At 65.2% G+C, this 42,312-nt stretch carries 31 protein-coding genes and 1 pseudogene; 18 read left to right on the top strand and 14 right to left on the bottom strand.

Annotated features, from left to right (window positions below; all coding sequences use genetic code 11):
- The coding region (locus K675_RS0116225) for an AraC family ligand binding domain-containing protein (RefSeq protein ID WP_017904553.1) at nt 1-398 on the bottom strand (398 nt) is incomplete at its 3' end.
- Nucleotides 399-552: 154 nt separating this feature from the next.
- Between K675_RS0116225 and K675_RS0116220 the strand changes: the two genes are divergently transcribed.
- The 9 genes and pseudogenes from K675_RS0116220 (at nt 553) to K675_RS33030 (ending at nt 7,336) form a co-directional block, all read left to right on the top strand.
- A complete protein-coding gene (locus K675_RS0116220) occupies nt 553-1,224 on the top strand; it encodes a fumarylacetoacetate hydrolase family protein (RefSeq protein WP_017904552.1) in 672 nt (223 codons plus the stop codon).
- Nucleotides 1,221-2,000: a fumarylacetoacetate hydrolase family protein gene (locus tag K675_RS0116215; protein ID WP_017904551.1), complete on the top strand. Its 780-nt coding sequence runs from the start codon at nt 1,221-1,223 to the stop codon at nt 1,998-2,000. Before K675_RS0116220 ends, K675_RS0116215 begins: the two co-directional genes overlap by 4 nt.
- 5 nt (nt 2,001-2,005) lie before the next feature.
- The gene (hpaE, locus tag K675_RS0116210) at nt 2,006-3,466 is read left to right on the top strand and encodes a 5-carboxymethyl-2-hydroxymuconate semialdehyde dehydrogenase (RefSeq protein WP_026145246.1); all 1,461 of its coding nucleotides are present in this window, start codon (nt 2,006-2,008) and stop codon (nt 3,464-3,466) included.
- Nucleotides 3,467-3,561: 95 nt separating this feature from the next.
- Complete coding sequence (gene hpaD / locus K675_RS0116205; RefSeq protein ID WP_017904549.1) at nt 3,562-4,485, top strand: 3,4-dihydroxyphenylacetate 2,3-dioxygenase; 924 nt, start codon at nt 3,562-3,564, stop codon at nt 4,483-4,485.
- Between the two features lie 15 nt (nt 4,486-4,500).
- Nucleotides 4,501-4,911, top strand: a complete 411-nt coding sequence (locus tag K675_RS0116200) for a 5-carboxymethyl-2-hydroxymuconate Delta-isomerase (RefSeq protein WP_017904548.1) — start codon at nt 4,501-4,503, stop codon at nt 4,909-4,911.
- Between the two features lie 240 nt (nt 4,912-5,151).
- A pseudogene (locus K675_RS32350) lies at nt 5,152-5,421 on the top strand (MFS transporter); the annotation flags it as partial.
- A 14-nt stretch (nt 5,422-5,435) separates the two neighbouring features.
- On the top strand, nt 5,436-6,239 hold the full coding sequence (gene hpaH / locus K675_RS0116190; RefSeq protein ID WP_017904546.1) for a 2-oxo-hept-4-ene-1,7-dioate hydratase: 804 nt from the start codon (nt 5,436-5,438) through the stop codon (nt 6,237-6,239).
- Nucleotides 6,240-6,249: 10 nt separating this feature from the next.
- Entirely contained in the window at nt 6,250-7,053 is an 804-nt protein-coding gene (hpaI, locus tag K675_RS0116185; RefSeq protein ID WP_026145245.1) for a 4-hydroxy-2-oxoheptanedioate aldolase, read from the top strand.
- 82 nt (nt 7,054-7,135) lie between these two features.
- Nucleotides 7,136-7,336: a CrpP family ICE-associated protein gene (locus K675_RS33030; RefSeq protein WP_026145244.1), complete on the top strand. Its 201-nt coding sequence runs from the start codon at nt 7,136-7,138 to the stop codon at nt 7,334-7,336.
- A 63-nt stretch (nt 7,337-7,399) separates the two neighbouring features.
- Here K675_RS33030 and K675_RS0116175 read toward each other — a convergent pair whose 3' ends face one another.
- The gene (locus tag K675_RS0116175) at nt 7,400-7,624 is read right to left on the bottom strand and encodes a hypothetical protein (RefSeq protein ID WP_017904543.1); all 225 of its coding nucleotides are present in this window, start codon (nt 7,622-7,624) and stop codon (nt 7,400-7,402) included.
- A gap of 177 nt (nt 7,625-7,801) precedes the next feature.
- Between K675_RS0116175 and K675_RS0116170 the strand changes: the two genes are divergently transcribed.
- Nucleotides 7,802-8,551, top strand: coding sequence for a substrate-binding periplasmic protein (locus tag K675_RS0116170; RefSeq protein ID WP_017904542.1), 750 nt, complete (start codon nt 7,802-7,804; stop codon nt 8,549-8,551).
- Nucleotides 8,552-8,676: 125 nt separating this feature from the next.
- Nucleotides 8,677-9,900 (top strand): DUF1444 family protein, encoded by a 1,224-nt coding sequence (locus tag K675_RS0116165; protein WP_017904541.1) that lies wholly within the window; start codon nt 8,677-8,679, stop codon nt 9,898-9,900.
- Between the two features lie 81 nt (nt 9,901-9,981).
- Here K675_RS0116165 and K675_RS0116160 read toward each other — a convergent pair whose 3' ends face one another.
- On the bottom strand, nt 9,982-11,115 hold the full coding sequence (locus K675_RS0116160) for a DSD1 family PLP-dependent enzyme (protein WP_017904540.1): 1,134 nt from the start codon (nt 11,113-11,115) through the stop codon (nt 9,982-9,984).
- Nucleotides 11,116-11,210: 95 nt separating this feature from the next.
- On the opposite strand from K675_RS0116160, the gene K675_RS30865 reads away from it, so the two are divergent.
- Nucleotides 11,211-12,176 carry a LysR family transcriptional regulator gene (locus K675_RS30865; RefSeq protein WP_080635357.1) on the top strand — a complete coding sequence of 322 codons (966 nt, stop codon included), beginning with the start codon at nt 11,211-11,213 and terminating at the stop codon, nt 12,174-12,176.
- Here the strand turns inward: K675_RS30865 and K675_RS0116150 are convergent.
- Complete coding sequence (locus K675_RS0116150; protein WP_017904538.1) at nt 12,112-12,774, bottom strand: response regulator; 663 nt, start codon at nt 12,772-12,774, stop codon at nt 12,112-12,114. The two genes, K675_RS30865 and K675_RS0116150, sit on opposite strands and share 65 nt — an antisense overlap.
- Nucleotides 12,771-14,162: an ATP-binding protein gene (locus tag K675_RS0116145; RefSeq protein ID WP_017904537.1), complete on the bottom strand. Its 1,392-nt coding sequence runs from the start codon at nt 14,160-14,162 to the stop codon at nt 12,771-12,773. Before K675_RS0116145 ends, K675_RS0116150 begins: the two co-directional genes overlap by 4 nt.
- Before the next feature lie 154 nt (nt 14,163-14,316).
- On the opposite strand from K675_RS0116145, the gene K675_RS0116140 reads away from it, so the two are divergent.
- Genes K675_RS0116140 through K675_RS0116130 form a run of 3 tightly spaced genes read left to right on the top strand, consistent with a single transcriptional unit; the run spans nt 14,317 to nt 20,017 of the window.
- Nucleotides 14,317-15,492 carry an efflux RND transporter periplasmic adaptor subunit gene (locus tag K675_RS0116140; protein ID WP_017904536.1) on the top strand — a complete coding sequence of 392 codons (1,176 nt, stop codon included), beginning with the start codon at nt 14,317-14,319 and terminating at the stop codon, nt 15,490-15,492.
- Nucleotides 15,493-15,503: 11 nt separating this feature from the next.
- Nucleotides 15,504-18,638, top strand: coding sequence for an efflux RND transporter permease subunit (locus K675_RS0116135; RefSeq protein ID WP_020481058.1), 3,135 nt, complete (start codon nt 15,504-15,506; stop codon nt 18,636-18,638).
- Complete coding sequence (locus K675_RS0116130) at nt 18,638-20,017, top strand: efflux transporter outer membrane subunit (RefSeq protein ID WP_017904534.1); 1,380 nt, start codon at nt 18,638-18,640, stop codon at nt 20,015-20,017. Before K675_RS0116135 ends, K675_RS0116130 begins: the two co-directional genes overlap by 1 nt.
- A gap of 68 nt (nt 20,018-20,085) precedes the next feature.
- On the opposite strand, the gene K675_RS0116125 is transcribed toward K675_RS0116130, so the two are convergent.
- Together K675_RS0116125 and K675_RS33385 are read right to left on the bottom strand one after the other, a co-directional pair.
- Entirely contained in the window at nt 20,086-21,138 is a 1,053-nt protein-coding gene (locus K675_RS0116125) for a nucleoside hydrolase (RefSeq protein WP_026145241.1), read from the bottom strand.
- 130 nt (nt 21,139-21,268) lie between these two features.
- Nucleotides 21,269-21,406: a PA0050 family protein gene (locus K675_RS33385; RefSeq protein ID WP_017904532.1), complete on the bottom strand. Its 138-nt coding sequence runs from the start codon at nt 21,404-21,406 to the stop codon at nt 21,269-21,271.
- 576 nt (nt 21,407-21,982) lie between these two features.
- Here K675_RS33385 and K675_RS0116115 point away from each other — a divergent pair.
- Nucleotides 21,983-23,338, top strand: a complete 1,356-nt coding sequence (locus tag K675_RS0116115) for a hypothetical protein (protein ID WP_017904531.1) — start codon at nt 21,983-21,985, stop codon at nt 23,336-23,338.
- A 94-nt stretch (nt 23,339-23,432) separates the two neighbouring features.
- Here K675_RS0116115 and K675_RS0116110 read toward each other — a convergent pair whose 3' ends face one another.
- Together K675_RS0116110 and K675_RS0116105 are read right to left on the bottom strand one after the other, a co-directional pair.
- Nucleotides 23,433-24,083 (bottom strand): hypothetical protein, encoded by a 651-nt coding sequence (locus tag K675_RS0116110; RefSeq protein ID WP_026145240.1) that lies wholly within the window; start codon nt 24,081-24,083, stop codon nt 23,433-23,435.
- A 27-nt stretch (nt 24,084-24,110) separates the two neighbouring features.
- Entirely contained in the window at nt 24,111-24,539 is a 429-nt protein-coding gene (locus K675_RS0116105; protein WP_017904529.1) for a hypothetical protein, read from the bottom strand.
- 179 nt (nt 24,540-24,718) lie between these two features.
- Here K675_RS0116105 and K675_RS0116100 point away from each other — a divergent pair, with 179 nt between their 5' ends.
- Nucleotides 24,719-25,663 carry a helix-turn-helix transcriptional regulator gene (locus K675_RS0116100; protein ID WP_017904528.1) on the top strand — a complete coding sequence of 315 codons (945 nt, stop codon included), beginning with the start codon at nt 24,719-24,721 and terminating at the stop codon, nt 25,661-25,663.
- Between the two features lie 158 nt (nt 25,664-25,821).
- Here the strand turns inward: K675_RS0116100 and K675_RS0116095 are convergent, their stop codons facing one another.
- Nucleotides 25,822-27,240 carry a diaminobutyrate--2-oxoglutarate transaminase gene (locus tag K675_RS0116095; RefSeq protein ID WP_017904527.1) on the bottom strand — a complete coding sequence of 473 codons (1,419 nt, stop codon included), beginning with the start codon at nt 27,238-27,240 and terminating at the stop codon, nt 25,822-25,824.
- 99 nt (nt 27,241-27,339) lie between these two features.
- Nucleotides 27,340-27,555: an MbtH family protein gene (locus K675_RS0116090; RefSeq protein WP_017904526.1), complete on the bottom strand. Its 216-nt coding sequence runs from the start codon at nt 27,553-27,555 to the stop codon at nt 27,340-27,342.
- Nucleotides 27,556-27,846: 291 nt separating this feature from the next.
- Here K675_RS0116090 and fhuF point away from each other — a divergent pair, with 291 nt between their 5' ends.
- The gene (gene fhuF, locus K675_RS0116085; protein ID WP_017904525.1) at nt 27,847-28,572 is read left to right on the top strand and encodes a siderophore-iron reductase FhuF; all 726 of its coding nucleotides are present in this window, start codon (nt 27,847-27,849) and stop codon (nt 28,570-28,572) included.
- Nucleotides 28,573-28,585: 13 nt separating this feature from the next.
- Here the strand turns inward: fhuF and K675_RS0116080 are convergent, their stop codons facing one another.
- The 3 genes from K675_RS0116080 to K675_RS30860 all read right to left on the bottom strand — a co-directional run.
- On the bottom strand, nt 28,586-30,229 hold the full coding sequence (locus K675_RS0116080) for a cyclic peptide export ABC transporter (RefSeq protein ID WP_017904524.1): 1,644 nt from the start codon (nt 30,227-30,229) through the stop codon (nt 28,586-28,588).
- Entirely contained in the window at nt 30,229-34,023 is a 3,795-nt protein-coding gene (locus tag K675_RS0116075) for a non-ribosomal peptide synthetase (RefSeq protein WP_017904523.1), read from the bottom strand. Before K675_RS0116075 ends, K675_RS0116080 begins: the two co-directional genes overlap by 1 nt.
- Nucleotides 34,020-42,312 (bottom strand): non-ribosomal peptide synthetase (locus K675_RS30860; protein ID WP_017904522.1); only part of this gene is annotated, 8,293 nt, incomplete at its 5' end. The genes K675_RS30860 and K675_RS0116075, both read right to left, overlap by 4 nt.

Below are 42,312 nucleotides of genomic sequence, written 5' to 3'. Positions count from 1 at the left end.
GGGAGCCGATCCAGGGCGACGCAGGCCGGCGCCATCGGCGGCGGTGGCGCGAGCGCCGGGTCCTCTTCGAGCAGTTGCCAGACCAGTTGCTGGCGTACGGTCAGGACATGCCCGTCGGCGTCGAACTCGGTGACGAAGGAATGCGGAATGGTCGGCGGCGTGAGGAAGAACATCGGCCCGCGCTCGACGAACTGGCGGTCGTCGAGGTACACGCGCACCGCCCCGCTCTTGACGTAATGCACCTGGAAAAAGCGGTCGTGGCGGTGCACCGGCATGTTGCGGCCGAAGAAACCGGCCAGGTTGCTCAGGCGGTCGTAGTGGATCTCGGCATCGCTGTAGCGCTGGTCGTAGACCTGCCCGATGTTGATGTTGGGGATGGGCGAACGTTCGCTGCGCATCACGGAATTCCTTGTTGTTATGGCGGCATGCTGCGCGCTTTTACCGGCTTTGAACAGTTGGCCGGGCGCAACCTCGCTTGACGATCGTTAACATATTAATTATAACGTTAACACATTAACAATATCGGGCCCCAGGCCCTTCCAGGAGATCGAGATGCCCCGAAGCCTGTACGACACGGCCCACGGAACGCTGTTCGGCATCGCCCTGAACTACCAAGGCCTGCTCGCCCAGCGCCTGCCCGAGTTCAACACGGCGCCCTACCAGAAACCACCGGTCAAGCCGGTGCTGTTCATCAAGACGCCCAACACCCGCAACCAGCACGACGGCACCGTCGAGCAACCGGCTGGCGAACGCCTGCAACCGGGCCCGGCCCTGGCCGTGGTGATCGGCAAGCGCGCCAGCCGGGTCAGCGAGGCCCAGGCCCTGGAGCATGTGGCCGGCTACACCATCGCCAACGAATTCAGCCTGCCGGAAGACAGTTACTACCGCCCGGCGGTCAAGGCCAAGTGCCGTGACGGCTTCTGCGCGCTGGGCCCGGTGCTGGTGCCCACCCGCGAGGTGGCCGATCCGCAGACGCTGACCCTCAAGCTGTTGGTCAACGGCGAAGTCGTGCAGGAAAACACCACCGCCAACCAGGTGCGGGGCGTAGCGAAACTGATCGCCGAACTGAGCGAATTCATGACCCTGGAGGTCGGCGATGTACTGATCACCGGCACCCCGGAAGGTCGTGTCGACGTGCAGCCGGGTGACCGGGTGGATGTCGAGATCACCGGCCTGGGCCGTTTGACCAACCACATCGTCAGTGAACAGGAGCCACGCCCATGAAACACGCCCGTATCCTGTTCGAAGGCAACGTGCACGCGGTGCAGGTCAACGACGACCACAGCGTGCGCCTGGAAGATGGCCGCGTGCTCGGCGAGAAGCAGGTCACCTGGCTGCCGCCGGCCAACGGCAACATGTTCGCCCTGGGCCTGAACTACGCCGACCACGCCCGCGAGCTGGCCTTCACCCCGCCGACCGAACCGCTGGCGTTCATCAAGTCGCCAGGCACCTACACCGGCCACAACCAGCAGACCTGGCGCCCGGACGGCGTGACCTACATGCACTACGAGTGCGAGCTGGTCGCGGTGATCGGCAAGCCGGCGAAGCACGTCAGGCGCGAAGACGCCCTGCAGTACCTGGCCGGCTACACCGTGTGCAACGACTACGCGATCCGCGACTACCTGGAAAACTACTACCGCCCCAACCTGCGGGTGAAGAACCGCGACGCCACCACCCCGGTCGGGCCGTGGATCGTCGATGTCGCCGACGTGCCGGACCCGTCGAACCTGAAACTGCGCACCTGGATCAACGGTGAGCTGAAGCAGGAAGGCACCACCGCGGACATGATCTTCGACATCCCCTACCTGATCGAATACTTCTCCAGCTTCATGACCCTGCAGCCGGGCGACATGATCGCCACTGGCACGCCGGAGGGCCTGGCCGACGTGGTGCCGGGCGATGAAGTGGTGGTGGAAGTCGAAGGCGTCGGTCGCCTGGTCAACCGGATCGTCAGCGAGGCTGACTTCTTCAAGCACAACGTCAAGCACAACAAGGCATGAGCAGCATGATCAAGCACTGGATCAACGGCCGTGAGGTCGAAAGCAAAGACACCTTCGTCAACTACAACCCGGCCACCGGCGAGGCGATCGGTGAAGTCGCCAGCGGCGGTGCCGAGGAAGTCGCCCAGGCCGTGGCCGCGGCCAAGGAAGCCTTTCCGAAGTGGGCCAACACCCCGGCCAAGGAACGCGCCCGGCTGATGCGCAAGCTCGGTGAGCTGATCGACCAGAACGTGCCGCACCTGGCCGAGCTGGAAACCCTGGACACCGGCCTGCCGATCCACCAGACCAGGAACGTGCTGATCCCGCGTGCCTCGCACAACTTCGATTTCTTCGCCGAAGTCTGCACGCGCATGGACGGCCACACCTACCCGGTCGACGACCAGATGCTCAACTACACCCTGTACCAGCCGGTGGGTGTCTGTGGCCTGGTGTCGCCGTGGAACGTGCCGTTCATGACCGCCACCTGGAAGACCGCGCCGTGTCTGGCGCTGGGCAACACGGCGGTGCTGAAGATGTCCGAACTGTCGCCGCTGACCGCCAATGAACTGGGTCGCCTGGCCGTCGAGGCCGGCATTCCCAACGGCGTGCTGAACGTGATCCAGGGCTACGGCGCGACCGCTGGCAACGCGCTGGTCCGTCACCCGGACGTGCGGGCGATCTCCTTCACCGGCGGTACCGCCACCGGCAAGACGATCATGCAGACAGCGGGCCTCAAGAAGTACTCCATGGAGCTGGGCGGCAAGTCGCCGGTGCTGATCTTCGAAGACGCCGATCTGGAACGTGCACTGGACGCCGCGCTGTTCACCATCTTTTCGCTCAACGGCGAACGCTGCACCGCCGGCAGCCGGGTCTTCATCCAGGAAAGCGTCTACCCGCAATTCGTCGCCGAGTTCGCCGCGCGGGCCAAGCGCCTGATCGTCGGCGACCCGACCGATCCGAAGACCCAGGTCGGCTCGATGATCACCCAGCAGCACTACGACAAGGTCACCGGCTACATCCGCATCGGCCTCGAGGAAGGCGCCACGCTGCTCGCCGGCGGCCTGGAGCGTCCGGCCAACCTGCCGGCGCACCTGGCAAAAGGTCAGTTCATCCAACCGACCGTGTTCGCCGACGTGAACAACGGCATGCGCATCGCCCAGGAAGAAATCTTCGGCCCGGTGGTCTGCCTGATCCCGTTCAAGGACGAGGCCGAAGCGCTCAAGCTGGCCAACGACACCGAGTACGGCCTGGCCTCCTACATCTGGACCCAGGACATCGGCAAGGCCCATCGCCTGGCCCGTGGCATCGAGGCCGGCATGGTGTTCATCAACAGCCAGAACGTGCGCGACCTGCGCCAGCCGTTCGGTGGTGTGAAGGGGTCGGGTACCGGCCGCGAAGGTGGTCAGTACAGCTTCGAGGTGTTCGCCGAGATCAAGAACGTGTGCATCTCCATGGGCAGCCACCACATTCCGCGCTGGGGTGTATGAACCCGAGAAGGCATGCTGCACCCTGCTGGAGCCGGCCTGGCCGGCTCCCACCGCGGACGCGGACCGACAACAACAATCAATTACCGGAGAATCCCATGGGCAAGCTCGCACTGGCCGCCAAGATCACCCACGTGCCCTCCATGTACCTGTCCGAACTGCCCGGCCCGCGCCAGGGCTTCCGCCAGGCCGCCATCGACGGGCACTACGAGATCAGCCGGCGCTGCCGCGAACTGGGCGTGGACACCATCGTCGTGTTCGACACCCACTGGCTGGTCAACGCCAACTACCACGTGCTCTGCAGCCCGAGCTTCGAGGGCGTGTACACCAGTAACGAGCTGCCGCATTTCATCAGCAACATGCCCTACGCCTTTCCCGGCAACAGCGAACTGGGCAAGCTGCTGGCCGACACCTGCAACCGCCTCGGTGTCGAGACCATGGCCCACCACGCCACTACCCTGGGCCCGGAATACGGGACGCTGGTGCCGATGCGCTACATGAACCAGGACCAGCACTTCAAGGTCGTCTCGGTCTCGGCCCTGTGCACCTCGCACTTCCTCGCCGACAGCGCGCGCCTGGGCTGGGCCATGCGCAAGGCGGTCGAGGACCACTACGACGGCACCGTGGCGTTTCTCGCCAGCGGCTCGCTGTCGCACCGTTTCGCCCAGAACGGCCAGGCGCCGGACTTCGCCACCAAGGTCTGGAGCCCGTTCCTGGAAACCCTGGACAACCGTGTGGTGAAAATGTGGGAAGACGCCGAGTGGGCGGACTTCTGCGCGATGCTCCCGGAATACGCCGCCAAGGGTCACGGCGAAGGTTTCATGCACGACACGGCAATGCTGCTCGGGGCGCTGGGCTGGTCGGCCTACGACGGCCATGTCGAGGTACTGACGCCCTACTTCGGTTCCTCCGGCACCGGACAGATCAACGCCGTGTTCCCGGTCACGCCGCAGGACGGTTCGGCCATTCCCGCCGCCCAGGCCTCCAACCCCGCGTCGGCCGGCCTCGCCAACCGCCTTTGAAACGAGGAGCCCCCCATGCCTCATCTGGTATTGCTGTACACCCCGGACCTTGAAGCCGAGGCCGACATGCCCGCGCTGTGCCGCCGCCTGGCCGACACCATGCTCCAGGCCCGCGACGACAGCGGCAAGCAGGTCTTCCCCACCGGAGGTACCCGGGTGCTGGCCTACCCCGCCGCGCATTGCGCGGTGGCCGACGGCCAGGGCGACTACGGCTTTCTCTACGCCAACCTGCGCATGGGCCTGGGGCGCAGCGGCGCCGTGCACAGCGCGGTCGGCGACAGCCTGCTGGCGGTGCTGAAAGAGGTGCTGGACCCGCTGCTAAAACGACGACCGATCGGCATCACCCTGCAGATCGACGAAAGCCAGGCCCAGGTCTACGACGGCAAGCACAGCAGCCTGCACCCGCTGTTCAACGGCCGCGCCTGAGCCTATCCCGTCTCATCCCATAAAAAGTACAAGACCATGAGCACGACCCACTCCGCCTCGACCCTGTGCGCGGCACAGGACCCTGCTGCCCGCGTTTACCGCCAGGTGACCTGGCGGCTGATCCCGCTATTGCTGGTGTGCTACCTGTTCGCACACCTGGACCGGATCAACATCGGCTTCGCCAAGATGCAGATGGCCGCCGACCTGCACCTGAGCGACACGGTCTACGGCCTGGGTGCCGGACTGATCATCGCCGGCATGGGCGCCAGCGCCGCGCTGCCGATGTTCTGGCAACTGCCACCGGCCTACCTCAATGACCGCACCCAGGCCACCGGCATCGCCCTGATCAGCTCCCTGGGCAGCGTTGCCTCGTTCCTCACCCCCTACTTCATCGGCTGGATGCGCGACACCACCCACAGCCCGAGCCTGGCCCTGCACATCCTGGCCCTGTTCATCGCCCTCGGCGGCCTGCTGGTGCTGCGCACCCGGGCCGCCACCGTCAACCCTTGAGAGAGATTCTGCCCATGCTCGATTCCACCTTCATCCAGCAAGCCGCCGCCCGCCTCGACCAGGCCGAACGCTCGCGCGAACAGGTTCGCCAGTTCTCGCTCGACCATCCCGACATCACCATCGAGGACGCCTATGCCATCCAGCGGGCCTGGGTCGCCAGGAAGATCGCCTCCGGGCGCAAGCTGGTCGGCCACAAGATCGGCCTGACCTCACGCGCCATGCAAGTGTCATCGAACATCACCGAACCAGACTACGGCGCGCTGCTCGACGACATGTTCTTCGACGAAGGCAGCGACATTCCCTTCGAGCGCTTCATCGTTCCACGGGTCGAGGTGGAGCTGGCGTTCATTCTCGGCAAGCCGCTCAAGGGCCCCAACTGCACGGTGTTCGACGTGCTCGACGCCACCGAGTGGGTGATCCCCGCGCTGGAAATCATCGACGCACGCATCCAGCAGATCGACCCGCAGACCAAGGCCACGCGCAAGGTCTTCGACACCATCTCCGACAACGCCGCCAATGCCGGCGTGGTCATGGGCGGCCGCGCCGTGCGGCCGACCGAAATCGACCTGCGCAAGGTGCCAGCCGTGCTGTATCGCAATGGCGTGATCGAGGAATCCGGCGTCAGCGCCGCCGTGCTCAACCACCCGGCCAAGGGCGTGGCGTGGCTGGCGAACAAGCTGGCGCCGTACGACGTCACCCTGCAACCTGGGCAGATCATCCTCGGCGGCTCGTTCACCCGCCCGGTCGCCGCCAACCCGGGCGACACCTTCCACGTCGACTACGACCTGCTCGGCAGCATCGCCTGCCGCTTCGTCTGAACCGGAGGACATGCCCATGCTGATCAATACCTTCAAGGCCCGGCTCAAGGCGAAGGAGCCGCAGATCGGTGTCTGGCTGGGGCTGGCCGATGCCTACTGTGCGGAGCTGGCCGCCAACGCTGGCTTCGACTGGCTGCTGATCGACGGCGAGCATGCGCCGAACGACCTGCGCAGCCTGCTCGGCCAGTTGCAGGCCGTCGCGCCGTATCCGGCGCAACCGATCATCCGTCCGGTGATCGGCGACGCCGCGCTGATCAAGCAGGTGCTGGACATCGGCGCCCAGACCCTTCTGGTACCGATGGTGGAAAGCGCGGAACAGGCACGCGAACTGGTTCGCGCCACCCGCTATCCGCCCAACGGCATTCGTGGGGTGGGCAGCGCCCTGGCACGAGCTTCGCGCTGGAACACGGTACCCGGCTACCTGGACAAGGCCGATGAACAGATGTGCCTGCTGGTGCAGATCGAAAACCGCGAAGGTCTGGCCAACCTCGATGAAATCGCGGCGGTCGAAGGCGTGGACGGGGTGTTCATCGGCCCGGCCGACCTGTCGGCATCGATGGGCCATCGCGGCAATCCGGGCCATCCGGAAGTCCAGGCGGCGATCGAGGACGCCATCCTGCGGGTGGGCAAGGCCGGCAAGGCGGCGGGGATCCTGAGTGCGGATGAGAAGCTGGCGCGGCGCTACCTGGAATTGGGCGCATTGTTCGTCGCGGTGGGTGTGGATACCACGGTGCTGATGCGTGGATTGCAGACGCTGGCGGGGCGTTTCAAGGAGACGGAGCAGCCTGCCACCTCGGGCGGTGGAGTCTACTGATCGACGGCTTTGCACGGCTATATCAGCCGTCACAGGCGAATGCTATCGTTTGGCTCACCTGCTGCCTTGGGAGACTGCGCCGGTGAGTCAAACAGCAAGCGTTCCGAAACCGTTGGACAGACGTCGTTTCAACAACCCACACCTGGCCATCAGGGCCGCCGGTGCCGATGCGGCACGCAAGGGCGGGAAGGTCTTTCATTGCCCCTACCAACACCCGGCAATGCAATCCTCGTGGCTCAAGGGTTTTTCCCAGGAGCAGCAGCTGGACCTGGATTTTCTCTAGCAGCCATTACCGTACAGCCCTTCTCGCGCCTGGCTCACAGCCCACCTGCATTGAGCCGGCCCGCTAGCGAACCAGAAAAACCCGAGCGATCAGCGCACGAGCCCTTTCGCCGTCAGCCTCGTACAGCCCCTGCAGAACGGACTGATCCGTGAGCCTGTGCAGGCGAAAATGGTTGTAGAACGCCTGCCCCAACCGCTGCCCGCCAAACTGCCCCTGCTCCCACAACGCCTGAAATGCCTCATGGCTGGCACGTTCCATTTCCAGCGGCGATGGAATTTTTCGGTTCATTTCCGTTCCATTTCAACAGGTGGGTCACCAGGGTGTTCATGACATCCAGGCCCGCCTACACAAAATCGACCCTCATGCGTCCATGAGAACTGTTCTCAGGTGTTTAGTGTCTATACTCACGCTACCCGTTGAATCATACCCTCCCTTGATCGCTGCACAGTCCACCAGGCACAAGACGTGAAGTATCCCGTACTGATTGCAGCGCTGTTTTGCCTGTTTGTCGGCAACTCCGCCCGGGCCGAGCGCTATGAACTCGTCACCGAGGAGTGGGCGCCGTACAACTACCTGGAGAACAACCAGCTCACCGGCATGGCCACGGAGATCGTGCGTGGCATCATGGCGCGCACCGGCGATCAGTTCCGCGTGACCATGGTGCCCAGCATGCGCGCCACCCTGTCCCTGCAACACCAGCCCAGAACCATCATGTTCTCGATGTTCCGGACTCCGGAGCGCGAGCCCTTGTACAAGTGGGTCGGCCCCATCGCCGAGGAGTCCATCCATGCCTACCAGTTGGCGACCACCCGGCAACCGGTGGACACGCTGGAGCAACTCAAGCAAGCGCCCCGCGTCACCACCCGGCATGCCGGCCTGATCCCCGACAAGCTGGAGGCGCAAGGCTTCCCGAACCTAGAGAAGAGTGCCACCGGGAGCCTGCAGCTCTATCGCATGTTGCTGGCCGGGCGTACCGAAGTCATCGCCGGCGACACCGACGCGGGCGTGGCCTATTACAGCCGCCAGTTGAACATCCCTCCCGGTGCCTTGCGACAGATCCCGGTTGAGCTTTACCACTCCTCGCTCTACATCGCCTTCAGTCTCGATTCCGACGACAAGGTGGTCGCCAACTGGGCCAATGCCCTGGAGCAGATGCGCCAATCGGGCGAACTGGAGCGAATCCAGAACCGTTATAAAGATCCCTTTGGGCCATGAGTCTTCTGGCCTAATGATCAACGGGCACATGGGAGTTTCCGCGCTCACAGCGCCAAACCTCAGTATTTACCCTGCCCCTCTCACTCAACAGCACGACCCATTCGCACTCAAGGAGGACCCCGCGCATGTTCGGCACCCTACTCGGCAAACTCTTCAACCGCCCCCTGACCGAAGAGGGATTCGCCCAGAAATTCATCCAGGCCGTGCGGCAGGCCGGCTACGGCGGCAACCTCGAATACGTGGCCGATGAGTTTCGCCTGCTGCACGGCGACGGCGGCTACTTCAACCTGCACAACGCCTTTCGCGATTACCAGAAGGCCGACAAGCCTCAAAAGGCCGCTGTACTCAATGGCTACGTGGCCACGCTGCTCAGTTCCAAGAACAAGACCCCGCAAACCTTCGAGCAGGTCCGCTCGACCTTACGGCCGGTCATTCGCAACCTGGGCATGCTCGAAGAAATACGCCTGCACCATGTCCGCAGCGAAGGTTGGGAGGCGCCCTACAGCGTGGTCCAGCGGCCCTTGGGCAAGGACTGCGTGATGCTGCTCGCCGTCGACTCGCCCGAGTCCACCGCCACCTTGACCAGGGGCCCCGAGGAGCACTGGGGCGTGGGCCTGGACGAAGCGTTGGCGATCGCCGTGGAGAACCTGCGTGAAACCACCCCGGAGGCTTTCGGCGAGATCATACCGGGGCTGTATGTCGGCCGCTGGGGCGACGGCTACGACATCAGCCGGGTACTGCTGCCGGATGTCCTGCAACGGGCTTCGATCAAGGGTCGCCCAGTGTTCATGATCCCGACCAACGACGTGCTGATGGTGACCGGTGACAAGGACGAACCAGGCATTGCGCAGATGGTCGAGGTCGCCTTCAAGGCGATGGAAAACGGTCGAGCCGTCTCGAGCCAGATCTATACCTACCAGGACCAGCACATCGTTCCCTTCCAGGCCCAGGACGAGGCACTCAAGGCGCGCCTCGCCACCCTGGAACACCTGCTGCTCCAGGGCACCTACCACACGCAGAAAGAGCTGCTCGACAAGATCCATGAGCAGCACAATGAGGACGTGTTCGTGGCGTCCTACATGCTCTACCAGCACTCGGAAGATGACAGCCGGACCTTCTCGATGTGCAGTTGGACGCAAAGCGTCGACAGCCTGCTGCCCAGAACGGACCGGGTGGTGCTGGTGGAACCGCAGGAGGATGGCAGCGCCAGGACCCAGGTGTTCGCATGGGATGAGCTGGAGTCCAAATTGGGCGGGCTGTTGAAGCCGGCCAGCGTCTACCCGCCACGGTACCGCACGAGGGGTTTTCCTAGCGAAGAGCAGTTGAAGGCGCTCACTGCGCTAGGTTGATGCCCAACGGATAGCCCGGCGCGGCGAGCCTGCCGGGCCTGTTCAAGCCCTTCATGAGCGTGGCTCAAGCGACACTCCCGATCACCAACCGTGCAAGCGTCCCCATTGCTCCAGGCTCCCCTCCTCGGTCAGCGCGTCATAACCGGGGAACTGGGCCCCTGTGGCACAGGCATGATTTGGCAGGATGCGCAGACGGGTTCCGATCGGATATCGCTCCACCACATCACACTCGACCGGGTCAAAGGCCGCGACACCGTGCTCCTGATTGGCACTGCGCAGCAGCAAACCGTCGATAGGCGTCCCTTCAGCGGTGCAGACCTGCCCATAGCCAAAATCCCGAGCCTGGGACTGGGTACCGCGGTCACGGCTCATCGCCATCCACCCCGAGTCGGTGATGATCCAGCCCTTCTCCGGCTGGTGGCCGATGACGGTGGTCAACACGCTCAGCGCCAGGTCGGCAATCGCGCAGACCCCGATGTTGTGCATGACCAGGTCGAAAAAGACGTAGACACCGGCACGCAATTCGGTGACACCGGACAGGTCCGTCGCACTCAATGCCGTGGGTGTGGAGCCCACGCTCACTTCAGGGCATGGCAACCCCACTGCACGAATGGCCTGCGCCGCCGCCACGCACTCATGACGCTCGACCTCGGCAAGCGCCTGCAAGGCTTGTGGGGTGTCGAGCTTGTAGCTTTCTCCGGCATGGGTCATGACCCCCAGCAAGGTCACACCGCCACCTTGCAAGACCGTGGCAATGTCTATCAAGACCGGATCGTCGCTGCGCACACCCGAACGATGATGATCACTGTCGATTTCGATGTAGACCTCGAAGCTGGCACGGTGGCTACGGGCGAAGTCCATGATGGCCTGGGCGCCCACCACGCTGTCGGTGATGATTTTCAGCGAGCAGCCACGGCGGCGGAGCTCCCAGGCCTGGTGGAGCTTGGTCGGGGCCATGGCCACGGCGTAGAGAATGTCGGTAATGCCGCCTGCGAAAAAGACCTCGGCTTCCTTGAGGGTCGACACGGTGATCCCGCTCGCTCCAGCGGCGATCTGGGCCTGCACCACCGGCAGGCACTTGGAGGTTTTGACGTGGGGCCGCAAACGCACGCCCAACTTGTTCGCCTGGGCCTGCATGCGCGCGATGTTTCGCTGCATACGGGCCACATCGATGATGGCGGCGGGGGTGTTCAAGCTGTCGAACGGGGCGCTCATGGTTGTTCTCCTATGGGAGGGTTGGCGCTGAACACTAATACAGCCATCCGTCTCCTTGGTTAACGCTCACTGATCCATACGTTAAGCTCAGCTACATGATCAGTATCCCCGACCTTCAATTGATGACCGCTATCGCCCGCTCCCGATCGCTCAGCGAAGCGGCGCGCAACCTGCAGGTCACCCCGCCTGCACTCTCCATGCGCCTGCGCAAGCTCGAGGCGGACCTGGGGGTACGCCTGGCGAATCGTGACGCCCGCTGCCTGAGGCTGACCGAGGAAGGTGAACGGCTGGCGCAGGAAGGTTTGCAGGTGCTTCAGCAACTGGAAGACCTGTCGGACTCGATGGCATCACCCGATGGCGAGCTCAGGGGGCACATCCGACTGGCAGCCCCTTTCGGCTTCGGCCGACTGCGCATCGCTCCACTGATCGCGCGCTTTGCCAAACTGCATCCGCTGCTGACGCTCGAACTCGATCTGCGCGAGGCCCCCTGGGCCGGTCGGCAGCACTGCGATGCCGTGATCCACATCGGCCCCATCAGCGACAACTCCTGGACGGCGCGGATCCTGGCCAGCAATGAGCGTTGGCTGTGTGCTTCGCCCGGCTATCTGAAACAGCACGGCATACCCCGACATCCCGATGAACTCGGCCGGCATCGTTGCATTTCGATCCGGGAAAACGATGAATTGGCGACAGTCTGGCAATTGCGCAAGGGCGGTCATGCCGCAGCCTTGCCCATCACTCCGGCCATGGTCACCAACGATGGCGGTGTGGCCCGCCGCTGGGCGGAACAGGACCTGGGGCTGGTATTGAGGTCGCAGTGGGATGTCGCCGACGCCCTGGCCAGCGGCTCATTGATCCGGGTGCTTGGCGACTGGCAGTTCGAGTCCGCACCGATCCTGCTGCTGGTTCCAACACGCAAGCAACGCTCTGGAAAACTCCAGGCCCTGTGCAGTTTTCTAGGCGATTCGCTGCGTACGGGCGACCAGCAAAGGCCTCCTACTCACACTCCAGGCTATACCCCACCCCATACACCGACCGGATCGGATCGATCCCCGGCGTGATCGCCGTCAATTTACGCCGCAGGTTCTTCACGTGGCTGTCCACCGTGCGGTCCGCGACCACGCGGTTGTCCTGGTAGATGTGATTCATCAGTTGATCGCGCGACAGCACCTGCCCCGGCCGCTCCGCCAGCGCGGCCAGCATGCGGAACTCCACCGGGGTCAGGTCCAGCGCCACGCCCCGGTAGCGTGCCTGGAAAGTCGGCGCATGCAGCTCCAGGCCAACGCTGATCTGCGGTGTCCCGCTGCGGCGCAGCACGGCCTTGACCCGCGCGACCAGCTCACGCGGGGAAAACGGCTTGCAGATGTAGTCGTCAGCGCCCAGTTCCAGGCCGAGCAGCCGATCGATCTCGTCGACCCGCGCGGTCATCATGATGATCGGCAGGCGGCTGAAACCGCGCAGTTCACGGCAGATGTCCAGGCCGTCGCGGCCGGGCAACATCAGGTCGAGCAGCATCAGGTCATAGGGTTGCTGGCGAACCGCCGGAACCACCGCCAGACCATCGGCCAGGTGTTCGACCTCGAAGCTGGCGGCGCGCAGATAGTCACCCACCAGCGCGGCGAGCTTGGGTTCATCTTCCACCAACAGAATCAGGCTCATGCCTCATCTCCCGCCACAGGCAGCTCCAGGCTCAACAACAGGCCGCCCATGTCGGAGGCCCTGGCACTGAGTTTGCCACCGTGCACGTCAGCGATGCCACGGCAGATCGCCAGGCCCAGACCCGTGCCGCCGCTGGCACGGTTGCGCGAGCGTTCGGCGCGGTAGAAGCGTTCGAACAGCCGCTCCAGCGAGGCCGCGTCCACGCCCGGCGCGCTGTCCTCGCATTGCACCAGCACGCAGTCGTCGTCTTGCAGGGCACGCAGTACGGTCTGGCCGCCCGCGTCGGTGTAGCGCCGGCTGTTTTCCAGCAGGTTGTGCAGCAACTGGCCCAGGCGCGACTCGTCGCCCATTACCCACAGCGACTGCGCCGGCAGTTCCAGGCGCAGCGCCAGGCCACACTCGGCAAAGCTGGCCCGAAAGGCTTCGGCCACCACCGGCAACAGTACCCGCAGATCGATGCGCTCGCGGCGGTAGGTCGGTCCGCCGACCTCGGCCAGGGACAGGTCGAACAGGTCGTCCACCAACTTGGTCAGTGCCCCGACCTCTCCCTGCAGCGACTTGAGCGCCTTGGTATTCAAGGGGCGGATGCCGTCCTCGAGGGCCTCCAGCTCGGCACGCATCACCGCCAGCGGCGTGCGCAGTTCGTGGGAGATGTCGGCCATGAAATCACGACGCATGCGCTCGTTGCTGGCCAGGGTCGCGGCCATCTGGTTGAAGTCCCCGGCCAGTTGCCCGGCCTCGTCCTGCGAGCGCACCGGCACCTGGATCGCATAGTCGCCGGCGGCCAGTTGATGAGTCGCGCGGGCGACTTCGCGGATCGGTCGCAGCAGTGCACGGCTGAGCCACCAGGCGATCACCGCGGTCGCCAGCAGGCAGGCCAGACCGATCAGCAGGCTGGAACGCAGTTGGTTGAGCTGGAAGCGCCGGTCACCAACGCTGGTCACCGACTGCAACGGCGCCAGGGCCATCCAGCCAACCACGCGCCCCTGGTACTGGATCGGTTTGAGCAACGCGTCGCCGACCGCCTGGTAGCCGATGATCGGTTTGCGCTGCTCGTCCAGCAGGGCAAAGCGCACGAAAGCGCCGGTAAGGTCGGAGACGGTCAGTTGACTGGGGTCGAAGGTCTTGTCCGAGCGGATGTCCTCGGGGCGCAGCAGCTCGAACCACCGGTCCTTGTCGAGGCGGATGAAGTCCCAGCCGCCATGGGCGGCGTAGGCCTGCTCGACCCGTGGCACGATGCGATCCATGCGCTCCTCGGCCTGCTGGTTGAGGTAGCCGAGAAAACCGTACTTGAGGCTCAGGTACGCAGCGAACACCATGCCCAGCACGGCGAAGGCGCAGACGGCGAGCATGGCCAGGAAGAACTTGCGGGAGAGGCTGACCTTCATGATGAGCGCCGGGACAATCGAAACTGCCGCCATTGAAACGCGGTGGCCCGGGGACAGCAAGGCGTGCCGGCCAATCTCCCAGATTTCTCCACATTGGCTGCACATTTGCCGAGCAGGCTGAGGACTGAAAACAACCTGGTCCGGAGTCCCTCGGATGCACCTCTTCTTCGCCATGCGTTCCCCCCTGGCCCGCGCCCTGTTGCTCAGCGCCGGGCTGATCGCCCTTGACGGTTGCCGCGACACTGCACCAACCGCCCCTGCCACGCCCGTGCAGGACGTCGCGGTGTACCACGTCACCAGCGCGCCGCAGGCGCTGAGCACCACCCTGCCCGGCCGGGCCAGCGCGCACCTGGTCGCGGAGATCCGTCCGCAGGTCGGCGGCATCCTGCTCAAGCGCCTGTTCACCGAAGGCGAAACGGTCAAGGCCGGCCAGGCCCTGTACCAGATCGACCCGCGAACCTACGAAGCCAGCGTCGCCCAGGCCGAAGCCACGGTCAGTTCGGCGCAGGCCACGCTCAAGGCCGCCGAACTCAAGGCCCGACGCGACGCGGATCTGGTGAAGATCGACGCCATCAGCGCCGAGGACAACGAAAGCGCCCAGTCCGCGCTGCTGCAGGCCCGCGCCAGCCTGCGGTCGGCCCAGGCCGCGCTGCGCACTGCGCGCATCAACCTGGGCTACACCCGCATCAACGCGCCGATCGCCGGCCGCACCGCCACCTCGTCGGTCACCCCGGGCGCACTGGTCACCGCCGAACAGACCACCGCCCTGACCACGGTGCAGCAACTGGACCCGATCTACGTCGACTTCACCCAGCCCAGCGCCACCCTGCTGCGCCTGAAGCGCGAGCTGGCCGAGGGCAAGCTCACCCCCGCCGACCAGAAGGATGCCACCCGCATCAGCCTGCAACTGGAAGACGGCAGCACCTATGCCCACGAGGGCACCCTGACCTTCAACGGCGTGAGCGTCGACGAGAGCACCGGCAGCGTGACCCTGCGCGCCCTCGTACCGAACCCGGACGGCCTGCTGCTGCCAGGCATGTACATCAAGGCGACGCTGCAGGAAGGCGTGCAACCGGACGCCATCCTTGTTCCGCAACAAGGCGTGAGCCGCGACGAGCGTGGCGGTGCCACGGCGCTGGTGGTGGTCGACGGCAAGGTCGAACAGCGCGAGCTGAGCCTGGCGCGTGCGGTGGGCAACCGCTGGTGGGTGAGCAAGGGGCTGGCGGTCGGCGACCAACTGATCGTCCAGGGCCTGCAGAAAGTCCGCGTCGGCCAGCAGGTGCGGGTCAGCGACGCCAACCTGACCGCGCGCAACGACCGCACTGACTGAGGCAGACACCCATGGCACGCTTTTTCATCGACCGACCGATCTTCGCCTGGGTCATCGCCATCCTGGTGATGCTCGGCGGAGTCCTGGCCATCTACCAGCTACCGCTGTCGCAGTACCCCAACATCGCGCCGCCGCAGATCACCCTGAACGCCACCTACACCGGCGCTTCAGCCAAGACCATGGAAGACTCGGTGACCCAGGTCATCGAGCAGCAGATGACCGGCCTGGACGGCCTGACCTACATGTCCTCCAGCAGCAGCTCGGCCGGCAGCGCCAGCATCACCCTGACCTTCGCCGCCGGTACCGACATCAACACCGCGCAGATGCTGGTGCAGACCAAGCTGGAGCAGGCCAAGGCGCGCCTGCCGGAAACCGTGCAGCAGCAAGGCATCGAGATCCGCAACTCGGCCAGCGACTTCCTGATCATCGTCTCGCTGATCTCGGACAACCCCCATGTCACCGCCCCGGACATCAGCGACTTCATCTCCAGCACCTTGTACGACCAGATCAGCCGTGTCAGCGGCGTCGGCCAGGTGACCACCCTGGGCTCCAGCTACGCCATGCGCATCTGGCTCGACCCGGCCAAGCTCAAGCAGTACGCGCTGATGCCCTCGGACGTGAGCAGCGCCCTCACCGCGCAGAATGTCGACACCTCCGCCGGCCAGCTCGGCGCCCTGCCCGCCCGTGCCGGCCAGCAACTCAATGCCACCATCAGCGCGCGCAGCAAGTTGCAGACCGCCGCGCAGTTCCGTGACCTGGTGCTCAAGTACGCCAGCAACGGCGCGGTGGTCACCCTCGCCGACGTCGCCCGGGTGGAACTGGGCAGCGAAAGCTACGACGTGATTGCCGAACACAACGGCCGCCCCACGGGCGGCCTGGCGGTCAGCCTGGCCAGCGGCGCCAACGCCCTCGAGGTGTCCCAGGCAGTGCAGGCCAAGCTCGCCGAGCTGGAGAAATTCTTCCCCAGCAAGCTGCAACTGCACAGCGAAGTGGCCTACAACACCGCACCCTTCGTGAAGATCTCCATCGAGGAAGTGGTCAAGACCCTGTTCGAGGCCATCGCCCTCGTCGTGCTGATCATGTACCTGTTCCTGCAGAACCTGCGCGCGACGCTGATCCCGGCCATCGCCGTGCCGGTGGTGCTGCTGGGCACCTTCGGCGTGCTGCAACTGATGGGCTATTCGATCAACACCTTGACGATGTTCGGCATGGTCCTGGCGATTGGCCTGCTGGTGGACGATGCCATCGTGGTGGTGGAAAACGTCGAGCGGATCATCGCCGAGCAAGGCCTGTCGCCACGGGAGGCCACCCGCCAGTCGATGCGCGAGATCAGCGGCGCACTGATCGGCATCGCCGTGGTGCTCTCGGCGGTGTTCGTGCCGATGGCCTTCTTCGGCGGCTCCACCGGGGTGATCTACCGACAGTTCTCGGTGACCATGGTCGCGGCCATGGCGCTGTCGGTACTGGTGGCCATGACCCTGACCCCGGCGCTGTGCGCGACGCTGCTCAAGCCACACGACCACGCCGGTGAGGAGCGTCGCGGCTTCTTTGGCTGGTTCAACCGCACCTTCGACCGTGGCTCGCGCACGTACCAGCGCAGTGTCGGCAGCGTGCTGGCACGTCCGCTGCGTGCGTTGCTGGTCTATGCGCTGGTGCTCGGCGGCGTGATGCTGATGTTCCAGAAACTGCCCACCGCGTTTCTCCCCGAGGAGGACCAGGGCATGCTGATGATGCAGGTGACCCTGCCGGTGGGTGGCACTGATGAGCAGTTGCAGGCGGTGACCCGTCAGGTGCAGGACTACATGCTCAAGCAGCCGGAGGTCGACTCGCTCCTCACCGTGCGCGGCCTGGGCAACGGCGGCAACGCCCAGAACGCAGGGCGAGGCTTCATCAAGCTCAAGGACTGGAGCGAGCGCCAGGGCCAGGCGCACGGCGCCTCGGCCATCGCGCGGCGGGCCAACATCGCGCTGTCGAAGATCCTCGACGCCAATGTCTTCGTCATCGCCCCGCCCGCCGTCCAGGGGCTGGGCCAGAGTTCCGGCTTCGACATCCAGTTGCAGGACCTGGCCGGCCTCGGCCATGCCGAACTGCTCAAGGCCCGCGACCAGTTCCTCCAGCTTGCCGCCCAGGACCCGCGCCTGGCCGTGGTCCGCGCCCAGGGCCTGGAGGATACGCCGCAACTCAACGTCGATATCGACGACCGCAAGGCCGGTGCCATGGGCGTGTCGGCCAGCGACATCAACAACACCCTCAGCGTGGCCATGGGCGGCAGCTACGTGAACGACTTCCTCGACGCCGGCCGCCTGAAGAAGGTCTACCTGCAGGGCGCCGCCGACAAACGCATGCAGGCCGAGGACATCGGCGACTGGTACGTGCGCAATTCGAGCAGTGCCATGGTGCCGCTGTCGGCCTTCACCAGCACCCGCTGGAGCAGCGCGTCGCCGTTGCTGGAGCGCTACAACGGCTTCGGCTCCTACGAACTGGTCGGCTCCCCGGCCCCCGGCGTCAGCTCCGGCGATGCCATGGCCGCCGTGGAAGCGATCATGACGAAGCTGCCCGAAGGCATCGGCTACGCCTGGACCGGCCAGTCCTACCAGGAGCGGCTGGCGGGCAACCAGGCGCCGTTGCTCTACGCCATCTCGATCCTGTTCGTGTTCCTCTGCCTGGCCGCACTGTATGAAAGCTGGTCGGTGCCGTTCGCGGTGATGCTGGTGGTACCGCTGGGCATTCTCGGCGCGCTGCTGCTGACCGGCGTGCGCGGACTGTCCAACGACGTCTATTTCCAGGTCGGCCTGCTGAACACTGTGGGCCTGGCGGCGAAGAACGCGATCCTGATCGTCGAATTCGCCAAGGACGGCTACGAGCGCGGCCAGGATCTGCTGAGCGCGACCCTGGAGGCCGTGCGCATTCGCCTGCGCCCGGTGCTGATGACCTCCCTGGCGTTCATCCTCGGCGTGCTGCCACTGGCCCTGAGCAGCGGTGCCGGTTCGGCCGGCCGCCAGGCGATCGGCACCGGTGTGCTGGGGGGCATGCTCGCCGCCACGCTGCTCGGCCTGTTCTTCATCCCGCTGTTCTACGTGCTGGTGCAACGCCTGGCGGCGCGTCGCGCTGCTGCCAACCCGGCCACCGCCGAAGGAGAAATCTGATGCGTTTCGCCCCTCTCCCCCTGCTGCTGGCGATGGTGCTGGGTGGCTGCGTGAACCTCGCCCCGGACTACCAGCGCCCCGAGGCGCCGGTGGCCGAGCAATGGTCCAGCGCCACCCCGGCCGGCCAGGCCAACGCCGATATCGCCTGGCGCGAGCTGTTTGTCGACAGCCGCCTGCGCGACACGGTGGCCCGCGCCCTGGCCAACAACCGCGACCTGCGGGTGGCCGCGCTGAACGTCGAATACCAGCAGGCGCAGTACCGCATCCAGCGCGCGGCGCTGCTGCCGGCAGTCTCGGCCACGGCCAGCGGCACGCGCCAGCGCGCGCTGGCCGACAGCAGCACCACGACCAGCAGCCAATACAGCGTCGGCCTGGGCATCAGCAGCTACGAGCTGGACCTGTTCGGGCGCCTGGGCAACCTCAAGGACGCCGCGCTGGAGAACTACCTGTCCCTGGAGCAGACCCGCCGCAGCACGCAGATCAGCCTGGTGGCGCAAGTCGCCAGCACCTGGATGACCCTGGCCGCCGACCAGCAGTTGCTGACCCTGACCCGCAACACCTACGCCAGCCAGCAGAAGACCTACGCGCTGGTGCGGCAGAGCCATGGCCTGGGTGGCGAATCCGGGCTGAGCCTGGCGCAGTCGCTGAGCACCGTGGAGTCGGCGCGGGCCAACGTGGCGAACTACGAAAGCCAGGTCGAGCAGGACCGCAACGCCCTGGAGCTGCTGGTGGGCGAGCGGCTGGACGACGCCCTGCTGCCCGGCGATGCGCAGCTCGACGCCGCGCTGCTGGTCAACGTACCGTCCGGCCTGCCGTCGACGCTGCTGCAACGCCGTCCCGATGTACTGGCGGCCGAGCACACGCTCAAGTCCGCCAGTGCCGACATCGGCGCCGCCCGTGCGGCGTTCTTCCCCAGCGTGACCCTGACCGCCAGCGGCGGCAGCGCCAGCAGCGAATTGTCCGGGTTGTTCAAGTCCGGCAGTCGCGCCTGGAGCTTCGCCCCGTCGATCAATCTGCCGATCTTCAACGCCGGCAGCAACCGCGCCAGCCTCGACGCGGCGAAGATCGCCCGCGACATCGACGTGGCCCAGTATGAGAAGACCCTGCAGAGCGCCTTCAGTGAAGTCGCCGACGCCCTTTCGGTGCGCAGCCACATCAACGAACAGCTGGACGCCCAGCGCAGCCTCACCCAGGCCACCGACAAGAGCTACAACCTGTCGCTGGCGCTGTACAGGCAGGGTTCCAAGAGCTTCCTCGACGTGCTCGACGCCCAGCGTTCGCTGTATTCGGCGCAGCAGACCCTGATCAGCCTGGAGCTGTCCGAGCAGGTCAACCGGGTGACGCTGTACAAGACGCTGGGGGGTGGCTGGAAGGATTGAGGAGCCACGCCGTTGCCCCCGGATCCGGAACGTAACGGCGTGAGGCTCGCACTTGAGACAGGGGGTGGTCAGCGGGCGTCTTCGACCACAGGTTCGGCCGATCGCCCGGCCAGGGTGCTCAGGTACAGCGACAGGACGAAGCCGCTTGCAGCGTTCAGTGCCACGTCAACCGGGGCGCCCTGAACATCGTCCGGGATCAGTTGCCCGCTGGTGTCCTGCTCTTCGTTCAGTTCCTGCTCCACCCGCAGCTTGTAGGGCTTGAATGTGATCAGTTGCGGATCGGTGATGGCGACAGCCGCCAGTGGGTCCCAGAAATACAGGTAGGTGCCGATGCCGGGGGCAATGGTCGAGCTTCCCAGCACCTGCTTGAGAAATTGGGCAACCGGGTCGTTGATCTGGGAAAGCTGGCGCACGAAGTCCTGGGTGATGGGAATCGCATTGGAGGCATTGAGCGCCACCAGTTGCACGGGAATCCCGCTGTCGAAGACCAGTTGGGCGCCCAGTGGGTCCAGAAAGATGTTCCATTCGGCCACATCGTTGGTGTAGTACGGTGTGGCCCCCAACGCGTCCTTGATGTTGCCGCCCGCACCGGGCTTGACGTATTGCGGCAGCAGGTTGCCGCCCATCACCACGATGCGCTCGACCTTGCTGCGCAAGAGTCTCTGCAAGACCGCGTCCGTCCTGGCCTGCCGGAACAGATGGCCCCAGGTCGTGCCGCCGCCGATCAGCAGCACGGTGAACTTGTGGTCAGCGCTTTCCAGAGTTTCCCTGATGAACGCCACCGCGCCGGTGCGCGTCGGGTTGGCATTCTTGCGGGGAAATGCGGCGTCGTAATGTTGATCCGCCGCCTGGCGTGTATCGAAGGCGAAGGTGTTGCTGTACAGCAGCGGACGCTGGAAGCCCGCCACGACCGGCGTCTGCTCGATGGTCCTGTCATTGAACAGCGTGAGGAAGTTGTTCATGTTTTCCACGCCATGACTCAGGTGAACAGCCCCCACTCCGGTCACGGTGATGCCTTCAACCTTGATCGCATGGTGCTTGAGCAAATACGAGATGGCCATGTAGTCGTCGAAATCGACATCGGTATCCACGAGCACATGTGTAAGGGGTTGCGCAGACATATCCTTAGCCCTCCTGGCTGAATAACGCATTACAAACGATCCTGCTGCCCAGGCGTTCGGATGGCCTGTGGTGACTTGATCAGAGAACCCTTGACGGACCCGGCGCACCGGATCCGCCATGCGACCTGCCTCAGGGGCATTCGCAAGTCGACGGACCGAACACCGGTCCGCTGCACGGATCCTTGGACGGGCCGAACACCGGGCAGGCGGCCTGGGCAGTCAGAGAGACGCCACAGAGCAGGAACACGGCCAACAGTACTTTCTTCATTTGCAACCTCCTAAGGTTAATAATCGAACGCTCCCTGTCCCTGATCGAGGGTACAGTCGGTCCTCACGGACACTCGCAGACGATCGCTCCCGGCAGCGGCCCCACACAGGGATCCCCTCCCGACACTCGTCGACGAGCCGCCGGAGAGTAAAGATCAGCTCTGTCAAACGCGCCAGTGTGGTGGACGGCCGCAGGTCCGATGCAGATCGAAGAACCCCGGGCAACCGAAAGATCGCTATTTTTCACCCAGGGCATGGCGTTTTTACGGAAGTCGCCTACACCTGTAGCAAGGAAGAACGGCACGCGATCGACAAGGAGTCGATAGGCAATTCCCCCTCGCATCCGCTGCGCACAATCCGTCTCCCCCCCTTTTTCCGCATTTCCGGCAATTGCCGGGGATTGAACTCGTTTGTCCGGCACTGCCGAGGAGGTGAACCGCCCCATACCCTGCTGACCCGTGAAGCCCGTCTCGATGGCCAAACCGAGACCCAGACCAAGAAAAAAAAGGAAAGCCCGGCGAAGCACGAGCACAGGCTCGAACCGCGCCCGGCGTATTCCCCATCAAGGAGATAAGCGATGAACCAGCACCACACAACACTCACTGGATTGGCGGTGGCGGCCGCCTTGTTCAGCGTCGCGGCACAGGCCGGGACCTACCCCGACTACGGCTATGCGCCGCCGGACAGCTATACCGGCCCCAAATTCGTGCTCAGCCAGAACTACCCCACCCAGCCGCCCACCGGCTCGCCGCCAGCGTTCTTCAAGAAACTGCCGGCCAAGCCGGACAACAACTTCGAAACCTGGCGCGTCTACATGAACGAGGTGAAGAACTACTGCCTGGAGGGCAACATCGAGGTCAATTGGAACGTGCAGAAGAACAAGGTGCGCCAGTGGTACCACATGCCGTGGCAGCACTATGGCCCGCTGGGGCGTGAGGGCATCCATGGCCTGACCAAGGAAGCGCAGATCCAGGTCAAGCAACTGGCACCGACGCAGACCGCCACCGGCCAGACCTATGCCGTGGGCATCTACAACGACATTGGCGCCTACACCGTCGGCCAGGTCTGGAAAGACCCGCAGAACCCCGACCCGAGCTACACCTCGCAACCCAACAGCTTCCCCAACGGGACCGTGGTGTGCAAGGCGCTGTTCGCCGACATCGACCGCAGCACCGTGCCATTCCTCGCCAACCCGGTACTGTGGCAGGCCTATATCACCGACACCTTCAAGTCGACCAACCGTGTGGTCCGCGACGTCGCCCTGATCCAGATGGACATCGCCGTGCGCGACACGCGCATGAAAGACACCGGCTGGATCTTCGGCACCTTCCAGTACAACGGGGCCAAGACCGGCAAGGCCGGCTGGGACAACCTGGTACCGGTGGGGATCATGTGGGGCAACGACCCGCAGCAGACGGGCGATGACTTCACCAACAAGCAGCCGACCGTCACCAGGATCAACACCGCGCTGAAACAGACCGCCATCAACGCCAACACCCAGGAGCTGCCACCGACCCACCTGGGCTGGAACGGGCGCCTCAACGGCCCGGTGGACAACCCTGTCAGTTCCTGCCAGAGCTGCCACATGACGGCCGAGTCACCGCAAGTGGCGCTCATGAACCCCACATTCCAGAGTCCGGACAAGGTGCCACCGGTGGGTTCGCCTGAATGGATGAAGTGGTTCCAGAACATCCAGGCCGGTCATCCGTTCACGCCGGGCACCCAGAGCACGGACTTCAGCCTGCAGATGTCGAATGGGTTGGCGAACTTCTACGAGTGGAAGTGCGCCATGGGCGGGATCTATGCCAACGGCGGCAATGCCTGCACGAAAGTGGCCAGTCCCAAGCTGAAAATGCTCAAGTCCGACAGCGCGCCTCAACTGCCATTGCAGCGCGTGATTCGCGACCCGAGCCTGGAACAACTGCTCGAGTAACGGTGACCCAGCTCCGGGCAGCGGTTGCCCGGAGCTGGACTTGATTGAGCAAGCCTTCACGCGGTGCGCACGAGCCGAAGCCGTGCCCGTTTTCTCAACCGTTACGCTGCAACGCATCCAGTTCCTGCTGAGCATGTGCGGCCTGCCAATAGGCATTGAGCAACGCGTCAATTTCGTCGCAATCCAGCTTCCGGCCATTGCTCATCAGTCCCGCCGAATTAATGCGGATATGCGGTTGGGGACTCTTCAGCGCCAAGGCCTGGTTGCCGAACAACTGCCGTACGGCACGGTGGGTCGGCAATGGACTGCCGGGACGCAAGGTCAGCTTCTGCAGCGTCACCAAGCCCTCGTCCTTGACGAAGATGTCGACGACGTCCGCCAGATTGACCGGCGCACTGAGAGTGTCGACAAACAACTGGCGACGGGTCAGGCGCATGAATGCGTGTTGACCGGCATTGCGGTGCTGCCAGGTGACCAGCAGGAAAAGCAGAGCCAGGAACCCGCCACAGACCGCCACGCTGGTCTTGCCATGATATATGCCCAGGGCCAGCATGCCCAACGCAATCACCGTGAATAGCGGGCCGAGCACCTTGTAGCGGCCGCTGTTGGTGAACTCGGACTGCTCGGGTACACGCTCGATCAGCTGCTTGAGTTCGGCGATCGTCTGCTCGCGCTGAGCGGCGCTGAAGCGGTCGTACTCACCGCCGAGACTGGCCGACAGCTCGGGTTGTTGAGGAGTGGTCATCGGAGTCTCGCTCTCTTGGCTCATCACTTACGGTTTCTTGAGGTATTCGGTGAGAAACGCCTGAGCATCGCCGCGGCTGGACAGGTTCTCGTCATAACCGACGGTCAGGGCCTTGGCCTCGCCCGGCAGATACAGCTCACCCCAGCCTTCCTGGAGGATCAGCACGACGAACTTCTGGCCATCGACGGTGGTGGAATAGCGGGTGTCCTTGGCGGTCTTCTCCACGTTCATTTTCTGGATGCGCAGGTTCCAGTCGTGGTCCACGTCCTCCACTTGCACCAGGGCCTGGTTATCGCTGCGCTCACCGATGCGCAGGGTCCAGACCTTGACGCCCTGTTGGCCGGAATAGGCCATGACCTTATCCGCCACCTGCGGCCGGTCCTCGGCCTGGGCCAGGCCGGCCAGCAGGGCCAGCGTGGTGACGAACAGAAGCGCCCACTTGCGAAAATCGAGCATCGTTCAGGTTCCTTGAATGTCTTGGGGGCGACTATTGAAGTCCGCGCTCATTTCCCTGCCAACCGCAGTGACCGCCGCTCACAATAATGGCGCCCTCGATCACAAGCACTGACGCCACGCCCATGATCGCGTTAACATTCGTGACCATGTAGCCGAGCTTTCATGGAAACGCCGTGACGATGGAATGTTGGAATGCCTATCTGGATACGCAATTCTGCTTCGACCGCCCCGCGTCGCTGGCACACACCGGCGTGCTCGACCCCGCGATCGGCCAGGTGCTGGGCAGCGCCAGCGGGCACTATCGAGCGCGCACCGTGCGCCCGCAACTGCAGTACTTCGACTGCGACCTGCAGTTCCCCGAGCCCCTGCGCATCGACAAAGTACTGCCTGGCAGCCTGTGCATCGTGCAGGTGCTGCACGGGCAATGGCAGCATCGGGTCGACGGCCGGCTCAACCAATACACCATTGGTGCCCCGCATGTTTTGGGCCTGAGCGAGAGCATGGAAGCGGTGGACCAGTTGCCCGCCGGCAGCCATGCGCGGATGGCCGGGCTGCGTATCGCAGGCGACTACCTGCGGGAACTGGCCGAGGAAGACCCGACCCTGCAGCCGTTGCTGGGCTTGCTCGACAAGGGCATGCAGTTCTCGGCGCTCAATCGTTGCCGGGCGCTGGGGAGCCTGTTGGAGCGGCTTTATCATTCGCCATACGAAGGCGCGCTGGAACGCCTGCACCAGGAAAGCCTCAGCCTCGCCGTGCTGGTGGAACTGGCGGCGCACCTCAAGGACCAGGCGGCCGGGCCCAAACCGGTTACGCGCGGGCATCGGGACCTGGCGCATGAGGCGCGTCGGCAGTTGGATGCCCATCTGCTGGATCCACCTGGCAGCCTGGCGTTGGCACAGCAGTTGGGGGTGGGAGAAACCACCTTGCGCCGGGCATTCGGGCAGCTGTTTGGGCAGTCGATGCTGGAATATGTGCGGCAACAGCGGATGGAGTTGGCGCGGACGCTGTTGCGGCAGAAGAAATGGCAGGTGGCACAGATTGCGTATCGGTTGGGGTATGCCAATCCGGCGAATTTCAATCACGCGTACAAGGCGTATTTTGGATATGCGCCGGGGGCGGAGTGACTGAAATAGCAGCACACCGAAAACCCTGTTACTCCACTCAAGCCGAAGAAACGATAAACCCCAAGAGCTCAAGAGCTGACCTCAACTCTCTAGAGTCGAGAGACTTCAGCAAGGAAGAGCCGCCGTCCACCCTGCCAACAACCTGGGGCATACCCGCATCACTTCGCGACGGCGACGATCTCCACGTTCTGCGCCGCCTGGTAGAGAATCTGCCCAACCAGATCGACCTCCGCTTCGCTGATGATCAGTGGCGGCAGGAAGCGAACGGTTGCGCCATGCCGGCCGCCCAGTTCGACGATCAGGCCACGCTCCAGACAGGCACGTTGTAGCTTGCGCGCCCGCTCGCCATCGGCAGCAGGCTGGCACAGGGCATCCTGGCGGGCGGGATCGATGATCTCCATGCCCAGCATCAGGCCACGGCCACGCACGTCGCCGATCCAGTCGAACTCGGCCTGCAGCCCATGCAGCAGCGTCTGCAAGCGTGCTCCGACGTTGCGCACATGACTGCAGATGCCTTCGCGCTGAATAAAGCGCAAGGTCGCATCGCCAGCGGCCATGGCCAGTTGATTACCTCGGAAAGTGCCGGCATGGGCCCCAGGCTGCCATTGATCCAGCTCGCCACGGTAGACCACCACCGACAGCGGCAGACCGCCGCCGATGGCCTTCGACAGCGTCACCACATCGGGAGTGATAGCGCTGCGCTCGAAGGCGAACAGATCGCCGGTACGCCCGATACCACATTGAATCTCGTCGAGGATCAGGGGAACACCGTGCTCACGGGTGATCGCCCGCAGCCCTTGCAGCCAGCGATCAGGAGCGGGAATCACACCGCCCTCGCCCTGCACCGTTTCCAGGATCATGGCCGCCGGCTGGGTCACGCCGCTTTCCGGGTCGGCGAGCAGGTGATGGATGTAGTGCAGGCTGGCGCTGATCGCCTGCTCGCCGCGCAAGCCGAAGGGGCAACGGTAGTCATGTGGATACGGTAGGAATTGCACCCCCGCCAGCAGCCCGCCCAGGGCATTTTTCGGCCCCAGGTTGCCGCTCACGGACAGCGTGCCAAGGGTCATGCCGTGATAGGCGCCATGGAACGCCAGGATGCTCTGCCGCCCGGTTGCCGTGCGCGACAGCTTGAGCGCCGCCTCCACCGCGTCCGCCCCTGTCGGGCCGCAGAACTGGATGCGCGCATCCCTGGCGAAGTCGCCAGGCAGCAGCTCGAAGACCGTCTCCACGAAGGCATCCTTGATCGGCGTACTCAGATCGAGGGCATGCAGCGGTATGCCCGAGGCCAGGGTCTTCTGGATCGCCTCCACGATCACCGGGTGATTGTGCCCCAGCGCCAGGGTACCGGCACCGGCCAGGCAATCGATGTACACCTGCCCTCGCGAGTCCTCCACATACACCCCCTGCGCCCCCTTGAGCTCCAGCGGTAGGCGCCGCGGGTAGCTGCGCGCATTCGACTCGCGCTGCATTTGCCGCTGCAATGCCGGTGTGCTGTCCAGGCAGTAGCGCTGGCTGAGCCCGCTGTGCCGGTGCTGGAGTTCGAGCGTGGTGTTGGTGATCGGGGTGATCGCATTCATGAGTGCATCCTTGTGTCGCATGGATAGCTCGTACAGCGGCGGCGCGGGTGGTGGCTACCGCTCGGCAATACGGAAAACCAGGGGCTGGTGCCCTATGCATCAGCCGTGATTCTGGGCCTGCATGGCTTGACGCAGGCTCAAAGGCCGCATATCGGTCCAGACCGACTCGATATAGGCCAGGCAATCCTCCTTGCTGCCCTGCTTGCCGGCCGCGCGCCAGCCTTGCGGTACCTCCTTGTACTCGGGCCAGAGGGAATACTGCTCTTCCTCGTTGACCACAACCAAAAATCGCGTTTCAGGACTGTCCAGACTCATGTTCCACTCCATTTCCACTGAAGATGCGAATGCTCGTAGGGTAGCTTGAGCTTTGCATACGAGAGACCGTAGGATAATATAGTTAATAACAATTATCATTAAACATTGGCAGACTGGGCTTACATTCTTGGGTGTTTTAGACAGGTTCGCCTGCCTGCACCCGGTTTGTTTATACTGATCGCCGCCAGTGATAACGAGTCTCGCCAGCAAGCGCCTCAGTATGTCTCGACCCACAGCCGTCCTTAACAAGCATTGCGCACTGCCGCCTGACGGTGACACGGGGCCGCGAGGATGATCGCCAGTCTCGCCCCGCTGTTCAGCGGCCCGCTGGCGGACTATGGGGAAAACCTGCAACTGGCCAGTGATCAACAGCAGGCGATTGCCGGCTCGCAACTGTTTCAGCCGGACTATTTCGCCGAGTTCATTCGTGATCTGGCAGCCCGCCATGGCAGCGACGATATCATCGCGCTGACCTCTATCTGGTCAAAATGGTATTTCTGCTTCATAGCCCCCGCCGTGGCCGCCAGCTTGCTCTTGCAGCGCGAGCTGCCTATCGCCCTCAGCGATGTCGGCATCGCCCTCTCGGCAGCGGGAAAGCCGCTTGGTCTGCACCTGCCCCACGAAGGCAGCGTTCTACCACCCTGCGCGCCCTTCGCGCGCTTCGATGCCTTGATCGAGCGGCATCTGAAACCGGTGATCGAGGTCATGGCCAGCGTCTCGAAAGCCTCGCCACGACTGTTCTGGAGCAACGCCGGCAACCTCTTCGAATTCGCCACTCGCCAGATCGAACTGCATCGACTGGCCACATTCGATTGCGCAGCCCCGGCCAGAGCCGTGCTGGAAAGCCGTCTGTGCCCCGATGGCCGGCGCAACCCGCTGTTCGCCCCGGTGTACTACAAGGACGTCGGCGCTAACGAACCGCAGCGGTTACGCCGTATCTGCTGCATTCGCTACCGCCTGCCCGGCATCGGCTATTGCAGCAGTTGCCCACTCGACCGCGACAAAACCCCCGAATAGCCGCTCCAGGCGGCTACCTGACCGACTGGAAAGGCTTCTCGGTGCTGTGGTCGTAGTCCACCAACTGACCGTAATCAAGCCGGTAGATGCGATCGGCCACGTCAAAGTAGCGATCATCGTGACTGATGGCGATGACCGTTTTGCCGGCCGCCTGCAACTCGGGCAGCAGCTCGTGGTAGAACACGTGGCGGAACACCGGGTCCTGGTCCGCCGCCCATTCGTCGAGCAGCAATACCTCGCGGCCTTCCATCATCAGCAACAGCAGGGCCAGGCGCTTGCGCTGCCCCTGTGAAAGGGCCGTGGTGGACAGGCGTCCCTCGACGAACCGCACCTTGTGCGCCAGCCCCAGGCGTTGCAGATAGTGATCGACCCGCTCCTCCAGCCCATCGAGCTGGCCGTTCTCACCGAGCACATCGGCAAACAGATAGAAATCGGCGAAGATCGCCGCGAAATGCTCGCGGTGCCACTCGCTGTTCGAGACATCCAGCGTCACGCCATTGAGCGCGACCGTCCCCTCGCTAGGCTGGTAGAGCCCGGTGAGCAATTTGGCCAGGGTCGACTTGCCGCTGCCATTGCCGCCGACGATGAAGATCAGTTCGCCACGGCGAACGTGCAGATCGATGGGGCCCAACTGGAAGGCGAATTCGTCGCTCTGCCCGGAGTAGCGGTATTGCGCGTTGCTCAGGCGCAACTCACGGAAAGGCTCGGCGGCCTTGGGCGGCAGGGTGAAGCGCACCGTCTCGCCGAGGGCCAGGTCATCAATGGCCTGCAAGGCCACATGGCCGCGGATCACCGCCGGGACGGCATCTAGAATCATCGAGATCGGCGTGCGCAGGAACATGATCGCCAACACGTAGCCCACCACCACCTGCTGGCTCAGCAGCCCGAGGCCCTGACCGAGGAAGAACAGCGTACCGATCAGCACGAACACCAGCAGCGACGTCCAGTTCAGGTTGATCGCCCACAGGGTATCGGCGCGTACCGAGGCGTGCAGCGAGGCCTGCGCGATCGGCTCCAGGCGCTGGTTGTACAGCAGTTGCCGACGCTCCCGGCTCAAGGCCAATTCGCAGCGGCCGCTGATGGTCGCCTCGAACTGCTCGGTCAACCGGTCGTCCTGCTGCCGCACCTGCTGCATCAGGCGCTTGACCTTGCGCCCGAGCAGCACATCGAGCAGCACGCCGAAGGCGATCACCGCCAGGGTCAGTGCAAAGAACGGCAGGCTCAGCCAGGCCATGTAAGCCAGGCCAGCCAGCAACAGCAAGCCGTTGTACAGCGAGATCGGCAATTGCTTGAAGGCCGTGGCCACGGTGGTCACGTCCTTGGTCAGCGCGTTGTAGATGCGCGGGCCGCCCAGTCGCTCGATGCGCTCCAGGGCGGTGCCCAGCACCTTGCCCACCAGGCGCAGGCGCAACTGATAGACCAGGCGATGGCCAATCTGCACCAGCAGCCACTGGGCCAGGGTGCCGCTGACGAACAAAAGCAACAGCAGGCCGGCGAACAGCACCAGCGCCTGGCCCAAGTCATCCAGCCCCTGCTCCAGGCTGCGGTTGATATAGCCGATCAGGCCGATGCTGCTGGCCGCACTCAAGGCGCTGCACAACACCGCCAGGAAAATGCGCCAGCGCGCATCGTGCAGCAGTTCCTTCAATAACATCATCAGTTCGACACCTTCTCGGCTTGGTGTTGCGGCGCAATGCTTGGCGCCAGCAAGGACAACAGATCCGCGCTCAGGCGCGGCTCGGCAACGATCGCATGGTGACCGACATCCAGGCTGCGATAATGCAGCGCCTTGCGCGTATGCGCCTGCCAGGGTGTACGCAGATCACCGTGGGCATTGCTGCGCCATAACCAGATGGGCACATCGACCACCGGCAAGGCCTGTTCGTACAGGCGCGTCTTGATCGCCCGGTAGCGCACCATCACGGCCTGCAACTCGGCCTGCAACTCGGCCTCGGCGTCATGCCATTGCAGATGCTCACGCACCTCGGCGTCGGCCAGCATGCGGGTCACGCCCTCGGCATAATCGCAATCGACCAGTTGTCGGGCCAGACGCTCGCGCAACGTATCGTCAAGCGGCCGTGAACGGCTGCGACACAGGAACACCAGGTCGGCGAGCAACTGACCACCCTCGTCGCCGTCGCCAGCAAGGCTGCGTTGCGGATCATGATCCACCGTCGCCAAGGCCTTGATGGTGAAGCCGGCTGACTGCAGGTGCGTAATCAACAGCAGCGCCAGGCGCGAAGCCAGGCACCAGCCCAGCACCACCAGCGGTCGTTGCTTGAGCGACTCGGGAATGCTCTGCACATAGCGCTGCAGCAGCGTGTCCAGATCCTTGCTTTCCCAACCCTCGTCATATGCCACCAGGCCATAAACGGCCTGGTGTTCGCCTAGTTGCGCCACCAACGGTCGGTAGTCTTTCAGGTGGCCCTCCGCGCCATGTACCAAGAGCAAGGCAGGCGCATCACCGGCCACATCGTTCAGCACCTGCCAGCCCTCGCTACTCTCGCCCTGATCAAGGCTCTGCACCAGCTCGCGCACGGTCTGCCGCTCGAACAACAGATTAGTGGGTGGGTTGAGCCCCAGTTGCTCGCGAATCAGTGCCACCACCTTGATCGCCGCCAGGGAATGCCCGCCTATGGCGAAGAAGTTGTCGGTCACGCCGAGATCCTCGACACCCAGCACGCGGCACCAGATTTCCAGCACGGCGCTTTCCAGTTCGCCGACCGGGGCCACCCGCGCACCTTGCAGGCGCTGTCGGGCACGCTCCAGCAGCGCCTGCCGATCGAGTTTGCCATTGCTGTTCAGCGGCAAGGCTTTCAGGGCGAAGATGCCAGCGGGCAGCATGTAGTCCGGCAGTTGTCGGGCCAGGTCGTCACGCAGCAGATTCGCGGCCCGGCTCTGCCCTTGCTCCTCGACGACGAAGGCCAACAGGCGCTCACCATCGAGCAACACTGCCGCCTGCTGCACACCCGGCAGGCCGCGCAACGCCTGTTCGACCTCCGCCAACTCCAGACGAAAACCGCGAATCTTCACCTGCTGATCATTGCGCCCGAGAATGCGCAAGGCGCCATCGGCCTGGCGCAACGCCAGATCGCCGGTGCGATACAGGCGGGTGCCGGACCGTGGGTCTTGGCCGAATGCCGAACTGCCGACATCCCCCAGGTAGCCGCGGCCGACACTGGCCCCGGCCACGCACAGCTCGCCCGCCTGCCCGGAGGGCACGGGGCGCTGTTGTTCATCGAGCAGATAGATGCGGTTGTTGCCGAGCACCCGGTTCAAGGCCGTGCCGCTCGCCCCCTGCTCGCTGTCGATGGCCCGCCAGAGCACGCCGACCGTGGTTTCGCTCGGCCCGTAGTGGTTATACAGGCGGCAACCAGACCCTGCCCGCGCCAGCCGCGCCAGCAGGTTCTCGCCCACCGCTTCGCCGCCAAGTACCAGCACCTGACGCGGCAACACACCCTCCAGCGGATGCTCTCCGATCAATGCCTCAAGGTGCGATGGAACGATTTTCAGCACATCCAGTGGATGCCCGCGCAGTTCCTCGGCGAAGGCCCACGCATCGGTGACGCTGGCCTGGCTCAGCAGGTGCACGCAGCCTCCCTGCAGCCAGGCTGGGTACAGCACGGTATTGCCAAGGTCAGCGAGCAGCGACGACACCAGCCCGTAGTGCGCACCTGCCGGCAGGTCCAGCGCGTGAGTGATCTGGCTCACGTAGTGCCGTAGCTGCCCCTGTTCGATCTGCACGCCCTTGGGCTTGCCGCTGGTGCCCGAAGTGTAGAGCACATAGGCCAGGTGCTGCGGCGCGCTGGCCACAGACGCTGCGAGCGGTGCAGCGCTACTGGCCTTCGACCAGGCCAGGCTGGGCACCTCGAAGACCAGGCTCGAGTCATCCGGCTGCAGCACGACAGCAGGTTTGGCATCCTCAAGAATGCTGGCCAGGCGCAACGGTGGCAGCGCCGGGTCAAGCGGCAGATAGGCCGCGCCGGCCTTGAAGCAGGCCAGCATGGCGACCAGCATCTGCGCGCCACGTGGCAGCAGCAAAGCCACCACCTGGTCAGGGCCGACGCCTGCCTGCTGCAAACTGCCGGCTACCCGTTCACTCAGCTCATCCACCTCGGCATAGGACAACAGCTGCCGGCCATCGCGCAGCGCCGGGCTGTGCGGCTGGTGGCGCGCATGGTCACGGAATCGCTCGACGATATCGACGTCCACTGGCAGTTCCCCGCCAGTCGCCATGGGCTGCGCCTCTTCCGTCAGCAAGGCATCCAGGCCGTCCAGCGGCGCTTGCGGCGCCTGCAGCAGTTGGCCGATCCAGTGCGCGTAACGGCGCAGCAAGCGCTGCATCTGCTCACGGCGATACAACCCGGTGTCGTACACCAGCGCCAACTGGGCCTGGCCGGATTCATCCAACAGCCAGTGCAGTTGCAGTTCCACCGGTGTATCGAAGGACAAGGCCTGCAGCGCCTGTACCTCGGCCAGATGCTGCACGCGCAGCCCGGCCTGATAGCTGGCCCGCCACTCCGGCAGCAGCTCGGCCTGGCCGAGGTACTCCTGCCAGAGCACGGCGTTTTCCAGTTGCCGGGCCAGTTGCCGGGCCAGGCTGACCCAACTGGCGTGCTCGGACAGATGCACCTGCATGGGCAGCGTTTGTTCAAACAATCCGTAGGCGCCCCGCAGCTCCTCATAGTCGTCACGTGGGTCGTGCTGCAGGCCCAACTGCGCATGGCGCTGACCGTTCAGGCGGCCGAGCAAGGCGCCCCAGGCTGCCAGGGCGAGTGGTTCGATGGCCAACGCCTCGCCCCCGGCCAGTGCCTGCACGGCGCCGTACAGTTCAGGTTCGAGCGCCTGCTGCACGCAGCCACGGGCACCGCTGGCCATGCCATAGCGTTCGATCAGGCGCATCCCCGGCACCTCCTGCAAGGCCAGGTTGCGCCAGAACTGCACGCCCTGCTCGGCGTCCTCGTCCAGTTGCAGGCCGGCGATCCACTCGGCGTAGTCGCTGTACTGCATCGGTTCGGCCTCCAGTGCCGCGCCCTGGCCCAGCAGTTCACGGCGCAGCTGCTCGAGGCTGTGCAGATCCAGCGAGCAGGCCGGCAGCGCCAGCCATAGCTGCTCGTCGCGCCACCAGGCCAGTAGGTCGGGTTGCTGCGCCAGGCACTGGGCCTGGGCGTCGCGCTGCCAGGCCGCCGCATCGGTGCCGGCACCCGCCTGGCGCCAGTCCAGGCGCAGCTCGGTCGGCTCCGCCACGCGCTGGCGCAAGCCAGTGGCGCCGAGCGGACGCTCATAACGCAGGCGCAGCGCATCGTGTTGGCCCAGGGCGTCACGCAGGCGCTGTTCAACCCGTTCCGGAGCAACGCCAGCGAGCGTCATACGCACCCAGCGGTGCGCCTGCGGGTTGGCCTCGGCCAATTGCTTCTGGGCCGGGGAAAGAGGCAGGCCAAGATCCATCATGGTGTCATCTCCAGAGCATTTTCCTCAGCCGTAGCGGGTGCGGCCGCGACCTGATCGCGGCGATAGATGTCGCCCATGGCGACGACGATGCGCCGCTCGCCCTCGAAGGGGTCGCGGGCATGGGCGGCGAGCATGTTGTCGAGCATCACCACATCGCCGCGCTGCCAGTCGAAGCGCACCGCGCAACGCTCGTAAGCGGCATTGATCGCCTCGATGGCGGCCTCTTCCAATTCGCTGCCATCACCGTAGAACACCTGCCGGGGCATGACGCTATCGCGCCCCTTGAGGAATTGCTCACGGATATCGGCATCGAGAAACGCCGGATGGTAGAGCTGGATCTGGTTGAAAAAGCTGGCATCGCCCGTCAACGGGTGGAGGATCACCGCCGGGCACACCTGGCGCGTGTGCAATTCGTTGGCGCCGCGCCACTGGAATTCGATCCCGCCCTCGCGGCAGATGCGTTCGGCCTCGGCACGCTCCTCGGTCTGGAAAAAGTGCTGCCAGCTGACATCCAGGCTGGCGCTGAAATTGCGCACGTACATCAGTTGCTTGCGACGCAGATTATCCTGCAGCCAGGCCGGCAGCTCGCGGTACACCTCACGGCTGTCGACGATGGGCGTGGCCCCGCCGCTGGTGGCCGGCGTCTCGCAATAGAACCACTGCCGGCGCGGCCAGCGATGCTGGTGAGCGCTCTCGTTGTGGAACATGATCATGCGGTCCTTCGGATAGGGCGTGGACTTGTAGATCTTATTGCCGCCCTCCTTCTTCGGCAGATCGCCATACTGGCCGTACAGCTCCGGGCACAACGCCTGGCAGAACTGCTCGAAGTCCGCCGGGGTCGGCAGATCGAAACCACGGAAGAGAATCCCGCCGTGCTCGCGCAGCCAGCCTTCCACCTGCTCGCGATGGGCCTCGGCCCACACGGCGGGGGCCAGCTCGCGCTCGCGCAGTTGCACCAGCAGGGGGAAGCTGGAGCCGGCACGCAGCGGCCGGGTTTCGATCGGTGTGGCCGCGGCAGCCGGGCCATTCTGGCGCAGTTTGCCGAGCTTGCTCATCTTGCGTTGCAACGGGTTGTCCGTGGTGGTGGACATGGCAGCGGCTCCCTTGGAAGGCAGAGGTAAGGCATCGATGGGGCTGTCCGGCGCACTCAGCGCAGCATCGAGCAGCGCCAGGAAGCTGTCGCGCAAACGCTCGATGGTGGCTGGGCGGAACAGGCTGGTGCGGTACACCCAGCGCAGGCTGAGGGCATCACCATCGGCAGTGGCGAACAGCGCCATGTCGAACTTGGAGTGTTGCTGCTCACTGCTCAGCGGCGTGACCTCGAGGCTGCCGAGGCGGCGCGGCTGACGCGGCGTGTTGTCCAGCACGAACAGGGTCTGCAGCAGCGGATGCTGGTTGGCCACGCGCGGCAGGTCGAGACATTCCACCACCTGCTCGAACGGGGTGTCCTGCCAGGCGAAGGCATCCAGGCAGACATCGCGCACCAAGGCCGCCTGCTCACGCAGGCTCAGTTCCGGTTGCAGGCGAATGCGCAACGCCAGCAGGTTGACGAAGAACCCGATCAGCGGCTCGGTAGCCGGGTGTTCGCGGTTGGCCACGTCGGTGCCGATGACCAGGTCGCGGCCCTGGGTTTCGCGCTGCAGCACGGCGGCATAGACGGTCAGCAGCAACATGAACAGCGACACGCCGCTGTCACGCTGCAAGACCTCGAGGCGTGCCAGCGTCGCCGCTGACAACTGGAAGTCCAGGGCCGCCCCCCCCCCGCTATCGCGCTCGGTGCGCGGGAAGTCGAACGGCAACGGCACCTGGCTCGGTACGCCGGCCAGGGTACGTTGCCAGAACTGCTGGCCCTGGCGCTGACGGGCGCGCAGCGCCGCTGACACCTGCCAGGCGGCATAGTCGACGTACTGGATCGCCAGCTCGCGCTCAACGGGCGCCTGGCCCTGGCTGTAGGCCTCGTAGCCTTCGACCAGTTCACCGATCAGCACCGAGCCGGACCAGCCGTCGGAGGCGATATGGTGCAGCACCAATTGCAGCACATGCTCCTGCTCGCCCAGGCGATACAGCACCGCGCGTAGCGGCGCCTCGACGCTCAGGTCGAACGGGCGCGCGGCCAGCTCATGGGCAGCCTGGGCCCACTGCGCCTGGCTCAAGGTCGCCAGTTGCAGCGTCAATGCAGAATCCACGTGGATGCGCTGGCGCGCCTCGCCCTGCTGCTGATGGTAGGTGGTGCGCAGGATCGCATGGCGCCGTACCACGCGCTGCAAGGCCTGCTGCAATGCCTGGGTATCGAGGGCGCCACGCAGGCGCACGCTGCTGCTCATGTTGAAGCTGCTGTCGTTCGGCTGCAGTTGCTGCATCAGCCAGACCCGTTGCTGTGCGGGCGACAGCGGCTGGTCGATGTGCTGATCGACCCGCGCGATGCTCAAGGTGGCCGGGTCGATGGCGGTGGCCTGGGTTTCCAGGCGCGCCGCGAGTGCCGTCAGCGAAGGCGTCTCGAACAGCCAGCGCAGCGGCACCTCGAAGCCCTGCTCGCGCAGCCGCGAACGCACCTGCGCGGCCATCAGCGAGTGCCCGCCGAGCTGGAAGAAATGCCCATCGAGCGGCACCTGCTCGAGCTGCAGCACCTGGCCCCAGATCTCGCTCAGCAGGGCCTCGCTGGCACTCATCGGCCGCTGCACGCTGGCTGTTGCCGCCTGCTGCTGGTTGCGCAGTTGCGGCAATTGCTGGCGATCCACCTTGCCGTTGCTGTTGAGCGGCAATGCCGGCAGCGCGTGCAGATGGGTGGGCAGCATATACACCGGCAAACGTGCCTGCAGATGTTCACGCAACTCGTCTGCGCTCGGCTCGCCAGCCGGGCTGGCCACCCAGAACGCGGCCAGGTGCTCACCCTGCACCGCCACCACCGCCTGGGCGACCCCCGGGTGACCGAGCAGCGCCGCCTCGATCTCGCCCAGCTCGATACGGAAACCGCGCAGCTTGATCTGATCGTCGCTGCGGCCCAGGTAATACAACTGGCCATCGGCCTGCCAGCGCGCCAGATCGCCGGTGCGGTACAGGCGCCCACCAGCGCCGCCGAACGGGTCGGCGATGAAACGCTCGGCGCTCAGCGCCGGCTGCCCGGCATAACCACGGGCCAGCCCAAGGCCTGCGATATAGAGCTCGCCGGCACGGCCTGGCGGCACCTCACAAAGGAACTCATCAAGCACATGGCAGCGCGTGTTGAGCAGCGGCCGGCCAATCGGCACCACCGGCTGATGCGGCGCCTGCACCGACGTCTGGGTCGACCAGACGCTGGTTTCGGTCGGTCCGTAGACGTTGATCAGGCAGCCGACGAGCGGCTTCAACTCGTTGGCCATTTCCGCCGCCAGGGCCTCGCCGCCGGCCAGGGCGACCCGTCCGGCCAGCACCTGGCGATCGCCTTGCAGCAGCATGGCCCAGGTCGCCGGGGTGGCCTGGATCAGTTCCACCGCCCGCTCACGGATCAGCTGCGCCAGCAGCAGCGGGTCCTGGCGTTGCTCGTCATCGGCGAGCACCACGCTGCTACCGCGCACCAACGGCAGGCACAGCTCCAGGCCGCTGATATCGAAGGTCACGGTGGTCAGCGCCAGGTAGCGCTGCACGCCGTCCAGCGGCAAGGCGCGCTCCATCGCCAGCAGGAAGTTGGCAAAGTTGCCCCGGCTGATCTGCACGCCCTTGGGCTGCCCGGTGGAGCCGGAGGTGTAGAGGGTGTAGGCCAGTTGCTGCAGGTGTCGCGGCAGCGCCGGTGCATCGACCGGCTGCGCTTGCAACGCCAGGTCCTGCCAGCGCTGGCAGCGCAACGTGGGCGGGAAATGCTCGTCCTGACGGTCGCACAGCAGCAGATGCGGCCGTGCCCGCTGCACGATGGCCGCCTGCCGCGCAGGCGGATGGCCCGGATCGAGCGGCAGGTACTGCGCCCCGGCCTTCTGGATGCCGAGCAGGCAGACCAGCAGGCGCTCGTCGCGCGGCAGGCAGAAGGCGACCGTGGACTCCGCCGTCACACCTTGCGCCAACAACCAGTGCGCAAGCTGGTTGGCCTGTGCCTGCAATTGCCCGTAGCTCAGTTGTCGGTCGCGGCAGAACACCGCGGTGCGCTCGGGATGCAAGGCGGCCTGCACCTCGAAACGGGTCACGAAATCCGCCTCGACGTCCAGCTCGGCAGTGTCGCCCGCGCTGTGCAGGCGTTGCACCGAGGGCAGTGGCAGGGCCAGCAGTGGCTGCCGCAGATCGAGATGCGCCAGGCTGTCCAGCACGCCCAGGTAGTCGTCCACCAGGCACTGGATGCGGGCCGGCTCGAACAGCGCGGTGGCGTACTCGACTATCAGTTGGCTGCTGGCCTGATCGCCGCGCCCCTGGCTGAACAGGTTGAAGGTCAGGTCGAACTTGGCGCTGATCGCCCCCTGGGGCAATGCCAGGGGCGCTGCCGTGATGCCCGGCAGTTGCAGATTGCGCTCGCCGAGGTGATCGACCTGGTAGTTGAACATCGCCTGGAACAAGGGCGTGCGGTCCAGGCTGCGCTCGACCTCGAGCACGTCGAGCAGGCGCTCGAACGGCAATTGCTCATGGGCCCGGTCATCGGCCAGGCGCTGGCCGAGGCGCTGCAGGAAATGCTCCAGGCTTTCCAGCTCGTCAAGCTGCACGCGGTAGGCCAGGGTGTTGACGAACAGACCGACCAGCGTCTGGCTGTCCGCCGCCTCACGCCCGGACACCGGCAAGCCGATGGCGAAGTCGCGGCGCCCGGCGTGTTTCCAGAGCAGCAGTTGCTGCGCGGCGAAATACAGCACGAAGGGGGTCACCCCAAGCTGCCTGGCACGGGCCGCGATTGCCGAGGTCAGCTCGCCGGGTAACGGGAACTGCTCACGCGCGCCGGCATACGCCTGCAGTGCCGGGCGCGGGCTTTCGCTGAGGACCAGCGGCTCGTCACTCAAGCCCTGCAGACGCTGTTGCCAATAATCGAGCAGTACCTGGCCGGCATCCCCTTCCAGCGCCTGGCGCTGTGCTTCGATCACTTGCAAAAGGCCGGTTCCGGGCGCGAGCTGACGGCCCTCGTAGAGCGCGGCCAGGTCCTGCACCAGCAGCCCCATGGACCAGCCGTCCACGGCGATATGGTGGGCGTTGAACAGCAGGCGATAGTCGTCTTCAGCGAACTGGAACAGGTCGATGGCCACCAATGGTCCCTGGGCCAGGTCGAAGACCCGCTGCGCGGCCAGGGCAACCGCTGCCTCCCGTTCATCCGCCGGCGATGCGCGCAGATCGTGCAGGGCGAAGCTGGCCTCGGGCGCCTCCACCAGGCGCTGACGCACTTGCCCGTTGTCTTCGAAGAAACGGCAACGCAGGGCTTCGTGACGTTCGATCAGGCTCAGGCAGGCGCTGCGCAGGCGTGGCACGTGCAGTTCACCCTGCAAGAGCAGAAGTTGCGTCACGTTGTAGGCGGTGGCATCGGGTTCGAGCTGCTGCATGAACCACAGCCGCTCCTGGGCATGAGACAGCCGCGCCACGGCGCTGGTCAACGCTGGTGACGCCTTTTCCGGCTCGCTACGGGTGGCAGGCACCGGTTCCAACGCGGCCGACAGCTGCCGCGGCGTGGGGTTTTCCAGCAACTGGCGCGGCATCAGACGCAGGTCGGCCTGGCGCAGCCGGGCGATCAGTTGCAGGCTGAGAATCGAATCGCCACCCGCGGCGAAGAAGTCATCGTCCAGCCCCAGTTGCGGCTGGCCCAACAGTTCGCGGAACGCCGCCAGAATACTGGCCAGACGCGGCTGTGCGCGGCAGTCGGCATTGGCGGCCATGGCCGCCAGGGTCGGCTGTTCCAGCACGTCGCGCGGCTGCAGCCGGAGCCCTTCGCGTGCGGCCAGACCGATCAGTTGCAAGCTGAGAATCGAATCGCCGCCGAGGGCGAAGAAGTCGTCCTTACGAGTGACCGCGGCGCAGCCGAGCACCTGGCACCACAGCCGGGCCAGCAATTGCTCGCTGACGCCCTGTGGCGCCTGCCCACCCTCGTCCACCGCCACGTGGGTTTCAGGCTCGGGCAAGGCGCGGCGATCCAGCTTGCCATTGGCGTTCAGCGGCAAGGCGTCCAGGCTCGACCAGTACGCCGGCTGCAGCGGTTCGGGCAGTTGCGCCCGGGCCTGCGCCTGGATGGCGCTCAGTTCGTCCGGGGTCAGGCGCGGCGCGAGATAGGCCACCAGTTGCATGCGCCCCTGAATCTCGCGCGCCAGCACGGCGGCTTCGCGTACCAGCGGTTGCCGGCCCAGCCAGGCACTGACCTCACCGGGTTCGACGCGGAAACCGCGAATCTTCACCTGATCGTCCTGGCGCCCGAGGAACGCCAGACGCCCATGGTGATCCAGGCGTACCCGATCACCGCTGCGGTAGAAACGCCGCCCTGCGTCATCGATGAAGGCGGCGGCAGTGGCTTGCGGCTGGCCAAGGTAGCCCAGCGCGACCTGTGGGCCACCGATCAGCAACTCGCCCGCCACGCCACGCGGCACGGGCTGGCCCGCCGCATCGACGATACGCAGTTCGGCACCGGCCAATGGCTGACCCAGCGGCAGGTAGGCGCCCGGTCCGGCCTCCGTCACCTCGCCACAGACCACCCCGACGGTGGTTTCCGACGGGCCGTAGTGGTTGAACACGCGCAATTGCGGCGCCAGTTCACGGATGCGGGCGAACAGCGCCGCATCGAAACCTTCCCCCCCCAGGATCAGCAACTGCCGCGGCAGTACCCGCCGGGCATCGTCCAGCGCCAGCAGGCCACGCAAATGCGAGGGGGCGATCTTCAGGCAGTCCACGGGATGTCGGGCCAGGAAATCGGCCCAGCCGGGTGGATCGAAGGCCAGCGCGGCCTCCGGCAGGATCAGCGGATCACCTGAGTGCAAGGCGGCGAAGACGCAGGTCAGGCCGAGGTCGGCGGCGACCGTGGCCAGGGTCGCCCAACGGCTGCCCGCGCTGGCCTGCAGGCGCTGGCTGACGGCAGCGGCGTAATGCGCGAGGTTGGCATGGCTGACCAGCACGCCCTTGGGCTGGCCGGTGGAGCCCGAGGTGTAGATCAGGTACGCGGCCTGCTCGGGTTGGCTAAGGCTGGGCACAGGCTGGCACGGTGCGGGGGCGGCGAGATCGGCGGCGCCCAGTTGCAGACGCGCGACCGCGCTGTTCAGCGCTGGCGCCTCGGCCAGGGTCAGCAGCAGGCTCGCCGCGCTGCTTTCAAGCAGTTGCTGCAAGCGCTGCTCGGGCTGCGCCGGGTCGAGGAACAGGCAGGTCGCACCCCGTTGCCAGCAGGCGAACATCGCCAGCACCTGCTCGGCGCTGCGCGGCATGCACAGGGCGACTACCTGGCCGGGGCCGACGCCCTGCTCGGCCAGGCGCAGCGCCAGTGCCCGCACGGCATTGGCCAGCTCGCCGTAGGCCAGCGACTGCCGGACATCGCACAGGGCGGGCGCTTGCGGCGTGCGCGCGGCCCACTGCTGCACCTGTCGATCCAGCGGCTCAGGGCTGGCGCCCAGCGCCGGGCCATGCAGTTCGCTGCCCGGCGAAGCCAGGCGCAGCGCCGACAAGCGCTGCCCGGGATTGACGGCTGCCGTCTGCAGGATGGCCTGCAGATCGTCGAGCAGTTGCTCGATGGTGGCTGCCTCGAACAGCTCGTCGCTGTATTCCAGTTCGCAGCGCAGACGCTGGTCGGCGCAACGCAGCAGACGCAAGGTGAGATCGAAACGGGCATGGCGCTGCGGCGGGTCGAGCACCTCGACGCTTACCCCCGGCAGGCTCAAGGTGCGGCTTTCCGGCAATTCGACCTGCACGAACATGGCCTGGAACAACGGACTGGAACGCGGCCGGTCAAGGGCTTCGAGGATCTTTTCATACGGCAGGGTCTGCTGATCGAACGCCGCCGCCACGCTGTCGCGGGTGCGCAGCAGGGCGCTGCGAAAGTCCGGGTCGTCCTCCAGGCGCTGGCGAATCACCAGGGTGTTGAGCAACGGCCCGATCAGCGGCGCCAGCTCGGGGCGATCGCGTTGCGCCACCGAAGTACCCAGGCACAGGTCGCGCTCGCCGCTGTAGCGCGCCAACAGGCAGGCGAAGGCGGTCAGGCCAAAGATGTACAGGGTCACGCCCTGCTGGCGGATGGCCCCATCCACCTGCGCCGACAAGTCGGCCGGCAGTTCGCGCACCCGTACCGCTCCGCTATGGCGGCGCTGGTTGGCGGGCGGACGCGGATGATCGCAGGGCAAGGCCAGCGGCCCGGGCGCATCGGCCAACTGGCTGCGCCAGTAA

Source organism: Pseudomonas fuscovaginae SE-1, from assembly GCF_000364705.1.
In the GTDB taxonomy this organism is placed as follows: Bacteria; Pseudomonadota; Gammaproteobacteria; order Pseudomonadales; family Pseudomonadaceae; genus Aquipseudomonas; species Aquipseudomonas fuscovaginae_A.
The sequence above is the reverse complement of the archived record's forward strand: the minus strand, read 5'-3'. Positions and strand labels throughout refer to the sequence as shown.

Coding starts and splice junctions, on each gene's coding strand:
- K675_RS0116220 (WP_017904552.1), top strand. CDS start 553: ATGCCCCGAAGCCTGTACGACACGGCCCACGGAACGCTGTTCGGCATC.
- K675_RS0116215 (WP_017904551.1), top strand. CDS start 1,221: ATGAAACACGCCCGTATCCTGTTCGAAGGCAACGTGCACGCGGTGCAG.
- hpaE (WP_026145246.1), top strand. CDS start 2,006: ATGATCAAGCACTGGATCAACGGCCGTGAGGTCGAAAGCAAAGACACC.
- hpaD (WP_017904549.1), top strand. CDS start 3,562: ATGGGCAAGCTCGCACTGGCCGCCAAGATCACCCACGTGCCCTCCATG.
- K675_RS0116200 (WP_017904548.1), top strand. CDS start 4,501: ATGCCTCATCTGGTATTGCTGTACACCCCGGACCTTGAAGCCGAGGCC.
- hpaH (WP_017904546.1), top strand. CDS start 5,436: ATGCTCGATTCCACCTTCATCCAGCAAGCCGCCGCCCGCCTCGACCAG.
- hpaI (WP_026145245.1), top strand. CDS start 6,250: ATGCCCATGCTGATCAATACCTTCAAGGCCCGGCTCAAGGCGAAGGAG.
- K675_RS0116175 (WP_017904543.1), bottom strand. CDS start 7,624: ATGAACCGAAAAATTCCATCGCCGCTGGAAATGGAACGTGCCAGCCAT.
- K675_RS0116165 (WP_017904541.1), top strand. CDS start 8,677: ATGTTCGGCACCCTACTCGGCAAACTCTTCAACCGCCCCCTGACCGAA.
- K675_RS0116160 (WP_017904540.1), bottom strand. CDS start 11,115: ATGAGCGCCCCGTTCGACAGCTTGAACACCCCCGCCGCCATCATCGAT.
- K675_RS30865 (WP_080635357.1), top strand. CDS start 11,211: ATGATCAGTATCCCCGACCTTCAATTGATGACCGCTATCGCCCGCTCC.
- K675_RS0116150 (WP_017904538.1), bottom strand. CDS start 12,774: ATGAGCCTGATTCTGTTGGTGGAAGATGAACCCAAGCTCGCCGCGCTG.
- K675_RS0116145 (WP_017904537.1), bottom strand. CDS start 14,162: ATGAAGGTCAGCCTCTCCCGCAAGTTCTTCCTGGCCATGCTCGCCGTC.
- K675_RS0116140 (WP_017904536.1), top strand. CDS start 14,317: ATGCACCTCTTCTTCGCCATGCGTTCCCCCCTGGCCCGCGCCCTGTTG.
- K675_RS0116135 (WP_020481058.1), top strand. CDS start 15,504: ATGGCACGCTTTTTCATCGACCGACCGATCTTCGCCTGGGTCATCGCC.
- K675_RS0116130 (WP_017904534.1), top strand. CDS start 18,638: ATGCGTTTCGCCCCTCTCCCCCTGCTGCTGGCGATGGTGCTGGGTGGC.
- K675_RS0116125 (WP_026145241.1), bottom strand. CDS start 21,138: ATGTCTGCGCAACCCCTTACACATGTGCTCGTGGATACCGATGTCGAT.
- K675_RS33385 (WP_017904532.1), bottom strand. CDS start 21,406: ATGAAGAAAGTACTGTTGGCCGTGTTCCTGCTCTGTGGCGTCTCTCTG.
- K675_RS0116115 (WP_017904531.1), top strand. CDS start 21,983: ATGAACCAGCACCACACAACACTCACTGGATTGGCGGTGGCGGCCGCC.
- K675_RS0116110 (WP_026145240.1), bottom strand. CDS start 24,083: ATGACCACTCCTCAACAACCCGAGCTGTCGGCCAGTCTCGGCGGTGAG.
- K675_RS0116105 (WP_017904529.1), bottom strand. CDS start 24,539: ATGCTCGATTTTCGCAAGTGGGCGCTTCTGTTCGTCACCACGCTGGCC.
- K675_RS0116100 (WP_017904528.1), top strand. CDS start 24,719: ATGGAATGTTGGAATGCCTATCTGGATACGCAATTCTGCTTCGACCGC.
- K675_RS0116095 (WP_017904527.1), bottom strand. CDS start 27,240: ATGAATGCGATCACCCCGATCACCAACACCACGCTCGAACTCCAGCAC.
- K675_RS0116090 (WP_017904526.1), bottom strand. CDS start 27,555: ATGAGTCTGGACAGTCCTGAAACGCGATTTTTGGTTGTGGTCAACGAG.
- fhuF (WP_017904525.1), top strand. CDS start 27,847: ATGATCGCCAGTCTCGCCCCGCTGTTCAGCGGCCCGCTGGCGGACTAT.
- K675_RS0116080 (WP_017904524.1), bottom strand. CDS start 30,229: ATGATGTTATTGAAGGAACTGCTGCACGATGCGCGCTGGCGCATTTTC.
- K675_RS0116075 (WP_017904523.1), bottom strand. CDS start 34,023: ATGATGGATCTTGGCCTGCCTCTTTCCCCGGCCCAGAAGCAATTGGCC.